Annotated in this window: 43 protein-coding genes, 1 tRNA gene and 2 pseudogenes (2 of these 46 cut by a window edge); 25 read left to right on the forward strand and 21 right to left on the reverse strand. The window is 42.3% G+C overall.

Going from position 1 to position 57671, the window contains the following annotated elements:
- Both B5D06_RS01065 and B5D06_RS01070 read left to right on the forward strand, forming a co-directional pair.
- Positions 1 to 542, forward strand: partial view of an asparagine synthase-related protein gene (locus B5D06_RS01065; protein WP_078736184.1) — the final stretch only. It extends 1069 nt beyond the left edge of the window; the window shows 542 of its 1611 coding nt (coding positions 1070-1611); the start codon falls outside the window, past its left edge; it ends in the stop codon at positions 540 to 542.
- A gap of 66 nt (positions 543 to 608) precedes the next feature.
- Positions 609 to 1952 (forward strand): PhoH family protein, encoded by a 1344-nt coding sequence (locus tag B5D06_RS01070; RefSeq protein ID WP_078736185.1) that lies wholly within the window; start codon positions 609 to 611, stop codon positions 1950 to 1952.
- 276 nt (positions 1953 to 2228) lie between these two features.
- Here the strand turns inward: B5D06_RS01070 and B5D06_RS01075 are convergent.
- From B5D06_RS01075 to B5D06_RS01150, 16 genes are all read right to left on the reverse strand, one after another.
- Positions 2229 to 2303: transfer RNA gene (locus B5D06_RS01075), tRNA-Pro, on the reverse strand.
- A 31-nt stretch (positions 2304 to 2334) separates the two neighbouring features.
- Positions 2335 to 3405, reverse strand: coding sequence for a 3-dehydroquinate synthase (gene aroB / locus B5D06_RS01080; RefSeq protein WP_078736186.1), 1071 nt, complete (start codon positions 3403 to 3405; stop codon positions 2335 to 2337).
- 10 nt (positions 3406 to 3415) lie between these two features.
- Positions 3416 to 6034, reverse strand: a complete 2619-nt coding sequence (gene alaS, locus B5D06_RS01085) for an alanine--tRNA ligase (protein ID WP_078736187.1) — start codon at positions 6032 to 6034, stop codon at positions 3416 to 3418.
- Positions 6035 to 6155: 121 nt separating this feature from the next.
- The gene (wecB, locus tag B5D06_RS01090) at positions 6156 to 7322 is read right to left on the reverse strand and encodes a non-hydrolyzing UDP-N-acetylglucosamine 2-epimerase (RefSeq protein ID WP_078736268.1); all 1167 of its coding nucleotides are present in this window, start codon (positions 7320 to 7322) and stop codon (positions 6156 to 6158) included.
- A 12-nt stretch (positions 7323 to 7334) separates the two neighbouring features.
- Entirely contained in the window at positions 7335 to 8027 is a 693-nt protein-coding gene (locus B5D06_RS01095; protein WP_078736188.1) for a WecB/TagA/CpsF family glycosyltransferase, read from the reverse strand.
- Positions 8028 to 8054: 27 nt separating this feature from the next.
- Positions 8055 to 9098 (reverse strand): glycosyltransferase family 2 protein, encoded by a 1044-nt coding sequence (locus tag B5D06_RS01100; RefSeq protein ID WP_078736189.1) that lies wholly within the window; start codon positions 9096 to 9098, stop codon positions 8055 to 8057.
- Positions 9099 to 9143: 45 nt separating this feature from the next.
- A complete protein-coding gene (locus B5D06_RS01105) occupies positions 9144 to 10175 on the reverse strand; it encodes a glycosyltransferase family 2 protein (RefSeq protein ID WP_078736190.1) in 1032 nt (343 codons plus the stop codon).
- A 108-nt stretch (positions 10176 to 10283) separates the two neighbouring features.
- On the reverse strand, positions 10284 to 10775 hold the full coding sequence (locus B5D06_RS01110) for an HU family DNA-binding protein (RefSeq protein ID WP_078736191.1): 492 nt from the start codon (positions 10773 to 10775) through the stop codon (positions 10284 to 10286).
- A 442-nt stretch (positions 10776 to 11217) separates the two neighbouring features.
- A complete protein-coding gene (locus B5D06_RS01115) occupies positions 11218 to 12279 on the reverse strand; it encodes a glycosyltransferase family 4 protein (RefSeq protein ID WP_078736192.1) in 1062 nt (353 codons plus the stop codon).
- The gene (locus B5D06_RS01120; protein ID WP_234989531.1) at positions 12276 to 13331 is read right to left on the reverse strand and encodes an O-antigen ligase family protein; all 1056 of its coding nucleotides are present in this window, start codon (positions 13329 to 13331) and stop codon (positions 12276 to 12278) included. Before B5D06_RS01120 ends, B5D06_RS01115 begins: the two co-directional genes overlap by 4 nt.
- Before the next feature lie 226 nt (positions 13332 to 13557).
- Positions 13558 to 14766 (reverse strand): UDP-N-acetyl-D-mannosamine dehydrogenase, encoded by a 1209-nt coding sequence (wecC, locus tag B5D06_RS01125; protein WP_078736194.1) that lies wholly within the window; start codon positions 14764 to 14766, stop codon positions 13558 to 13560.
- Between the two features lie 183 nt (positions 14767 to 14949).
- A complete protein-coding gene (locus tag B5D06_RS01130; RefSeq protein WP_078736195.1) occupies positions 14950 to 16107 on the reverse strand; it encodes an MraY family glycosyltransferase in 1158 nt (385 codons plus the stop codon).
- 292 nt (positions 16108 to 16399) lie between these two features.
- The gene (gene bioA, locus B5D06_RS01135; protein ID WP_078736196.1) at positions 16400 to 17686 is read right to left on the reverse strand and encodes an adenosylmethionine--8-amino-7-oxononanoate transaminase; all 1287 of its coding nucleotides are present in this window, start codon (positions 17684 to 17686) and stop codon (positions 16400 to 16402) included.
- A complete protein-coding gene (gene bioB, locus B5D06_RS01140; protein ID WP_184227853.1) occupies positions 17683 to 18675 on the reverse strand; it encodes a biotin synthase BioB in 993 nt (330 codons plus the stop codon). Before bioB ends, bioA begins: the two co-directional genes overlap by 4 nt.
- Before the next feature lie 96 nt (positions 18676 to 18771).
- A complete protein-coding gene (locus tag B5D06_RS01145) occupies positions 18772 to 20748 on the reverse strand; it encodes a peptide MFS transporter (RefSeq protein WP_078736198.1) in 1977 nt (658 codons plus the stop codon).
- 23 nt (positions 20749 to 20771) lie between these two features.
- Positions 20772 to 21857 carry a DUF4831 family protein gene (locus tag B5D06_RS01150; RefSeq protein WP_078736199.1) on the reverse strand — a complete coding sequence of 362 codons (1086 nt, stop codon included), beginning with the start codon at positions 21855 to 21857 and terminating at the stop codon, positions 20772 to 20774.
- 786 nt (positions 21858 to 22643) lie between these two features.
- Between B5D06_RS01150 and B5D06_RS01155 the strand changes: the two genes are divergently transcribed.
- From B5D06_RS01155 to trxA, 18 genes and pseudogenes are all read left to right on the forward strand, one after another.
- A complete protein-coding gene (locus tag B5D06_RS01155) occupies positions 22644 to 24506 on the forward strand; it encodes an ABC transporter ATP-binding protein (RefSeq protein ID WP_078736200.1) in 1863 nt (620 codons plus the stop codon).
- A 26-nt stretch (positions 24507 to 24532) separates the two neighbouring features.
- Positions 24533 to 25834: a hypothetical protein gene (locus tag B5D06_RS01160; RefSeq protein WP_078736201.1), complete on the forward strand. Its 1302-nt coding sequence runs from the start codon at positions 24533 to 24535 to the stop codon at positions 25832 to 25834.
- 54 nt (positions 25835 to 25888) lie between these two features.
- Positions 25889 to 27271 (forward strand): DUF6242 domain-containing protein, encoded by a 1383-nt coding sequence (locus B5D06_RS01165; protein ID WP_078736202.1) that lies wholly within the window; start codon positions 25889 to 25891, stop codon positions 27269 to 27271.
- Positions 27272 to 27307: 36 nt separating this feature from the next.
- Entirely contained in the window at positions 27308 to 28012 is a 705-nt protein-coding gene (locus tag B5D06_RS01170; protein WP_143742551.1) for a DUF6089 family protein, read from the forward strand.
- Positions 28002 to 28766, forward strand: coding sequence for a polyprenyl diphosphate synthase (gene uppS / locus B5D06_RS01175; protein WP_221416011.1), 765 nt, complete (start codon positions 28002 to 28004; stop codon positions 28764 to 28766). Before B5D06_RS01170 ends, uppS begins: the two co-directional genes overlap by 11 nt.
- A gap of 19 nt (positions 28767 to 28785) precedes the next feature.
- Positions 28786 to 31509 (forward strand): BamA/OMP85 family outer membrane protein, encoded by a 2724-nt coding sequence (locus B5D06_RS01180; protein ID WP_143742559.1) that lies wholly within the window; start codon positions 28786 to 28788, stop codon positions 31507 to 31509.
- 78 nt (positions 31510 to 31587) lie between these two features.
- Positions 31588 to 32103, forward strand: coding sequence for an OmpH/Skp family outer membrane protein (locus B5D06_RS01185; RefSeq protein WP_078736205.1), 516 nt, complete (start codon positions 31588 to 31590; stop codon positions 32101 to 32103).
- Positions 32104 to 32138: 35 nt separating this feature from the next.
- Positions 32139 to 32636 (forward strand): OmpH/Skp family outer membrane protein, encoded by a 498-nt coding sequence (locus B5D06_RS01190; protein WP_078736206.1) that lies wholly within the window; start codon positions 32139 to 32141, stop codon positions 32634 to 32636.
- A gap of 105 nt (positions 32637 to 32741) precedes the next feature.
- Positions 32742 to 32945: pseudogene (locus tag B5D06_RS08840) on the forward strand (hypothetical protein); the annotation flags it as partial.
- Between the two features lie 11 nt (positions 32946 to 32956).
- Positions 32957 to 33119: pseudogene (locus B5D06_RS01195) on the forward strand (ISAs1-like element ISPg6 family transposase); the annotation flags it as partial.
- 111 nt (positions 33120 to 33230) lie between these two features.
- Positions 33231 to 33452, forward strand: coding sequence for a DUF2795 domain-containing protein (locus B5D06_RS01200; RefSeq protein ID WP_078736207.1), 222 nt, complete (start codon positions 33231 to 33233; stop codon positions 33450 to 33452).
- A gap of 262 nt (positions 33453 to 33714) precedes the next feature.
- Positions 33715 to 34443, forward strand: a complete 729-nt coding sequence (locus B5D06_RS01205) for a 4-hydroxy-tetrahydrodipicolinate reductase (protein ID WP_078736208.1) — start codon at positions 33715 to 33717, stop codon at positions 34441 to 34443.
- 24 nt (positions 34444 to 34467) lie between these two features.
- Positions 34468 to 35895 carry a signal peptidase I gene (lepB, locus tag B5D06_RS01210; protein ID WP_078736209.1) on the forward strand — a complete coding sequence of 476 codons (1428 nt, stop codon included), beginning with the start codon at positions 34468 to 34470 and terminating at the stop codon, positions 35893 to 35895.
- Complete coding sequence (locus B5D06_RS01215; protein ID WP_143742552.1) at positions 35885 to 36355, forward strand: S26 family signal peptidase; 471 nt, start codon at positions 35885 to 35887, stop codon at positions 36353 to 36355. The genes lepB and B5D06_RS01215 overlap by 11 nt, the downstream gene beginning before the upstream one ends.
- A gap of 29 nt (positions 36356 to 36384) precedes the next feature.
- Entirely contained in the window at positions 36385 to 37020 is a 636-nt protein-coding gene (locus B5D06_RS01220) for a WbqC family protein (protein WP_078736211.1), read from the forward strand.
- A gap of 360 nt (positions 37021 to 37380) precedes the next feature.
- Positions 37381 to 38775: a chromosomal replication initiator protein DnaA gene (gene dnaA / locus B5D06_RS01225; protein ID WP_078736212.1), complete on the forward strand. Its 1395-nt coding sequence runs from the start codon at positions 37381 to 37383 to the stop codon at positions 38773 to 38775.
- A 203-nt stretch (positions 38776 to 38978) separates the two neighbouring features.
- Positions 38979 to 42749, forward strand: coding sequence for a DNA polymerase III subunit alpha (dnaE, locus tag B5D06_RS01230; RefSeq protein WP_078736213.1), 3771 nt, complete (start codon positions 38979 to 38981; stop codon positions 42747 to 42749).
- A gap of 57 nt (positions 42750 to 42806) precedes the next feature.
- The gene (gene trxA / locus B5D06_RS01235) at positions 42807 to 43124 is read left to right on the forward strand and encodes a thioredoxin (protein WP_078736214.1); all 318 of its coding nucleotides are present in this window, start codon (positions 42807 to 42809) and stop codon (positions 43122 to 43124) included.
- Positions 43125 to 43281: 157 nt separating this feature from the next.
- On the opposite strand, the gene B5D06_RS01240 is transcribed toward trxA, so the two are convergent.
- The gene (locus B5D06_RS01240) at positions 43282 to 44028 is read right to left on the reverse strand and encodes a superoxide dismutase (protein ID WP_078736215.1); all 747 of its coding nucleotides are present in this window, start codon (positions 44026 to 44028) and stop codon (positions 43282 to 43284) included.
- A gap of 654 nt (positions 44029 to 44682) precedes the next feature.
- On the opposite strand from B5D06_RS01240, the gene B5D06_RS01245 reads away from it, so the two are divergent.
- The 5 genes from B5D06_RS01245 to B5D06_RS08845 all read left to right on the forward strand — a co-directional run bounded on the left by B5D06_RS01245 (position 44683) and on the right by B5D06_RS08845 (position 51112).
- Positions 44683 to 45357, forward strand: a complete 675-nt coding sequence (locus tag B5D06_RS01245) for a YceI family protein (protein WP_078736216.1) — start codon at positions 44683 to 44685, stop codon at positions 45355 to 45357.
- Positions 45358 to 45742: 385 nt separating this feature from the next.
- Positions 45743 to 48760: a serine hydrolase domain-containing protein gene (locus B5D06_RS01250; RefSeq protein ID WP_159442658.1), complete on the forward strand. Its 3018-nt coding sequence runs from the start codon at positions 45743 to 45745 to the stop codon at positions 48758 to 48760.
- A gap of 12 nt (positions 48761 to 48772) precedes the next feature.
- Entirely contained in the window at positions 48773 to 49807 is a 1035-nt protein-coding gene (locus B5D06_RS01255; RefSeq protein WP_078736218.1) for an aminotransferase class I/II-fold pyridoxal phosphate-dependent enzyme, read from the forward strand.
- Between the two features lie 133 nt (positions 49808 to 49940).
- Positions 49941 to 50657, forward strand: coding sequence for a ComF family protein (locus B5D06_RS01260; RefSeq protein WP_078736219.1), 717 nt, complete (start codon positions 49941 to 49943; stop codon positions 50655 to 50657).
- A 212-nt stretch (positions 50658 to 50869) separates the two neighbouring features.
- On the forward strand, positions 50870 to 51112 hold the full coding sequence (locus tag B5D06_RS08845; RefSeq protein ID WP_078736220.1) for a hypothetical protein: 243 nt from the start codon (positions 50870 to 50872) through the stop codon (positions 51110 to 51112).
- 61 nt (positions 51113 to 51173) lie between these two features.
- Here B5D06_RS08845 and B5D06_RS01270 read toward each other — a convergent pair whose 3' ends face one another.
- The 4 genes from B5D06_RS01270 to carA form a co-directional block, all read right to left on the reverse strand.
- The gene (locus B5D06_RS01270) at positions 51174 to 51713 is read right to left on the reverse strand and encodes a shikimate kinase (protein WP_078736221.1); all 540 of its coding nucleotides are present in this window, start codon (positions 51711 to 51713) and stop codon (positions 51174 to 51176) included.
- 16 nt (positions 51714 to 51729) lie between these two features.
- Positions 51730 to 53817 (reverse strand): HD family phosphohydrolase, encoded by a 2088-nt coding sequence (locus tag B5D06_RS01275; protein WP_078736222.1) that lies wholly within the window; start codon positions 53815 to 53817, stop codon positions 51730 to 51732.
- Between the two features lie 189 nt (positions 53818 to 54006).
- Positions 54007 to 57234 (reverse strand): carbamoyl-phosphate synthase (glutamine-hydrolyzing) large subunit, encoded by a 3228-nt coding sequence (gene carB / locus B5D06_RS01280; RefSeq protein WP_078736223.1) that lies wholly within the window; start codon positions 57232 to 57234, stop codon positions 54007 to 54009.
- 5 nt (positions 57235 to 57239) lie between these two features.
- On the reverse strand, positions 57240 to 57671 hold the 3' end of the coding sequence (carA, locus tag B5D06_RS01285; protein ID WP_078736224.1) for a glutamine-hydrolyzing carbamoyl-phosphate synthase small subunit. It continues 645 nt past the right edge of the window; 432 of the gene's 1077 nt are visible here — the last part of the coding sequence; its start codon lies off the right edge, out of view; it ends in the stop codon at positions 57240 to 57242.

The following is a 57671-nucleotide window of genomic DNA, read 5'->3' on the forward strand; positions in this document are numbered from 1 at the left end:
GTAAAATGGTAGAGATACACAAAAACATCCTTGCCCACTATCCTAAAGAACTTTCCATACGTCAGAAATTGGAGTGTTTTCGCACCTTAGAGCTTTCATCAAAATACCTTATCAACTCATCTCGAGCATGGTCCTATCACGGCTCGAACGTATGGATGCCTTTTTTAGATCGAGAACTCATTGATTTTGCGGCAAGCCTCCATCCCGATTTCCGAGTAGGGAAACGCATTTATGAGTCTCTCTCGGACGATTATTTCCGCCGACACCGAATATCCTTTCCAGACGATGGCTCAGAATATGCCCTTTCTCGCTCTCCTCGTTTTCGCTTCAAACAGCTATTACGCTCTTTTATTTTATATCAACTCTCCAAGCGTAAGAGGTATTTCTCGAGACATGATGACTTGGGTTTTCGATTCTTAATGGGGGGAGCTTTACAACAAGAAGTAAAAAAGAATATCCCTTGGCACCCAACGACCATAAATGGCCTATCTTTTGCATGGTGGCTGTACAAACTCCAGCAGGGAGCCATTCCCAAAGCATAGAGACAAGGGTAAAAAAACATTCACTACATTGCATCTTAATAATTCAATAATAAAACCCATTTAGCTATGAATCAAAAGAAAAAAGGAAGTATCAAAAAAAACTTTGTGTTAGATACAAATGTCCTACTACACGATTATGAGTGTCTCGATAAATTTGAAGAAAATGATATTTACATCCCTATAACAGTATTAGAGGAAATAGATCAATTCAAAAAGGGAGGAGAGCAAATTAACTATAATGCCCGCTCTTTCGTAAGATTACTGGACGAACGCGGTAAGCAAGAGATATTTACTCAAGGGATTCCTTTAGGCGAAGAAATGGGGCGTCTGTTCATCAAAATAGATGGTTTATCTCACCCGTTGGTGTGTCAGGCTTTTTCTGAACGTATTGCAGATCATAAGATACTTTCAGTAGCCCTCTCCTTGAAAAACGAACTCCCCACAGAACCCGTAATTTTGGTAACGAAAGATGTCAACCTTAGGATGAAAGCAAAAGCTCTGGGACTACGGGCAGAAGATTACATTAACGACAAAGTTTCGACCTCTAAACTATTTGATAAAGCACACGAAGAGTTTGAGGGAGTAGACGGAGACTTAATAGACAAAATTTACTCCGATCCTCATGGAATTGATTGGGAAGAACTACCCTTCCACGAAGAAATTGAGCCTAACCAATGCTTTATACTGAAGAGTGAACGCAATAGTGTTATGGTACGCTACAACCCTTTCACCCAAAAAATCGCCAAAATAAACAAGCAAACTCTATCGGGAATAACCCCTCGCAACTCTGAACAAGCATTTGCCTTTGATGTTATCACAGACCCTAATATCAAGCTCATCGGGATAACAGGAAAAGCTGGTACTGGGAAAACACTCTTAGCCTTAGCTGCGGCTCTCAGTCTCTCAGAAGATTATCGACAAATCCTTATGGCTCGCCCCATCGTGGCACTGGCCAATAAAGACTTAGGATTCCTTCCTGGGGACGAGAAACAGAAGATTACACCCTATATGCAACCTCTATTCGACAACCTTAGCTTTATCAAAAGTCTCCACAAAAGAGGGGGAAGCGAAGATCGTAAATTAGAAGATCTACAGAGAGATGAACGATTGGTTATTGAAGCACTGGCCTATATCCGTGGTAGAAGCCTCTCGGAAGTCTTGGTTATCGTAGACGAAGCGCAAAATCTAACGCCTCACGAAGTAAAAACAATTATTACTCGGGCAGGAGAAGGTACAAAGATTATCTTCACGGGAGACGTAGAGCAGATAGACTCTCCCTATTTAGATGCCGAAAGTAACGGGCTCGCCTACATGATTGATAAAATGAAAGGACAAAAACTATTTGCTCACGTCAATCTTATCAAGGGAGAACGTAGCGAGTTGAGCGAAGTAGCATCTAATCTGCTCTAAGCTCTTGAAACGAAAGTAGCCCGTATAAACTTCTTTTCGGTATCAAGTAAAGAGTCTTCTCAAGGGAATTTTGTAGAATGCTTTAGAAACATGTCTCTTAGAGCAAGGACAATGGCAGGAGCGCAGCGTATATACCCCAACCCATGTCTTAAAAAACGCAGCAGAGATGCGGTATTATGCAAAGATTTCAAGAAGGCTCTTTTTTGTATTCTCCCCTCTCTACAATAAAAAAGTAGGTACACTCTATAATGAAAAAGTGTACCTACTCTCAAATAGTCGGGATGACTAGATTCGAACTAGCGACCACACGCCCCCCAGACGCGTACTCTAACCGGACTGAGCTACATCCCGAATTGCGACGACAAAGGTAGTCGTTATTCGCTTACTGACCAAATATTTCTCTATAAAAATCGAAAGATTCTTTGATTTCCTCCTCCGACACCTCTAATTTCACAGGTTCTCCTAAGTCTTTTAGCCCTATTACAGCAATACTCTCCCCCCTGTTTTTCTTATCTGCATACATATATTCAATGATCGCACTATACTGTTTACAAGAGAAAAGATAAGGCGACTGTATCTCTTTGGCTAAAGCAATCAAACTACGTATATAATTCATAGGAAAAGAGTAGCGAATATGAGAGATATAGAGTTCACAAATTAAACCTATAAGCACGGCCTCTCCATGCCGTAGAGGTTTACTCCCTTTACAAGCTACCTTATGAGAAAATGCCTCCACGGCATGCCCTATCGTATGCCCCAGGTTAAGATATTGGCGGATACCCTTATCTCGTAAATCAGCACACACATACTGCTCTTTTATCTTCACACTCTCCCTTATTATCGGGCTCCATATTTTACCTCTTTCCGTAGGGTCAAAGGAAATGGTTGCCTTCCACACGTCCTTTCCCGAAAGAAGAGCATGCTTGACCAACTCCCAATACCCCGCAACGATTTCATACATATCAAGGGTTTGTAGGAAAAGAGGGTCTATGATAATAGTATGCGGTAGAGCAAAGGCTCCAATGAGGTTTTTGATTCCTTTATAATCGATAGCTGTTTTCCCCCCCACAGAGGCATCTACCATAGCCATGAGTGTAGTAGGGATGTAGGTCGTATGCACTCCCCTTTTATAAATTGCAGCGGCAAAACCTCCCATATCAAGCAATGCTCCGCCACCAGCGACAAGTAGTAAAGAATGCCGAGTAGCTTTGCGTTCTATTAACCAGTCCAAAATCTGCATCAAAGAGGCAAAGTTCTTATGCTCCTCTCCCGCCGATATACGCAACCTGTTTTCAGGAGTAATCTCTTCATAGATGGGTACTAAAAGAGAGCCTGCTACAAGAGCCATATCGGCATCTTCCAAAAGAAGCATACGATCGAAGCCCTCAGACTTAAGAGTCATAAGGGCTTCTTTATTCAGGGCTCCCTCGCCAATAGCTATATGGGAGTTCATAAATTCTTTCTTATAAAGATTGTATCTCCTGTTTGATATGCTCTACCGCCTTAGGGAGTCCAGCGATATCCTTTCCTCCCGCTGTGGCAAAGTGAGGCTGACCACCTCCCCCACCCTTAATCAGAGTAGATACAGAGCGCACCAAATTCGAAGCGTTGGCACCCAAAGCCACCGCAGCATCTGACAGAGTGATAGAGAGCAAACACTTTTCGCCCTCTTTGGTTGCCGCAAGGAAGATAAATGGCTCATCAAGCTCACCACGTAGTTGGAAAGCAATATCCTTTACAGAATCGGCACGATACTCTCCTTCTAAATAAAGGAATCGAATAGAGCCTATATGGTCTTTCTGTGCCAAAATCTCGGCCTTTTTCTGTGCCATCTGTTTACGAAGTAATTGGTCTATTTCTAAACGAAGTTGTGCCTCCTCTTCGATAAGCTTACGAATACTGTTCACGACCTTGGGATTATTGTTAAACAGAGCTTTAATCTCTGTCAAAGTATCTTCCTTCTCATACAGATAGCGTTCTGCATTACTCCCCGTTACTGCCTCTATACGACGGATTCCTGCAGCGATGGAAGACTCTGAGACAATACGAAAAGAACCAATCATACCTGTCGATGGTAAATGGGTACCTCCACAAAGCTCTATCGAATCTCCGTACTGCAACACACGTACTTCCTCTCCATACTTCTCACCAAAAAGAGCCATAGCTCCCATATTTTTAGCCTCTTCAATAGGTACATTACGAAACTCTTGACGGGCAATATCTTGACGGATTTTTGAAGAAACAATCTCTTCCACGCGACGGATCTCCTCGGGCGTAAGTTTATTATAGTGGGCAAAGTCAAATCGAAGTACCTCTGGACTCACAAAAGAACCTTTCTGCTCTACATGCTCACCCAATACATCTCTCAAAGCTTTATGCAATAAGTGCGTTGCAGTATGATTAGCCTCTGCCATACGACGACGCTCCGTATCGATATAAGCGTGGAAGGTTTGAGATAAATCATCGGGTAACTTATCCATTAAATGTACAGGCAAATTGTTTTCTCGCTTGGTATCTCTAATGGCATGACGAGAGTTGTCTTCTGCCAAAAGATAGCCACTATCGCCTACTTGTCCCCCCATCTCGGCGTAGAAGGGAGACTGAGAAAGCACAACTTGATAGAAGTCCTTATTCTTTTGTTTTACCTTTCTATAGCGCAATATACGGCACTCAGAATCTGTTCTGTCATAACCCACAAAAAGGGAATCCCCCTCTTGTAGTACGACCCAGTCCTCTGTTTGAAGTAGAGCAGCATTACGAGCACGAGCTTTCTGCTGTGCCATTTCTTCATCAAATCCAGCTTGATCTAACGACATATTATGCTCTCGGAGGATTAACTCTGTAAGATCTAAAGGAAAGCCAAATGTATCATAAAGCACAAAAGCATCGTGCCCCGAGAGAGTACCCTCACTCCCGAACTCCTCAATCTTTCTGTCTAAGAGCTTCATACCAGATTCAAGAGTGCGTAGGAAGCTATCCTCCTCCTCTTTCATTACTTTGACAATCAGGTCTTTCTGAGCTATAAGCTCTGGATAGGCACTACCCATACAATCAATAAGAACGGGTAAAAGAGCGTACATAAAAGCCTCTTTACGGTTAAGGAATGTGTAACCGTAACGAACCGCTCTACGCAAAATACGGCGAATTACATAACCAGCTTTGGCATTAGACGGAAGTTGCCCATCGGTAATTGCAAATGCTATGGTACGTACGTGGTCTGCTATCACTCGCATAGCTATATCAGTCTTCTCACTATGTCCATAAGCAATTCCAGAAAGATTGGCTATTGCCTGGATAATAGGTTGAAAAACATCCGTATCATAATTAGAGCGTTTGCCCTGCATAGCCATACAAAGACGCTCAAAACCCATACCCGTATCTATTACCCTGTGAGGCAATGGAGAGAGCGAACCATTGGCCAAGCGATTGTACTGCATGAATACAAGGTTCCATATCTCTACTACCTGAGGGTGGTCTCTATTGATCAGATCCCTCCCAGACACCTCTGCCCGTTCTGCCTCAATGCGGAGATCTATATGTATTTCACTACAGGGGCCACAGGGACCAGTATCCCCCATTTCCCAAAAGTTATCCTTTTTATTACCATTTAAGATACGTTCTTTGGGCAGGTAACGCTCCCAAATAGAAGCCGCTTCGTTATCCCTTTCAAGTCCATCTTCGGCAGCACCTTCAAAGACAGTGGCATAGAGACGATCGGCAGGTATACCCAATCTCTCGTGAAGAAACTCCCAAGCCCATGTAATAGCCTCTTCCTTGAAATAATCCCCAAAAGACCAATTGCCCAACATCTCAAACATAGTATGGTGATAGGTATCGTGCCCCACCTCCTCGAGGTCATTGTGTTTACCACTTACCCGCAAGCACTTTTGGGAGTCTGCTACTCGTGGATATTTAGCCTCTGCATTGCCCAGAATAATATCCTTAAACTGGTTCATTCCAGCATTGGTAAACATAAGCGTAGGATCACCCTTTACAACCATCGGTGCAGAGGGAACTATATGATGCTGCTTAGAGGCAAAAAAGTCCAAAAAAGCAGCACGTATCTCGTTAGCGGTCATCATATTTCTTCTTAAAGCTCTTTTTATTGTCTGACAAAAGTAAACATTCTTACCCAAATGCCTACCCACCCAGCTCTTTAAGTGGTATTATGAAAGCTTTAAGTAGTATATAGTAATCCTCTAATTAGTAACACAGACTTTGGGAGAGCACCTCCACTATATACGAACAGGCATTTCCATCACCATAGGGGTTATTAGCTCTACTCATTTCAGCATATGCGAGTTCATCTGTTAGAAGTCTTTCTACATTACTAACAATTTGATCGTAGTCTGTGCCCACAAGTTTTACAGTTCCCGCCTCTACTGCTTCGGGACGTTCTGTTGTATCTCTCATCACCAGTACGGGTTTTCCCAGTCCTGGAGCCTCTTCTTGTATGCCTCCACTATCGGTAAGTACAATAAATGAACGCTCCATGAGTGTAACAAACTGCAAGTATTCGAGAGGCTCGATGAAGAAAAGATTCTCCCATTTATTTAACTCTTTCCCAAACACATCGTGGATAGGCTTACGAACATTAGGATTAAGATGCATGGGATAAACAAAATCTACCTCTGGAAAACGTTTACTAAGCGTCTGAATAGCACGGCAAATACTAAGGAATCCATTCCCAAAGTTCTCTCTACGATGCCCAGTAATAAGTATAAGTCTACGTTCTTTATGGAGTCGCGTTAGATCATATCCAGATTGAAGGAGTTTTTGCTCCACTTCTTTTTGCAAATTAGGATTGTTCTTTATGCTGGCTACTACTTGTTGGAGCGCATCAATTACAGTATTGCCCGTAACGAATATGCGGTCATTAGAAATTCCTTCTGCAAGCAAATTGTCCTGACTAAGTTTAGTAGGGGTGAAGTGATAAGTAGCCATGCGGGCTGTTAGTTGGCGATTCATCTCTTCTGGCCAAGGACTATATATATTGTGTGTACGTAGTCCCGCCTCTACGTGTCCAACAGAGATTTGTTGGTAAAAAGCCGCAAGAGCAGCAGCAGTGCTGGTCGTTGTATCGCCGTGTACCAATACGACATCGGGTTTAGATTGCTTGAGTACTTCTCGCATTCCGAGTAAAACTCGACTGGTAACATCATAGAGATCCTGGCCTTGTTTCATAATTGCCAAGTCATAGTCGGGTTTGATGTCGAATAAATCTAACACTTGATCCAACATCTCTTTATGCTGGCCTGTTACACAAACGATTGTTTCAAAATCATTAGTTTTTGCTTGTAACGCCTTTACCAATGGAGCCATCTTGATAGCTTCGGGACGAGTACCGAAAACTAACATTACTCTTTTCATGTTTACTAACATCTAATAAAATAATACTCTGAATAGGAATCGTACTAAATGTATCTGTCTTTTGATGCGACTTGGTTGGCGTAATAAACGATAGGCAAACTCAAGATTATTGCGTATCCACCACTCAGGAGCTCTCTTTACACGTCCTGTATACACATCAAAACTCCCTCCTAAGCCTTGGTAGATTGCTAAAGGATGCACTTTTTGCATACGCTCCATAAGAAGTTCCTGTTTAGGAGACCCCATGGCGACAAATACAATATCTGGTTTTTTGGCTATAATATCTGCAATTAGAGCCTCATCATCTCCACTTTTAAAGTAACCATCTCTATAACCGACAATATTTACTCCAGGGAAATCTTCCTTAAGTTTTTCGATGGTAGAGGATATTACCTCGGGCTTTCCTCCCACGAGATAGAAACTTTTCTCTCTACTATATCGCTCTATAATCTTGAGCCATAGTTCACAACCTGCTATCTTACGGGCTTTTTTATATCCCTTTTTCTTGAGAGCAATTACTGCTCCCACCCCATCTGGGTAGCCAATATTACGATTGTAAATAGCCTTTAGATCGTCTGTAGCGTGCAGTATTTTCTCTGCATTAATTGCCACTAATATGCCTGGATGCCTCTCTATATGATTGATCAACTCAAGAGTCGAAGCAAAAGGATAAACACCTACTCCACTAAGTAGAACTGGCTGCATAAGCACTCTTTAGATACTAAAAACAACTTATTTATGGAGTTTTTTTCTTATTTCCTCTATGATAGAGAAGAGCGAGAAGAGTATAAAAGAACGCCCTATGGTATTCCAGAAAAGCTTTACAGAGGAGCTTCCCTGATACCAATCCTTTTTATACCCATTATAATAGCTTGAGAAAACACCTTTTCTTCGGAACTCGGCGTAGAGTTTCAGTTTAGTCGAGAGCGAGAACCGAGATTTTCGGACGAAGTTTAGCAAGTTGCGATGCAGCATATTGGAAGCACTTTTCACCATCTGCATATCATAGCTATTGGGTGCTGGATTATGCAAATTGAAGCAATCTCGCCACAAATCCTCGATACGAAAGAAGTCATCTATCTGCCGCATTCTTCGTGCCTGGTCAGAAAGGTTCATAACACTTCCCACCCGAATATAGTATAAATAAGGAATAAGAGAGGAGTTGAAGAAGCTGGCTCGGGTTATAACTTTCATAATCCTGGGCCATATCTCGAAGTCTTCAAAATAGATGCCGTCGATATAGCGCAGATTATTCTCGAGCCAAATCTTTTTTTCAGAGATAAAAGTACACGAAGAGATATTAGCTAATTGGTACTGAAGAATATCTTTTCCCGAATATTCCCCTTCGTGGTAATTTCCGATAGAGCCTCCAAAAGTTACTACTCCATTCGTTCTGATATAGGGGAAGAAAAGAATCTCGGTACTATTCTGCTCTATCTGCTTCATAATTAAAGCAAGACATTGAGGAGCAATATAGTCATCTGAGTCTATAAACCAAATATACTTGCCTACTGCTTCTTCGATCCCTACATTTCTTGCGCTACTCTGCCCCCCATTACTCTTATGAATAACACGTATAAAAGAGTGCTCTCGTGCCAACTCATCACAAATTGCCCCACTACTATCGGTGGAACCATCATCTACCAAGATGATTTCATAGTTGTAATAATCTTGTGCAAGAATACTCTCTACACAGCGGCGCAAATAATCCTCTACATTATAAACGGGGATAATAATAGACAATGCGCGTACAAACTCGGGAGAAAACTCTAACATACTAAATCAAGAAATACTATTTTCAAACAACACAAAACCTCTTTACTACTCCTTTATTATATCTCTTACTATCGAATAGAGCGCATAGGCAATAAAGGAACGCCCTATGATATTCCAAACCCATTTTAGTTTTCCCGATTTGATATAAGGATGCCTACGATGCCCATTATAATAGTTGGAGAAAACTCCCTTTTTCCTGTACCGAAAAAGCAATTTGAGCTTAGTAAAAGAAGAGAGTTTAGAGAGCGTAGTAAAGGTTAGTAGGCATCTATGAAGCACCCTTGTACTTTCTTTAAGAACGACCATATCATAACTATCGGGCGCGGGAGTAACAAGATTGAAGTGCTCTCTCCAAGACTCTTCGATGCGGAAATGATCCTCTATCTGCTTTAGCTTCTTCTCTGGATTAGATTGATTCATGATACTATCAGGACGCATAAAATACCTATACGGGACAATTTCTGAATCAAAAAAAACAGATTTTTGGACTACTCTCATTAATTGAGGCCATATCTCAAAGTCTTCAAAGACTATTCCTTCCAGGAAATTAAGTCCGTGCACATCCCATAAAGATTTCAAGGATATAAAAGACCATGCAGTATGGTTTGCCATTTCATTAAGTACAACTTCCCTTCCACTATAATGCCCAGGGTAATACTTTCCAACAGGAACTCCAATAATAGACGATCCATCCGTTCTCAAAAATCGGAAGAAAAGAATCTCTGCCTCTGCTTTTTCTATCTGATTCATCATAGGCAAGAGGCACCCAGAAGCGATATAGTCATCGGAGTCTATAAACCAAATATACTTGCCTACTGCCCTTTGGAGCCCTGCATTTCTTGCACTACTAAGCCCTCCATTGGGCTTATGAATTACACGTATCGAGGAGTGTTCCTTTGCAAGTTTATCACAAATCGCACCGCTACTATCGGTAGCACCATCATCTACCAAGATTATTTCGTAGTCATGATAATCTTGTTCGAAGATGCTCTCTACACAGCGATGCAAATAGTCCTGCACATTATATACAGGGATAACAATTGAGAGTGTGGGTAATAAGTTTGCAGTACTCTCCATAACAACAACGATAAAACTTATATCCTCAATAAAAAGCTCCAGCTCCTAAGATAAAGGAAAGAAACTTATCATTAGGAGCTGGAAGCGACAGTTGAAACTAACTATAAATCATATTCCCTCGCCACTCGCCTCTGGATCTGAGGGAGGATTGCCAGGAGAGGGAGGAGGTTGCACTCCAGGAGTTGGGGTATCTTTCTTAGACTTAGGTTCAATACGCTCGTACTGGATATTATTCAAAGTGAAGTACTCCTTAGAGGGATGGAGCTTAATAACAGGCTTTACAATATGCCTTGTCGAGAGGAATTTCTCATCTACTGGCACAACCATACTTCTGAAACTTGGTTTCAAAACGCCCATATCTCCAAACTCTACCATATCGCCCTCGGAAACAATATCCTTGGCAATCTCAATGGCATAGTTAAGTACTGCCGAAACCTCTTGATGCGTAAAAGTGGTTGCCTTGGCAACACGCTCACAAAAATGACGGAAACTAACGCGATTCCGCCCAGAAGGCAATGCCACCTGCACCATTTGACCTTTTAATTTCCCCACCACAGCCTTGCGCTGATGTAGGGTAAAATTCATTTTCTTCTCTGCCATATTCTCTACTTTACTCTTTATGCGTCGAAACTATTAATTTACAAAGAAAAAAACACCGCCAGCCCAATAGTATGCTGCTCAACAAAATAAAAAACAAATAAAATATGAAGAGGTATATACTACCACGACAAAAAGTACATACTATCCGTCAAATTAGTACTTACTATTTTCAGGATTACTATATACTATCTGGTCAATTAATACATACTTTTCAGAAGAATACTATCTGCTCTTTTGGCCGGCGGTGTTTGATCAATCCTCAGTGACAACAAAATATATCAAAAACTACCAAACTCTATCCGAAAGATTTCCTTTTAAGAAACCTGATTATACTTTTCAAAAAACGCCTTGTAAAAACTCTCTTACACCACAGCGAGAAGAGATATTTTTCGCAAACTTAGCAAATCATTTTGAAATAAAAAAAGGAATACTCTTTTTTAATCTAAAAACTACCCGAAAGTTCATTATAAAGTTTCTCTAAAGAGAGTGCCACCCCCTCGGGAGCATATTTATAACCTTCGGTCTTAGAGGCTTGTTGCAGGGCAGAGAGCAGAGCAGGCTCTTCGCAGAGCTTTTTCAAAATAACGAACAGCTCATTACGCTCTCCTGGAGCGATAAGTACCCCGTTCTCTTCGTTCACCACATCGGGAATACCGCCTACACGAGTAGCTACCACCGCTATTCCATACGCAAAAGCCTCTAAAATCACCATAGGAAGCCCCTCGAAATAAGAGGGCAGAAGGAGCAAATCTGCCTCAAGAAGAGCTTTTTTCTTGGTATCTCCCGAGAGCCAACCATGAAATCGCACCAGCTCCGACAGGCCAAGTTCTTCTACTTTTCTTTTAAATAATAGCACGTCACCATTGCCCCCTACATCCAAAACAAGCTTACCTGCAAAGTATTCTTTATGCTCTGCCAGCACCTCGAGCAGGTCATAAATCCCTTTCGACTGAGCCAAAAGCCCCAAAAAAAGTACTCGTAGCAAAGAAGAGGGTGTGCGCTCGTTAAGCTCCTCTTCGGTAGGCAGAACCACAGGATTAGGAATAATACGCACCAAAGTACGGGGTGCAATCTCTCTAAAAAAGTGCTGCCAAGAGGAAGAGAGCACAATAATACAATCAGCCCTATTCAAGAGCCAGCTAATAAGCTTGGGATGCGTGCGATAAAAATCCCTAAAAGCACCGCCATGAGCATGAAGTATCGCCTTTCTTCCCAACAACTTAGCCAGCAGCATGAAGATAGAAGCACGGTAAAAACAAATAGACACGGCCGTGTGGATATGCACTATTTTAATCCGACGGTAGGCAATAAGCCTCCCCAAAAATCGGACTAAAGCCCCCAAAAGCACAAAAAAATTGCGCCAACCGCTCCACCTCGAATTGGCTATAAAATCAAACTGTTTGAAAACATGCTCATCATAAATAGACAACACTTGGGCTATTCCGCCACGGACAGGTTTGTACGAACAGCCAACAGTCAGAACATCTCGCCTGTCAAGCCTCATAAATATCTTGCGCTTTGAAAATAAATAGTCGAATACCTCGAAATACTCTGCCTCGCCCCAGAAAGTACTAACAAAGCAAGTGCCAAGGAAAAAAGAGCCGAAAAGAGAAAATAAATCTCGCTCTGAAAAAAAGAAAAAAGCAAGGCCGATAAGAAAAGAGCCAAACTTAATCGATAATAAGGAGAGCCCCTATTAGAGCGAATAAGACGATAGAGAGAGAAGTAAAACATCGACAACAACACCAGACCAACAAGACCATGCTCTACAAGTGCGTTGACAAATTGGTTGTGAGAGAAGACCCTCATACCTGTCTTTTGGTAATTATAATCAACAACTTTTGTCCAACCTCTCCCAAAAAGTAGCTCATAGGCATTACCCCCACTCCAATTCTCAATGCCATTCACCCAAAAAGCTATGCGACCAGAGCCTTTTATATCTATCTTATTAGCAGATTCATTTGAATATATACTCCTCCCAACTACACGAACTTGAAACTTCTCGTTCGTAGTATACAGATAAATAAGACCACCCAATAGTGCGATAAAAACGAATAAAAAACGTACAACGTACCTCGGAGTTATCCTTTTCGGCAGCATTAACACGACGACTCCCACCAACAACATAAGCCATCCCGTACGAACATAAGCCTGAAAAATAGAAACTAACCCCACCAGAATAAGAAACAAATTGAAACCTTTGCTCAAAAAAGAACGGAATCTCTTGCTCTTAAATCCATTGAGTAGCACAAGAATAGAAGCCGCAAAGTAAGAAGATGCCGCATGAGGAGAACCAAAAACAGCCGAATAATAAACCGTACCCTCCTCCGAAAAAGAGTGCGTTACAAGGTAATCTTGAATGGGAGTAACGAACCCCAGCAATACAAAAAAAGAGGCAAGAAGAATAAACTGAGCTAAAGAATAGAGAAATATCTCTAAACGGTCAGTTCTAAGAGAGTATTTAATCAGCCAATAACGAAAAAAGAGCATCAAAGGCAATTGCTTCATGGCATGCGTAAAAGAATAAAGAGGATTAAGAATAGACTCTACATTCAAAGTACTCTCTATAGCTAACCCGTAACTATACTTCTCCCAAGCATACTTCCTTTTAAGACTCCGTATAGAGAATACTAAAAGGTAAAATAATAAAGGAAGTTTCCACAGCTGCGCGATAGATAAACCCAAAGGTGTAGGGAATCCCTCGATATAATGCAGTATAAAAAAAAGAATAAAACTGAATATATAAAGTAAATATCCCCTCATTGTACCCCTCTATATTAGTCTACTTTTTGAAGACGCCACAGAAATCAAGGATAACTTTATCCGTACGATATTCGAGAGACTTAAAAGGTGTATGTGCCGTCAAAAAGGCAATAATATCTGCCTTTTCATAAGCCTCTCGATAATCTGTAAGCTTAAAGGTATTATGCTCAGATATATTCGGCTCTACAAATAGTACCTTAGCATTGTTCAGACCCTGCATTACACGGGTGGCGATATACTTGGCAGGAGACTCTCTTAGATCGTCAATATCGGGCTTGAAAGACAATCCCATCATGGCAATTACTGGAGAGTATCCGTAGCGATTCTCAAAACCTTGGATGGTTTTACTTATTTTCTCGGCACACCAGAAAGATTTATAATTGTTTATCTCTCGAGCACCCGCTATAAGTTTACTTTCCAGCGGGAAAGCAGAAGAAATAAAATAGGGGTCAACTGCTATACAATGTCCCCCTACACCACTTCCTGGTTGTAAGATGTTTACTCGTGGATGTTTATTAGCCAGCTCTATCAATTCCCAAACATTAATTCCAGCCTTATCGCAAATAAGAGAGAGTTCATTGGCAAAAGCAATCTGTACATCACGACTCGCATTCTCTGTTAATTTGCACAATTCTGCTGTACGAGCATTTGTCCCATGTAGAGCTCCCTTTACAAAATGTGCATAAAATTCTTTCGCACGCTCAGTTGCTTCCTCGGTTAAGCCCCCAATTACCCGATCGTTATGCTCCAATTCATAAATAACATTCCCTGGAAGAATACGCTCTGGACAATAAGCTATATGTAACAATCCTTGTAGTTCAGGACGCTCTCGATAGATTAACTCTGCCATTTGTTCTGTTGTTCCTATCGGAGAGGTAGACTCAATAATGAACAAATCTCCCTTCTTTAATAGGGGAAGTACAGATTTTGTAGCAGCCTCTACGCATGCAATATCGGGGTCATGATTGGCCTTAAAAGGAGTAGGTACAACAACCAAATAAACATCACTCTCCTCTGGAGTTATAGAAGCACGAAAAACTCCTTTTTGTAGCACTTCTTGGAGGAGTTCTTCCATACCTGCCTCTATAAAGTGAAGCTCTCCCGAATTAGTTTTTGTAACAATATTGGAGTTTATATCGACTCCCAAAACCTCTATACCACTTTTAGCAGTTACTATCGCAGTGGGAAGTCCTATATAACCTAACCCAATAAAACAAGCTTTTTTCATTCCGTTATTTTACTACAAAATAGTTTTCTATTATCCTATACCGCTGTCTTTCCCTGAAGAAAGTACCACACACTACATTGATTATATAATATACATCCGCTCTTTTGCCTCCCATACTGCCCACTAAACATATAACATAGTAAAGATTATATCGGGAGAAACAATATGCTCGCCAAATAAGTACTATTCACCCTTCTCTAAAGAAGCTTTGAGTGCCCGTTTACGTGCCAAACTGGCAATAAACATATTAGGTACAATCCAGATAAAGATATTCAATAGAAGTAATAGGTTGATATTAAAAAATGAATCCCCAACAATGTTAAACAAAGAGAGTAACGTAGCATATAGTAGTATAATCACAAGTGCTTGTCTTTGACTTAACCCCAAAGCCATTATTCGATGATGGATATGGCTTTTATCGGCTTTAAAAGGATTTTTCTTCGATAAAATTCTCAATATAAATACATGGAATAAATCGAAACATGGAATAAACAAAGGGGCTATCACATATGAAAAAGGTAAAGCCCTACCTGTAACAGGAGTCAACAATCGCAAAGCCATGAAACTCAAAATAAGTCCTAAAGTTAAAGCCCCTGTGTCTCCCATAAAAATCTTCGTTCGCTTTTCTATCGTACCGAAAAGATTGAATCTCAAAAAAGCAACCAAACAACCAACAATAGATACACAGATTATTGCATACAAATACATATTGGCATAAATAAAGAAAGGTATATAGAGCAGCATCCCCAAGAGTACCAAGCTTGTAGCCAATCCATCAATGCCATCAATTAGATTTATACTATTGATAACCAAAAGAAAAAAGAATATGGCTATGGGATATGCCAATACATTAGATAAGCTATCTAAGAATAACAAACTATCCCAACCCGCAAGATAAACTCCCGAAAAAAGTAGAATAGAAGAAGAAAGGATTTGAGCTATAAATTTGCGTCGATAAGACAATCCCACTAAGTCATCTACCACACCAACAGAGTATAGTAAAATAGTTGCAGGCAGAAGAAAAAGGATATCAGATACCCCATACAAGGGAAAATCTATAGGTAGAGTTAATAAACTTCCTGCAGCTAAGAAAAGAGAGACAACCAATGTTACTACAGGAAAAAACACTATTCCTCCCAAGCGAGGAATAGTTCCCTTATGTACAGTTCTCTCATTTTCTCTATCAAAAATACCTTGAGCATAGGCAATGAAAGACAAGCGGCGCAAAGCAATATAAGAAAGAACAGAGGTGGTTAACAGCAACAAGAAAAAGAAGAGCATCCTTTTGAGCCCCCCATCCACGTTATATACAGCCGTTATATCTACAAAAACAGACCTCATACTCCCTTATTTGCAAGTAAAATAGAGGTTCATTGTAGACAACGTACGCTTTCTTATAAAATCATTTGCAATAAAAAAATAGGCTCCCATCACAAGTTCTTGGATAATTAAATCCCTTCAATAAAGATTTCGCATGTCTGTATTGTGTCACAAAGGTAATTAATTATTGCCAAGTTCCTGACTTTTTATTCATAAAGTGTGGAGTTTTTATGTTAAAATAACCCCATTCATAAAACTATAAAGCCTGTATTCCTCTCATTTTTCACAATCTGTATAAAAAGTAACTATAAGACTAATCATACTGCTCTCGAACTATTTTTACCAAGCTATGAGTTAGTCGGCTCAAGTCCTCCTCTCCTATTATATAAGGAGGCATCAGATAACAGAGACGACCAAAAGGACGTACCCATACCCCCTCCTCCACAAAACGTTGCTGCATACGCGCCATATTGACAGGCTTTTTCGTTTCGATTACACCTATTCCCCCCAAGACACGTACCTCCTCTACTCCCTTAAAAGAGGAGGCCAATAAAAGTTCCTCTCGCATTTGCGCTTCCATAGCTTTAATCTTCTCCTGCCAAGAGGTAGAGAGCAATAGAGAAAGGCTCTCCAAGGCCACTGCACAGGCTAAAGGATTGCCCATGAACGTAGGGCCGTGCATGAAACACCCTGCATCGCCTGAACATATCGTATCGGCTATAGTTTTATGCGTACAAGTAGCCGACAAAGTCATATATCCTCCCGTCAAAGCCTTACCCAAGCAGAGAATATCGGGTACCGCCCCCGCATGCTCTGCCGCCCAAAAAGTGCCCGTACGCCCAAATCCTGTAGCTATCTCATCAAAAATAACAAGCACTCCATACTCATGACATAGAGCTAAAGCCTCTTTGAGATAGTTGGGATGATAGAAATACATTCCTCCTGCCCCCTGTACAATGGGTTCCAATACCAAAGCAGCTATATTCTTCCCCTCCTGCTGCAACAATTCCTTCAGCGGATTGAGATCGGAAGCCTTCCACTCTCCATGGAACTTACTCTTCGGTTGAGGGAGAAAGTATTGCCGAGGGAGCGCGCGCTCAAAGAGAGTATGCATGCCCGTAGTCGGGTCACATACACTCATAGCATGCCACGTATCTCCATGGTAACCAGAGCGTATCGTAGCAAAAGCTTGTCGCTTTGGTGCCCCTTTTGCATGCTGATACTGAATAGCCATTTTCAGTGCCACCTCTACCGCAACCGAGCCACTATCTGCATAGAAAATCTGATCTATTCCCTCGGGAAGTAGGGGAAGTAGTTTACTTGCCAACTCAACTGCTGGGCGGTGCGTAAAACCGCCAAACATGATATGGCTCATTTGATCTATCTGCTTTTGAATAGCTCTATTGAGACGAGGATGATTATAGCCGTGGATTGCCGCCCACCAAGAGCTCATTCCATCGACTAATTGCTCGCCTGTTTCCAAGTAGATATATACCCCCTCGGCACGCTGTACGGGAAAAACGGGCAAAGGGTCAATGGTAGAAGTATAAGGGTGCCATAAATGCTCTCGGTCTATCCTCAACAATTCGTTTGTAGTCATATTCTATCTTCTGTCTCCCAAGTAGTTTCGATTTCATTACTGTAGCCCATCTCTTTGATAAGCTGCATATCCTCCTCTGCCCTTACCCCTATGGTAGTAAGCATATCGCCCGTAATAGCAGCGTTAATACCTATATACATCGCTTTGCGCACGATGGGAAGAGGTATCTGGATGCGACCACCACTGAAACGTAAATAGGCCTTGGGATTGATAAGTCGAAAAAGAGCAACCGTCGTGAGATACTCTTCGGGCGAGAGAGGAGGCACACTGGCAAGAGGTGTACCCGCTATGGGTTGTAGCATATTGATGGGAATGGAATATACCCCTATATCCCGCAAAAAAAGAGCGAAGTCTATACGATCTTCCATACGCTCCCCCATACCTATAATTCCCCCCGAACAGACCCTCATACCGACACGACGCGCAGCTTTTATTGTTTCTAACTTATCTTTTTGGCTGTGTGTAGTGCAGAGCTTCCCAAAAAAGTTAGGAGCCGTTTCCATATTGCAATGGTAAGTGGTAACACCTGCCTCGTAAAGAATACGCAAACGCTCCTCATCCAACAACCCCAAAGAAGCACAGCAACGCACCCCACTTTCGCGGCGAATAGCCTTGTAGGTATCTGCCAACGTCTGGATTTCCCGCAGAGACAAACTTCGTCCACTGGCCACTAAGGAAAAACGCTTTATCCCCTGTGCATGGTTGTAGTTAGCCTGTGCAACACATGCCTCTGTATCTAAGAGAGGATATACTTGTGCTCCTGTAGTATAGTGTCTACTCTGTGCACACCACTTGCAATCCTCTGGACAATTACCACTCTTGACATTTATTATGGAGCAGGTATCAAAACCTTTACCCATCATTCGTTGAGTAATCTGGTGTGCAGCCTCGTAAAGCACCTCGGGTAAACATTTATTCCAAATCTCTAAGACTTCTTCCCTCGAGAGTTTGTAACCATTTACTATTTTCTCTACTATTTCCTGCATTATTCGTTAAGGGGTTGGTTGGTAATAAAGCAACCTCTCCCAGTACTTCTGTATAAGAAGTCTGCGGAGAGGTTGGTGCTGTTAAATATTATCTTACGATTAAGCGGTAACGCGCTCCAATCGTTTCATTACAGAGAATATGAATGCCGCTGAGAGTAGACAGCATGCAATAAGTACTCCCCAGAATGCTACCAATGAAAGTTTTTCCCAGAAAGCTCCCATAACACCTACGAGGAGGTTGCCCACCGCAGTTGCTGCAAGCCATCCACCCTGCATCAAACCTGCATATTGTGGGGGAGAAACTTTTGATACAAACGAAAGACCCATTGGGCTGAGGAATAGCTCTGCCATAGTCAATACGAGATAAGTACCGATGAGTACGTTGGGCGATACCAAAACATCGCTTGTACCCTTGATGTCACTTGGTGCTGGCAAACCGATAGATGATACTAAAAGCACGAGGAAGCCTAAAGCAGCCAACAACATACCGATACCAATCTTACGTGGAGCAGAAGGTTCTTTATCTCTGTTAGCAAGGTAAGTGAAGAATCCTACTGTTACGGGTGTCAACAGGATAATGAAGAATGGGTTAAACTGTTGGAAAATCTGAGGTGTGATACTTCTAAGACCATCGGCAATAGGCTGAATATCTACATAGTAACCACCTATGAGACCTGCTATACCTAATACAACAAGTAGCAAACCTGTTTTGGGGTTCTTCTTACCACCGAGGAGCCCGAAGAGTGAAAGATATACACCATACATAAGAGCTACAAAAGGTAGCAACATCATCAAAGAGAAGGGGATATAACCATTGGCTGTAACCTTGCTCACCGTATAGTCACGAGCAAAGAAGGTCATCGTCAAACCATTTTGGTGGAATGCCATCCAGAAGAAGATAACTACGGCAAACACAAGACCCAAAGCGAGCAAGCGTTCGCGTACTTCCTTCTTAGACATTGGAGCTGCAGCTCCCTCTTGATTAGCCTTAGCTTTAGCCTGTTTGGCGGTAACGTCTGCCTCTTTCCAAGTTTTACGGAAGAGAACGAAGATGAGAATAGATATAATCAAACTACCGCAAGCTACAAAGAAAGCCCAACTGTAAGATTTAGAAAGAGTTGTTGCTACATATTTATTACCGAAATCTCTCTCGAAACCTTTAGAATCGGTTGTAGCTAAAAACTCAGCAGGCACCTCTGCCTGAGCGATACGCTCACGAAGCACAGCCTTAGCCTCATTGTCAGAAGCCTTACGACTTGCCATTAACTCATAGTCTGCATCGGTAACCGTGAGGTTAGGATCGGTAATTGCACCCGCTTTGGTGTACTGATGAAGCCCTGCGAACTTAAGATTGAAAAGGATTTCAGCCTCGTCTTGAGGGAAAATCACACCTTTCTTTTTCTTCGCATCGGCAATCTTTTTAGCCTGTTCTTCGGCACTTTCAGAAGCGAACTTAGGGTGCTCAGCCTGATACTCAGCCATGAAAGTAGCCTCATCTACTACCTTATCGTTAAGAGCTACATAGTTCTTAGGAATAGAAGCATCGTAGTAGAAGTTTTCTTGCTGAAGGAAGTAGTTGGTAATAGCGTTCCCCATACTTGGAGCAAAGAAAGCACCGATGTTGATGAACATATAGAAAATAGAAAACGCCATATCTCTACTCTTGGAATAGAGTGGGTTATCGTAAAGTTTTCCTACGAGAGCTTGTAGATTTCCCTTAAACATACCCGTCCCAGCGGATATAAGTATGAGGGATAAAGCCATGAAGGCAATCCCTTCTGTACCAGTACCAAACGGAATACCTAAAAGGAGATAACCTCCAAACATGACCGTAATACCAATTAAAATGGTCTTACCATAACCCAACCATTTATCGGCAACGATACCTCCAAACACAGGCAAGAAATATACGAGAGCTAAGAAAGTCCCGTAAATAAGACTTGTGGTTGCAGATGAAAAGCCAAATTTGGCTTGCATGTAAAGAGTTAAAATCGCCAACATGGTGTAGTAACCAAAGCGTTCTCCCATGTTCGCGAGGGCCAGAACGACCAGCCCTTTCGGGTGACTTTTTGCCATACTTTTAATTATTAATGTGAGATTTATTCTTTCTTGTGTATCGAGAGAATGGCACCTGTGTTCACATCAAACAAGACGCATACATTGCCCTCTTTGGGTTTTGTTATTTGACTATCCAATGAAACTCTATATCCAAACTGAGTAATCGGCAGATTCTCTTTGGCTATTTGCTTCTTACCGACACTAACCGTAGCCGTAGCACTGCCTGGTACATTATATATGATGCCTTTCAGTTTACGCTCGCGTTTATCAAGCTCATCGGCAGAGATTTCTTGTAGATTTCTCGTTGGGGAGAGATTAAAGGTAACAGCCTCCCCTTTGGTGGCATTGGGTGACAACAAGCCTTCTCGAGAGGAGAAACGAACCAGCGTGCGGTTATTTATAGCCCCCTCGGGTGCTATCGAAAAGTGTCGGTACGAAGTTTCGGTTGTAAAAGTTCCCTCAAAGAGTTCTTCCAGTCCTGCTATTTGAGATTTAAGCTCCGAAACAGCCATCTCGTAAGCAGCACCGTCACGCGGTGCACTCTCTGCCTTGCCAGAGATTAGCTCCAGTAAATCCTCTCGCATTTCAAAGAGCTTACCCGCCACAATCTCGGCACGCTTTGCTTTGGAAGTCGCAAAGGCATACTCTCGAGGTAGGGCAATGCTCTTCCGCTCGGGCATTGGCTCAGATTCTAAAGTCTCTTTCTTTTTAACAGTAGAAGGAATGCCATCTGTATTGATGCCCGATATGACCCCCTCTTTGGTCAGGGCCACATAACTAAAAGGGTTTGGTGCTTTGAAAGAAACGATATATTGTTGTCCCTCATCGGGCACACCGAGAGACTCTATTTGGGTCTCTTTAATCCGATAAGAAATTTCCTGTTGGGTTTTGAACTCTTTGCCTAAAAGAATAGGAGCATACTCTGCCAATTCTCCTGGGGTATAAACCGTTTTCTCTATAGTTAGAGAGACTTGTACCCAACTCTTGGGGAGGTAATAAACAATTCCTTGAGCAGCATACTCCGTTGCTGAGTACCGAGTTACATCTGCCTGCGACCACATCACTTGAGAGGATGGGAGCAAAGCAAGCAATATGCAGAAAGTTTTCTTTAGCAACTCGTACTTCATTGTTCAAAATTTTCAGCAAATGCAAAGCTAAGTAATTTCATCGAGATAATTTCCCTTTACCCTCGCGATAGTATCCTATTGGCACTCCATTTTCACAACATTTGTTCTTTTTCTCTTTCTGAATAAGGGTACAACTTATTTACAACAGTATAAAGCTCTCCACAAACAGGTATCACAAAAAAGATTGTACAGGGTTGTATTTTTTTCACGCCACACAAAAATCTTTGTAGACCTCAATCTCTCTTAGAGGAGGAAAAGGAGCTTGGCACCTATCGGGTAGCCACAAACGAAGTAAAGGAGTTGACTCAAAATGGGTTGTATAATCGAGTAATACAAAGGGGAACAGCTCCTATAAACCCCAGAGCCACTACAAAAAACATATAAATAACTGGAGAAAAAGAGTTTACTACTTACTAAAACCCTGTTTCCTATAAAGCAAAAGTTTATTTGCAGATTGCAAATATGTATATTCAACTTGAATATATGTGTATTCAATCTGCGTATATATATATTCAATCTAAAAATAGAGTTTTACTCAAGAGGAAAACAACTTTTAGTCAGTAGGTTTTGAATTTTTCGACGGAAGAATCAAAAGTAAAATAGCTCCCTCTCCATTCGCAGGAAACTATAAATCGGTTTCCTCCAGCCTATAAGACTCTCCCATCTCTCTCTAAAAGTGTATTTTTGCACAGCACACACAAAGGGACTTACTCATTATCGGCAAGTAGTTTTTACCTCAAGCCCAGAGCAAATTCCTCTGTTCCTAAAACAATTTGCACACTAAAGATGAAGCGTTACTTCCGTATAGTAAAACATTATGTTTGGCCTTATAAGGGTTATTTGTGGCTGAGCGTTGTATTAAATATCCTCGCTGCTCTACTCAATCTTTTGGCATTCTCTCTGATAATGCCCATACTGAAAATACTCTTCGGTCTAAGTGAAACGCATCATCAATATATACCGCTCAGTAGTATTCCCTATGAGGGTATCAAAACCGTATCGGAATGGGGTAGCGCGCTGAACAATAACTTTAGTTACTACATAGAGCAGCTAATCTCCTCCTACGGGGCGAGTACCACTCTCGTAATCCTTTGCCTCTATCTGGTAGGTATGACCCTCCTAAAAGTTAGCGTAACTTATTTCGGCCTATGGAGCCTTATCCCCGTACGTACGGGAGTAGTGCGAGACCTGCGCAATAAACTGAATGACAAGATAACCCTCTTACCCATAGCCTTTATGGCAGAGGAACACAAGGGAGATATATTGGCGCGCATCTCGGGAGATGTTGGGGATGTCGAGTGGACTATCATCGAAACCTTGGATATGATGATTAAGAATCCAATTCTTTTGCTCATCTACCTCATAGCACTTTTTACACTAAGTTGGCAGTTAACCCTGTTTGTATTTGTCGTACTTCCCCCAGCTGGGTACATTATGGGAGTAATCGGGCGCAAGCTAAGACGCCAAAGTTTAATAGGACAAAATATGTGGGGGGCTCTGATGTCTCAGGTAGAAGAGACACTTGGCGGGCTTCGTATCATCAAAGCCTTCCGTGCAGAGGGGAAGATAAGAGAGCGTTTTCACAAATCCAACGAAGAGTATAAAAACGTTGTAACCAAGGTATATGAGCGTCAACAACTGGCACACCCCGTGAGCGAACTATTAGGAACGATAACGATAGCCATTATCTTGTGGTACGGAGGTAGTCTCATATTGGAGGGCACGAGTATGATTTCTGCCCCTACCTTTATCTATTATCTAATCGTCTTCTATAGTATTATCAATCCAGCAAAAGAGCTTAGCCGTGCCTCTTACGCCATCCAAAAAGGAATGGCATCTATGGAGCGAATAGAGCGCATATTGGATATTGACAACCCAATAAAAACTCCCGATAATCCTAAGCCGCTCTCCTTTGAAAAAGAGATAAAACTGGAGAACGTTTCCTTTAGATACTCTCCCGAGAAATGGATACTCAAAGACCTCAACCTAACCATAAAGAAAGGGCAAACGGTGGCTCTCGTTGGGGCTTCAGGGGCTGGCAAAAGTACTTTGGTAGACCTTATTCCCCGATTTTGGGACGTAACAGAGGGGCGCATTACCATAGATGGAACCGATATTCGTGAGGTAGATTTGGATAGTTTACGTGCTTTGATAGGCAACGTTAATCAAGAGCCTATCCTCTTTAACGATACTGTTTACAACAACATCGCTTTCTCTCCCGAAGTTGTTACAAAGGAAGAAGTGGAGCATGCGGCTAAAATAGCCAATGCACACGAGTATATAGAAAACCTGTCAGAGGGGTACAATACTAACATTGGGGATAGAGGGTGCCGTTTAAGTGGAGGGGAGAGACAGCGTTTGAGTATAGCACGTGCCGTCTTGAAAAACCCCTCTATACTGATATTGGACGAAGCGACCTCCTCTCTGGACAACCACTCTGAGCGATTGGTACAGGGGGCTATTGAAAATCTTCTAAAGGATCGTACCACTATCGTTATAGCTCACCGATTGACCACAATAGTCAATGCCGATGTTATCTGCGTACTGGACAAGGGGCGTATTATAGAGAAAGGCTCTCATGAGCAGTTGCTCGCTCAAGGGGGAGCCTATTCACGCTTGTATAAACTACAAGCGAGCCAATCGGTATAGGGGAGAGAGTTGCGTTGGTACAGAGCATGGAACCGATTGTTATACAAAACCTCCCTCCCTCCAAGAGCTATGCTAACCGCCTTTTCGTCATGGCTCACTTGGCTGGAGTACTACCCTTTGTCAAGAAAAAGTTCTTTACACAGTGGCAAAAAGAGCAGATACCCGACGATATACATCTGATGCTCTCAGCTCTTGAGAACATTCCTCAAAAGCGCAACAACTCCTCAACTTTTTCGGGGAAAAGTATTATAGATGTAGGTGCTGCAGGCACGGTGCTCCGCTTTGTAGTAGCTGTTGCAGCACTTACCACAGAACGCTCCGTTTTTCTTACGGGTACTCAACGGCTCCGACAACGTCCGTTACTTCCCTTGCTAAATACGCTAACAAATTTAGGGGCTACTATCTCCGAGACGTGGGGCGACAGCACTGGCAAACAGTCCTATTTAGAAATCTTGCCCGCTTTACACCCTTTGAAAGGAGGAGAGGTGTCAAAAGATTTGGGCAAACAGAGCAGCCAATTCGTTACCGCTCTTCTTCTCATAGCCCCCTATTTGTCCTCTCCTCTGTTTGTACCGCTACCTCCCGAGGCTCCTAGCAAACCTTACATCGCTATGACACTATCTATGATGCGTAAAGCAGGGGCTGTTTTCTCTTTAGAAAAAGAAGGGGTCTACCTCCAAAACAAACCCTATAATCCTCAAGCTATAGTGGCTATGTCGGAACAGATAGAGGGAGATTGGAGCGCAGCATCCTATATATATGGTTGGCGAGCCATGCTACCCATCGAAAGGGATATCTTCATACCTCATCTCTCTCCCCTCGACGAGCAGGGAGATAAAAGGGTAGAGACTCTCATGCTCCCATTAGGAGTGAAAACGCTCTATAAAGAGGGCGAGGGAATACTATTATTAAAGGAAGATATACCTCTATCACCTCTCTACAACCCTATACTAAAGGACTATCCCGATTTATTGCCTGCCCTCTTCGTTACCTCTCTAATGCGCGGCCAGCCCTTTTACTTTGATGCCATAGGAGGCGTTCGACTAAAAGAATCAGACCGTCTATCGGCACTTTCCGAAGTGGGTTCTTCACTCGGCTTTCATATCAAAGAGAGCGAAAGCTCCGTTGCGTGGAGCGGCGAGCAGACACTCCCAAAAGAATTACCACTTGTTCCCACGCTACAAGACCATCGCCTCCCGATGGCTTGGTCTATAGCTATGCTTCGAGGTTATCCCCTGATTTTTGATGATAGCAGTGTGGTAGGTAAGAGTTACCCCCTATTCTGGAGGGATGCGATGCTTGTAGGGGTGTGTTTATCAAAGAGATAATTTTCTAATCAGTGATAAATCTTATCTTTGTGGACAATTAAGCTGGTAAGCACTATGAGTTTACACTATAAAATATTAAGCAAGATTGCTTCTTGTTCTCTCTTATGGGGGATGTTCTTTTTGTATGGATGTATCTCTCCTACGGAAATAAAGAATCCCGAGTTGGAATCTGTACAAATAACCGCTTTCCGTATAGAGGACAAGGACAACCCCGATTTGAAGAATACTTTCTTCTCTATCGACCACCGTAAAGGAGTTATTTATAATGCACATCTTCTACCTAAAGATTTGGCATTGGACTCCGTTAAAGTAGTGCTCTCGCGCCATACCGATGCACAACTTAAGTTCATCGTTGCAGGAAAAGAAGAAACTCCTGGGAGCAATGACTCCCTCTCTTTTGTCGATTGGAAAAAGGGGATAAGCATCCAACTGTCCAATCCCACGAAGGAAATGTTCAAAGAATACAAAGTGGACATCAGAACCTATTCTTACGATCCTCAAACTTTCAACTGGCACAGAGCCGAGGGGACTCAATTACCAGCCCTCGCAGACGTAAAAAAGCTCCTCTTAAGAGAGCATCAAGACCAACTCTTCCTCTTCGTAGGTACAACATCTGGCTCGACAGAGATTTATAAGAGGGGCAAGGAGGCTACAGGTAATTGGCAAAAAATCAACACATCAGGCCTTACTGGTATCGTAAAGGATTGTACCATAGCCCCCGATGGGACAGCCTATCTACTAACCGACCACTTCGATTTCCTCGTCTCTTCGGGAGACTTTACTCGATGGTCTTCTGCTAATATCGGACAGTATATCTTTGCTATATTAGGAGCTTTCACAGAGCCAGGCGAGAAAGTTTCGACCCTTGCTCTTGTACTTAGAGAGGCTCCAGATAACAAGTTGCACTTCGGGGTACTAAAGGGGGCAACCTTTAGTAGCGGCGAACCTCTTCCCGCAGACTTCCCTGTAGAGAACTTCTCTCCTCTACATCTCAACGTGGCACAGCATCCTATGCTCTTGTTAGTCGGCTCGTCAGCGAAGTCGGGCGTTCTCCAGAAGGCTGCAACATGGACTACAACTTCGGGGTTAGACTGGTTGCGTCTGCCAACGCAAGAGGAAGAGCAGATGGAAGCAAGCCTACACGCGCCTGCACTTATATATGACAGAGAGCTCGATAGGATATATAGTTTTATCCCTGCCGACTTTACCACTGCAACTCCACAGATGAAAGTTTACTTCTCAGACAATAAGGGGCTCTCTTGGATGATGGGTAGCGGAGCTCTAATGCTTCCCCCTGCGGAGTTTGGCATACGCTCTAACAACTTAGTGGGATATATGGGTAAAAACCATACTCTCTATCTTTTTGGAGGGATACTACAGAATGGAACACTCCCTACAGATATTTGGAAAGGAACTCCCCGTATTTATACAGAATAGGATAGAATAAGTAACAACTTAATCTATAAGAAAGACGTGACTGCCCTTTTTCGATACAGTTCTATTTTGCTCATCACTGTGTTAGGTTATTCCGCACAGATGGCTGCGCAAGAGTATCGTTATGAAGTAGGGGTTTCTACGGGAACGGCAAGTTACTTGGGAGATGCCAATCCGTACAATCCAATAAAGAGTATCGGGGGGAGTTTGAGTGGAACATTTCGCTACAATCACAATTTCAGATTTGCTTTTTCAGGACACTTGGACTATTTCTATCTAAGAGGAAACACAAAAGGGTTTAAGGACAACCACTTCCCCAACGGGGCGCAAGCTTCTTTCGCTCTACACGGCACAGGAGTGGCGGTACGTTCGGAATATAACTTCTATCCCTACAGCGACAAGTTTCCTTTCTTACAAACCCGACGCTTTACGCCCTACATCGCTGCAGGAGCTATGCTCGGAGTGAGTATGCAACAGGCCTCAATTCACCTCCACCCAGGAGTAAATCTGGGCTTGGGTATTAAATACAAACTCAAGAATCGATTGAATTTAATAGCTTTCCTCGAGGGGACTCACTTTTTTTCAGATCGATTGGATACCTCTTCACCCTCCTCAAAATTTCTTAGCAATCCTTACAACGTTAATTCGTCTCTATTAAAAGGTGGCGATGGTATGGTGCGCTTTATGGTGGGCATTTCCTACGAGTTTCAGAAACAAGCTACCAAATGCAATAATGACAAGTAAGCAAATAAATAAAGAGTTAGTTCCTCGTCACGTTGCTATTATAATGGATGGTAACGGACGTTGGGCTGTACGGCAGGGGATGAGCCGTTCCAAAGGGCACTTTGCAGGAGTGGAAGCACTACATCGAACCGTTGCCGAAGCAATCAAACAGGGGATAAAATACCTCTCTGTTTATGCTTTTAGCTCTGAAAATTGGCAAAGACCTTCAGAAGAGGTCGAGGCGTTGATGATTTTAATGGCCGAGAGTTTAGATACTTATGCCGATGAGCTTTCGGCTCAGGGTGTGCGTATTTATCCCATTGGAGATATTATGCGACTTCCAGAGAGTACTCGACTCAAACTATTAGATGCCGTAAAGAGAACAGCTAACAATACTACTTTGACCCTATTGGTGGGGTTAAGTTACTCAGCTCGTTGGGAGATAAACAACGCTTTGCACCAAATGGTACAAGAGATTGAAAAAGGAGAAGTATCTATCTCTTCCCTACTCAATAATCCTACTGCCATAGAACCCTATCTTGCCACCAAAGGTATTCCTGACCCTGACTTATTGATACGCACAGGTGGGGAGTTGAGAATTAGCAATTTTCTTCTTTACCAACTGGCATATACAGAGCTCTTTTTTACCGAAACGTTATGGCCAGACTTCAATGCTACGAGTTTGCAAGAGGCTTTGGATAGCTATGCACATCGTAACAGACGCTTCGGTAAAGTAACTCTTGCAAATGAAAATGATAATAAAGAGGAGTATTAATGCCTCTAAGCTATACTTTATGAAGAAAAATAATCTTTTCAAAATACTCTTTCTATCGGGAGTTTTGGCTGTATCCCCATCTTTTGCACAGGCTCAGCAGGATACAACTAAAAAAGAAACTCCTTCTCCCATTCAAATCGACTATATGCGCCCCGTTAGCCGACGCATTGCCGATATTAAGATTGTTGGGGGGGAAGGCTATAATCCCTCCGTACTCATAAGTCTTTCAGGATTAAATGTAGGAGATGTTGTAGAGGTACCTGGTATTGCTTTCAGCGATGCCGTGCGTCGCTTTATGCGTAATGGGTACTTCGACAATGCCCAAATTATGGTAACAAAGGAGGAGGGGAACAATATTTGGCTCGAAATACACCTCAAGCAGCGTCCTAAAATTTCTTCGATAAACTATGTAGGTGTTAAGCAATCAGAGCGGAAAGAATTGGAGCAACGTACGGGGCTCCGTGCAGAGATGCAACTAACACCCAACATCGTTGATAGAACCAAACAGATTATCACCAAGTACTTTGAAGAACAAGGGTATAGCAATATGGCTGTGGAGGTAGAGCAACAACCTGACCTCTCTCGGCAAAACCACGTTTTGGTCACTGTCAATATCGATAAAAAGAATAAGATAAAGGTTGATCATATTGAGTTCGTCGGGAATAAATCTCTATCCGACAATGCTCTTAAAGCCTCTATGAAACAGACCAACGAAGTCTTTGCTCCTTTCAAAAAAGGGAGACTATGGTCAAGTATCGTGGAGATATTCAGTCCCAAAAAGTATATCGAAACGGAGTATAAAACCGATTTGGAAAAGCTATTGGCTCGTTATCATGAAGCAGGTTACAGAGATGCAGAGATTACTGGACAGGAGGTAACTCCCATGCCTGGCAATGATAAACGAGTGAAGATACGCATCGAAATAGATGAGGGTAAGAAGTATTACATAAAAGACCTTCGATTTGTTGGGAATACCAAGTATTCCTCTGACTACTTGATGGCAGTCTTAGGCGTCAAAGCGGGAGAACTATACAATCAAAAGAAGTTGGAAGATCGTCTCATCACAGATGAAGATGCTGTTTCGAACCTTTACTACAACAATGGTTACATCTTTGCTCATATAGATCCTATTGAGACCCATGTAACCACAGACTCGGTTACACTTGATTTGCGTGTCGTAGAAGGACCACAAGCAACCATCAATAAGGTTCTGATAAAGGGGAACGACCTTGTCTACGACAATGTTATACGCAGAGAGCTCTTTACAAAGCCTGGAAAGCTATTCAGCAAGGAAGACTTGATGACTTCTTGGATGTCTTTGAACCAGCTTAATCAATTCGACCCCGAAAAATCTATCCCTAAACCAGTGCCCAATCCCCAAGATGGAACGGTAGATATAGAGTATAATTTAGAAGCAAAGCGAAGTGATAAGTTTGAGCTAAGTTTCGGATGGAGTCAAGCAGGGCTTATAGCCAGTGTCGGTATTCAATTTACGAACTTCTCCATTTACAATCTCTTCCACCCAAGTATGTACAAGGGTTTTATTCCTCAGGGTGATGGACAAACATTAGCAGTAAGTGCTACGACCAATGGTCGCTACTACCAGCAGTATAGCATACAGTTTATGGATCCTTGGTTCGGTGGCAAGCGGCCTAATTTCTTCAGTACCCGTTTATTCTACTCTCGCCAAACTGCTTTAGACACAAAATTCTACAACAACCAAATCGGCTCTATAGGTTACAACCCTTATGGCTACGGCAGTTATGGGGGGTATGGAGGCTATGGCTATGGAGGTTATGGGTACGATGGTTATGGCGGATACGGAGGCTATGGAGAGAACACTCTGCTTGAGAAAGCCTATAATCCCAACCAATCGCTACAGATCTTAGGGGGTTCTATTACCTATGGGAAGCGACTAAATTGGCCAGACAACTGGTTCCGTTTCACGACTTCGCTCAACTACAACTACTATTTACTAAGAGACTGGGTATATGACACCTTTGAGGGTTTCCATGATGGTTCGGCTAACGACCTCAACTTGCAAATAACTTTCTCGCGCTCTTCAATAGATAATCCTATTTACACGAGAAGAGGTTCAGACTTCTCCCTCTCTGTCTCTGCTACCCCTCCCTACTCTCTATTCGACAAAGTAGATTACTCCAATCCCCGCCTACCTTCTGCCGACCGTTATCGTTTCGTGGAATATCATAAGTGGAGATTTTCGGGGAAAGTATTTACCCCTCTGGCTAATCCCCAGACCGTGCAGTATACACCTGTCTTGATGAATCGTTTCGATATCGGTATACTGGGCTCTTATAACCCCTACAAACGCTCTCCTTTTGGCACTTACTACATGGGGGGAGATGGTATGAGTAGCTATGTAGGAGGCTATATGAATGAATCCATCGGTTTGCGTGGGTATCGAAATGGTAGTATTGCAGGGGGCAATTACGACTACGCTACAGCCTTTGTTCGCTTGGCAACGGAGCTAAGAGTTCCGATTCTATTCCAAGGTCAAACCAATGTATGGGCTCTTGCTTTCCTCGAAGCGGGAAATGCCTGGAGCAATATCTCCGACATAAATCCGTTTAACCTGAAACGTTCGGCAGGAGTCGGGGTACGTATTACGTTACCGATGATTGGTCTCTTAGGACTTGACTGGGGATACGGATTTGACAGACCCGACGGTTCTGCCACACGAGGTGGTAGCAACATACACTTTATACTCGGACAAGAGTTTTAACAACAGAACAATCCAAGACGACACAGCTCGTCTTAAAAGCAAAGTATAGAAGTTTCACCCTTTAATAGAAAACGAACAATGAAAAGAATTCTTATTTCACTTATTATTTTCCTCTTTGGTGGAATGATTTCATTTGCCCAAAAATATGCGCTCGTAGATATGGAATACATCCTGAAGAATATTCCTAACTACGAAATGATGAATGAGCAGTTAGAAACAATCTCAAAGAAGTGGCAGCAAGAGGTACAAAAGTTACAGACCGAGGCAGAAACTCTCTACAAAAAATATCAGAGTGATTTGGTGTTCCTTTCTGCCAAACAAAAGAAAGAGGCCGAAGAGCTCATTGTAAAAAAGGAGCGTGAGGCTACAGAACTACAAACTAAATACTTTGGACCCGAGGGCGAGCTCTACAAGAAACGCACCGAAATGATGAAACCTATTCAAGACGAAATTTGGGAAGCTATTAAGGAGATTGCAAAAGCGAATAGTTTTCAGCTTGTATTGGATAGAGGAACCTCTGGTATTATCTACGCCAATCCTGGTATTGACATTAGCGACCAAGTGCTTAAGAAGATGGGGTATTCAAAAAAATAAAAAGAAAAGATTTTGAACTAAATAGTAATAAACAAATGAAGAAACTGATTTTCAGCCTTATTGTGGCTCTTTTGCCCATGGCATTATTGGCACAGCACAAGATTGCTCATGTAAACTCTCAAGAGATTATGATGGCTCTTCCAGAGAGTGCAGCGGCACAGAAACGTTTGCAAGAGTTGGATGCAAAGTACACCGAGGAGGTACAAACTATGCAAACAGAGTACAATAAGAAACTCGAAGCCTTTGCAAAGGAACAGGAAAAACTATCGGATGCTATCCGTAAGAGCAGACAACAGGAGCTCTCTGATATGCAAAACCGCATCCAACAATCTGTTCAAGTAATGCAACAGGATATCCAAAAGCAACAAGAAACTTTAATTGCTCCTATCCAACAAAAAGTTATGGAGGCTATAAAGAAAGTAGGCGACGAAGTAGGATGTACCTATGTGGTGGAGTCTGCGATGCTACTTTACGTAGGCAAAGATGCCATGGATATCACTCCTAAGGTAAAAACTCGATTGGGGATAAAGTAATCTCTGTAATAGATACACAGTCGTCGCTTAAAAACTTTTCTAAAAACTGATATTCAGCGAATTAGGAAACAAAACTCATTGATAAAACTGCAAGTTTTCTTACCTTTGTGGCGGGAAACCTGCAGTTTTTTTAATCATAAAAAGCCTCATAATAGTCTTTCATTATTCAGCAACTTATCAGACCTGCTGAATTCATTCCACCCGCTCTATAAGTTGGCCGACAAAATAGATTGGGAAAGATTCGATACGGCTTTCGAGTCCTTGTATTCTCAGGACAAAAGTTGTCCTGGCAAGCCGATTTGTCTGATGTATTCGGATGAGAAGGTGCTTGCCGAGCGCGTAAGGATTATTGAGCGACTATCTAAACACGCTAAGAAAGTCCGCCTTAACCATTCACAATACAAAGACAAGCTATCCTTAAGGAAGAGATTATTCAAAGCGGCTTTGAATATGAACTACCTCAAAAAGCTACTAAAGATTTGATGCGATTGCCCTAGCAGACTACTTGCATATATGAAAAATAATACTACTTTTGCACCTTACTAAGCACAGGCAACGTGAATTTATTATAAACAAGTATAATATATAGTTAGTATGTATTGGACACTTGAATTGGCTTCTTCCTTGGATGATGCTCCATGGCCAGCATCAAAAAACGAGCTTATTGATTACGCTCAGCGTTCTGGGGCTCCGTTGGAAGTGATAGAGATACTCGAAGAAATGGAAGATGATGGAGAGGTCTACGAGTCTATCGAAGAGATTTGGCTTGACTACCCTCGTAACGAAGATTTCTTTTTTAACGAAGAGGAGTATTAATAGGTCTGTTATCTCTTTTTCTCTTATAAATAAGGTCTTGGTTGGCATCCACGTAATAAAGGGTCCAACTGAGGCTTTTTTCTTTGGTTAAGATAACTCTTTTAAGGAGTGGGGCTTTTTACGCCTCTTTTTATGTATTTTTGAGAGCAGATTAAGAGTCTTGCACTTTTCCTATTATGAGGGAGTGTGGAGATTTCTTCGTGCAAGTATTAAAAGGGATTCTGTAGTAAGAATCGTAGTAAGAAAAGATTAGACACTTCTTATGAATATCATACTCTTGGGATACGGACGTATGGGAAAGGCTATCGAGAGGTTAGCCTACGAAAGAGGGCATTGTATTGTAGACCGATACGATGAGGAGAATAGGAATCTGTTTTTCAACACAAAAGACTTTCAGAAGGTAGATGTTTGTATAGAGTTTTCTGTACCCGAAGCAGCACAGACCAACTGTTCCTACTGTTTAGATCATAATCTCCCAGTTGTATCTGGAACGACGGGCTGGTTAGAAGGGGTGAAAGCCTTACAACTCAGAGCAGAAAGGGAAAATAAGAGCTTTTTCTATGCGAGCAATTTCAGCTTGGGAGTTAATATCCTTTTTGAGATGAACCGTCGTCTTGCTGCCATCATGGGACCACAGAGTGAGTACGAACCCTCTATAAGAGAGATACATCATATACATAAGCTGGATGCACCCAGTGGTACAGCACTCTCTTTGGCAGAGGGGATCATAGAAACATCGCATCGTTTTGGCGATAAGCCTCTGTCGCCCTCTGAATATGGAGAAAAAATACCGATAGATTCTCTCCGAGAGGGAGAGGTGCCTGGTATTCATGAAGTTACATGGCATTCATCTGTTGATAAAATTTCTTTATATCATGAGGCTTTTGGTCGGCAGGGGTTTGCTTTGGGGGCACTATTGGCAGCCGAGTTTGCCGTTACACATCGAGGAGCTCTCTCTATGGAACAGATGTTGGGTTTTGATGAAAAATAGCAGTAAAAAGATTGGGATATGACAATGACGAATAATAAAAAAGAACAGGAGAAAAGAGCTACTCGTCCTTCCAAGGTACGCTATGCAATAGGAGCTGTAGCGATTGTTATTTTTATCCTCTTTGCTATTTGGGCAGGTTGGGGATGGTTTTTCTTTCTCCCTCTTATAGTGGATTACTATTTCACCCGAAAAATAAACTGGTCGTGGTTTAGATCACTGAAAAATCCATTTCTGAGAGAAATCTTTTCGTGGCTCGATGCAATCCTCTTTGCCGTGATAGGGGTAACGGTGTTGAATATCTATCTGTTCCAAAACTTTGCTATTCCCACCTCTTCTTTAGAGAAAACTCTTTATGTTGGAGATTATCTCTACGTCAATAAACTGAGTTATGGTCCCCGTATGCCTATGACTCCCATTGCGATTCCTCTCACGCACAACACTTTTTTGGGAGGAAAAAGCTATTTGGATAGACCTTCTCAAAAGTATCGTCGTCTCAAAGGATTGGGCAAAGTGGAGCGTAACGATTTGGTCGTTTTTAACTTCCCCGCAGGAGATACTGTGCCCGAAAAGGTTACAAATCCCGACTATTATACTCTGAAGGCTATTTATGGACGGGAGAGAATATGGTCCGATAAGGAGACTTTCGGTAAAGTTTTGTACAGACCTGTGGATCGAAGAGATCACTACGTTAAGCGTTGTGTAGGATTGCCTGGGGAGGTGTTAGAGCTGAGAGAAAATGAGTTGTGCATAAATGGAGTGCTGCAAAAGGCTCCGAAGTTTGTTCAGTTTAATTACTATGTGCAGACTACTCAACAGGGGCTTAGCGAGAGAGATTTTGAAGTGTTGGGCATCAGTCGAGACGATCAGAGACTGGTAGGTCGTCCCGAGTCTTTCGAAGCCTCGCTCTTCTTTGCCAACAGCGGATTTGATGTGCAGAAAGAAGGCGGAAAAACCTTATTCTATTTGTTGCCTTTGACGCAAGAAATGAAGCAAAAGTTAGAGGGAGATCCTAAAGTTTTAGGCATCGTAATCGATACGGCAGATCAGGGATTGATTTATCCCGTAGAGTATGAAAACGGTTGGACACGAGATAATTATGGCCCTATTCTTATCCCTAAAAAAGGATTGACTATACCTCTTACCAAAGAGAATATATACCTGTATGGGCGTTGTATTACTGCCTTCGAGGGGCATCTCTTAGCAGAGAGGGCAGATGGTACTTACACGATAGATGGTACCCCCTGCACGGATTACAAGTTTGAAATGGACTATTATTTTATGATGGGCGACAATAGGCACAACTCTGCCGATAGCCGTTATTGGGGCTTTGTGCCAGAAGATCACATCGTAGGTAAGCCTGTATTCCTTTGGTTATCTCTGAATAAGGATAAGGGGCTTTTCAATGGGAAAATCCGTTGGAAGCGTATGATGAGCATGGTTCATGACTGGTAATAAATCGACACGAAGTAAGAAACTACGTTTTATAGCAGTACCATTACTAATTTGTGTAGTAGTGGTGCTGCTACGTCTTTTTGTTGTTTTTATTTATCAGCTTCCTCAAAGAAATAGTTCCGATAGTTGGTTGCAACGCTTCAGGCTTATGCAAAAGCGAGGTACGCCCCAAAAGGGAGCTTTGGCGTTGATTCGCTTGACTTCTCACGATACCCAACTCTTCGTACCCTGCTACATAGTCGGTGTACCAGGAGATACGATAAGGATTACTAAGGGGAGACTTTTTGTAAATCAAAGGGAGCTATCCGTATCTGCGGCAGACTCTTCTTTATACTATAACTATATACTCCCGATAGAAGAGTATTGGGCTGTTACTTACATATCCAATCAAAAAGCCCATAGGGATATGGTCGGAACTGTACAGCGTCAGCAAATAATCGGCTTCTCCAATAACCACTAAAGAGCTTCTTGTAAACCGCTCTCTTCGTTATGATTTTATCTACGGCGTATGCCCCTCCTGTGCAATATTTTTGCAAACTTCTTTCTCCCGATGTTTTATTGGAAGCGCACGATTTTTTCATCAAGCAGACCTATCGCAATAGATGTAGAGTACTTGCCAGCAATGGGGTGTCTGAACTCACTATACCCGTGCAGCAGGGAGCTTCGGAGAGGTGTCCTATAAAAGAGGTGCGCATATCCGATCATGATAATTGGCGTACCCGACACTGGCAAACGTTGCAGAGTTGTTATGGTTTGTCTCCCTATTTTGAGTACTATGCTGACGATATTGCTCCTTTTTACACGCAGCGTTATACTTTTCTTTTTGACTTCAATTACGAGTTGATGCACTGTATAGCTCGTTTGATGCACTTCTCTTTAGATGTAACGCTTACCGAGGTATACAGCAAAGAGTATTGGGAAGACTTTAGAAATGCAATACGGCCTAAAAAGCCCATAGAGGACCCCTATTTCGTGCCCGTAAGATATTATCAGACACTTTCTTCGAGAGAAGATTTCTATCCCAATTTGAGTATTTTTGATTTGCTCTTTAACAAGGGACCAGAGGGTATATTGGTGCTCCAAAAAAGTGTAATGCTACCCGATATCAAATTGGAAAATATTTAATTGTTATTCTATAGATAATCTTCAACGTTTCACACTTAACCCTATAAAAATCGTAGGGTTACAAGTTTTTACTTACTTGTTGATTCTTTTTCTTTTCACGGCTTTTATTTTCATTAAACTACTGTTTATTAGTCAATTATATTACACCTCTTGGTTGTTCATAACTAAAAAACTCTAAGTAGTTGAGAATAAAACAAATTAGAATAACATGCTACTTTCTTTCCTTTAATCCTATTTGGAAACACCATATTATTGCTTTAGTTTTGCAGTGCAAGGAAGAACGGTGGGGGTACGTTATCTGCTCTTTTTGTCCCTCTCTTTTTCGTTCTGAAAACTTAAAAAATCAATAGCAAAAGATTGATGGAACAGGATAATGTTATAGAAGTATGGGATGCTTGTCTTAAACGTTTTGAGAATATAATAGATTCGAGAGGTTTTAAGACTTGGTTTCTCCCTATTAAACCTCTTCGCTTGAATGGCTCTGCACTTACGGTGCAAGTGCCCAGTGCTTTCTTCTGTGAATATATCGAGAGTAATTTTATGGAGGAAATACGTCTTGTCTTACCCGAGGTTTTGGGTAAGGAAGCCAAGCTACACTATCAAGCTTTAGTCGATAGCTCTTCTTCCAATTCTTCCTCCAACTCCATCTCTTCTACCTCTTCTCTTAAGGGAGAGCTTTCACCAGTAGATCGTATTCTTGAAAAAGAGCAGAAAGCAGTGCCCAATACGTGGCAAAGTCATCTTATTCCTCAACTCTTTTTTGATAAATTTTGTCAGGGGGAGTCTAATCAAGTGCCTGTGGCTTTGGCACAAACGATTTGCGATTCGCCTGGCAACCCCTCGATGAATCCCTTCTTCTTGTATGGACCTCCAGGGGTGGGTAAAACCCATCTAATGAATGCTATTGGATGGACCATCTCGCAAAAATATCCAGAAAAGAGAGTGCTCTACATTAGTACGTCTCAATTTTTAGATCAGTTTGCCGCTGCAAGTAGAAATCATAAGGTCGGAGACTTTATGCGCTACTATCAGCAGGTAGATGTACTCCTTATAGATGATATTCAGGGATTAGCTGGTAAGGAGAAGACACAAGATGCCTTTTTCGATATATTCAACCACTTGTTTAATCTGCAGAAACAGATTGTCATGACTTGTGATAAGGCACCGAGTTTCCTCTCTGGTATGCATGAGCGTCTGGTCTCTCGTATCAAAGGTTCGCTCTCTACTGAAATCTCTCGTCCAGACCCTCAACTGAGACGTAAGATATTGGAATACAAAATGGATATAGAGGGGGTTAGCCTTTCCAAAGAAGTCCTCGATTTTGTTGTAAAGCATGTTGATGGCAATGTCAGAGAGTTGCACGGAGTGCTTACCTCTCTAGTTTTCAATGCTGCGGTAACGGGACGCGAAATCTCTTTGCCCTACGCACAGGAGATAGTACGTCAAACGGTGCGTATAGAGGATAGAGAGGTAAATATTGAACGTATTCAAAAGATTGTTTGCGACCTTTTACATGTTAATTTACAGGACTTGCAGAGCAAAAGTAGACGGCAAGATATTGTACAGGCTCGCCATCTGGTTATGTTTTTGTCCAAGAAGTACACGACCGACTCTCTATCTGCCATAGGTGAAACTTTAGGAGGACGTAGTCATGCAACCGTATTGCATGGTTGTCAAACAGTGAGCAATACAATCTCTATCAATCCTCAGTTTGCTAGCACCGTGGCCAGTATCGAGTCGCAGTTGCGTCTGTGATGTGATTATGTTGAACCGATAATCTTACGACAAGATTCGCTGTAAGATAAGAGTAGAAGAGAGAGGTATATAGCTTTGTGAGAAAAGGTATATGCCTTTTGCTTTTCAAGTACATGCCTTATTGATTTTTTATACAATACTACCCTTTATGGACAAATAATAAAAGTGTTTTTTCTCTAATAGTATAATAGCTAATAATTCTTATGACCCCTTTTGTACACTTGCATGTTCACTCCCAATACTCGATATTGGACGGTTTAGCTTCCGTAAAGTCATTAGTAAAAAAGGCTAAGAAAGATGGCATGAAAGGGCTTGCGCTGACCGATCATGGCGTTATGTTTGGCATTAAGTCTTTTGCCGATATTGTGCGAGATGAGAATGCCTCTGCCAATAGACTTATCAAAGAGAAAAAAGCAGAACTCAGACTCTTAGCAGAAAAAGAGAGCCTTACCGAGGAGGAACTCAAGCAGAAAAAAGAGTGTGAGGAAGAGATCAAAAAGGCCGAGGAAACTCTTTTTAAGCCGATTTACGGTTGCGAAGCTTACTGCGCTCGTCGTACGCGCCATGATAAGGATAAGAATACACCTGACCCTTATAACCCCACTCGCTCCATCGACCGAAGTGGGTGGCACTTGATTTTGTTGGCTAAAAACAAAACAGGTTACCAAAATCTTATCAAAATGGTCTCTTTGGGCTTTTCTGAGGGGGAGTATTATAAACCCCGTATCGATAAAGAATTGCTTGAAAAGTATCATGAGGGTATTATTGTACTGAGCGCTTGCCTGGGAGGAGAAATACCACAGCACATTATGGCAGGCCGTTTAGATGCTGCTGAGGAGACGGCTTTGTGGTTCAAAAAGATATTTGGGGAAGACTTTTACCTCGAAGTGCAGTTGCATCGTACTGAAAATCCTCGTGCTAATAGGGAAACTTACCTTAGACAGCTGGAGGTTAACGAGAAGATATACGCGCTCTCTGAACGCTTAGGAATAAAGGTGGTAGCGACTAATGACGTTCATTTTACCAATGAAGAGGATGCCATAACGCATGACCGTTTATTGTGTGTATCAACGGGGAGGAGTGTCAACGATCCCAATCGCCTGCGTTACTCACAGCAGGAATGGCTTAAAACACAGCAGGAGATGAATGAAATCTTTGCAGATCGCCCCGAACTTTTATCGACCTCTTTGGAGATATTGGATAAGGTCGAATACTATTCTATCGAAAACGATCCTTTGATGCCAGATTTTCCTATTCCCGATGGTTTTAAGGATAGCAATGAGTATTTGAAATATCTTACTTATGAAGGAGCAAAGGAGCGTTATGGGGACCCTGTCCCCGACCATATACAGGAGCGTATAGATTTTGAGCTAAAGACTATCGAGTGGATGCAATACCCTGGTTACTTTCTCATCGTTCAAGACTTTATACAAGCTGCTCGAGAACATGGAGTATGGGTTGGTCCGGGTCGAGGCTCTGCAGCTGGTTCTGCTGTTGCCTACTGTTTGAAAATAACCAACTTGGATCCTCTGAAGTATGGACTGCTTTTTGAGCGTTTCCTCAACCCCGACAGACAGTCTCTCCCCGATATAGATATTGACTTTGACGATGAAGGGCGTGCCAAGGTATTACAGTGGGTAACAGAAAAGTATGGAGAGAATAGTGTAGCCCATATTATCACATTCGGCGAAATGGCTGCTAAAAGTGCCATTAAGGATAATGTACGCATCGAAGAACTGCTTCCAAAAGATGGAGATTATATATCTAATTTTATCCCTTCCCGTATCAACGCTGCCGATTTGGATCGCCTGAAAGAGGACCCAGAGCTAAAGGAAGACTTCGAGAAGAATAAAAAGAAAATCACTATCGCTAAATCAATAGCTCTCTCTCCTCAACTCAGAAGTATTGCTTATGGGCAGGATGAAAGGCTTAGACGTGTGTTGAAATATGCCCAACAAATGGAGGGTACTATACGTAACTCGGGGGTACATGCCTGCGGTATCATTATCGGTAAGAGTGAAATTAGTGATGTTGTTCCCACCATTATAACAGAGGATAGCAAAACAAAAGAAAAGATACTTGTTACCCAGTACGAGGGGGGATTGATTGAGTCGACAGGGCTTATCAAAATGGATTTCTTGGGGCTAAAGACACTCTCCATCATGGCAGAGTGCTGTGCTTTGATAAAGAAACGATATGGTATCGATATTGATGTGGATAAAATTCCCCTCGACGATCCCGAAGTATATCAGCTCTTTAGTGAGGGTAAGACTATAGGACTTTTCCAATTTGAATCTCCTGGGATGCAGAAATATCTGCGAGAACTTAAACCAGACCGCTTTGAGTTTCTCATTGCCATGAATGCGCTCTACCGTCCTGGTCCAATGGATTATATTCCTACCTTTATTGCCCGCCGACATGGACGAGAAGCCATTACCTACGATTTGCCTGTAACGCAAGAGATTCTCCAAGAAACCTACGGCGTTACCGTCTATCAAGAGCAGGTCATGCAACTCTCTCGATTATTGGCAGACTTTACTCGTGGGGAGAGTGACAACCTACGTAAAGCAATGGGGAAAAAGAAGATTGAGCAGATGAATGTACTCAAAGGAAAGTTCCTCGCTGGTGGTGTTAAGAATGGATATTCAGAGGAGATACTGCTCAAGATATGGGGAGACTGGGAAAAGTTTGCCGAGTATGCTTTCAACAAGAGCCACTCGGCTGCTTACAGTCTTATTGCCTATCAAACGGGATATTTCAAAGCACATTATACTCCAGAGTTTTTAGCGGGTTGCTTGAGCTGTAACCTCAGTAATGCAACGGAGCTATCGAAGATATTAGAGGAGTGTAAGGCCATGAACATAGAGGTCTTGTCTCCCGATATCAACGAATCTGAACAAAAGTTTTCGGTAAACAGTGAGGGTAATATACGTTTCGGTTTGAGTGCTATCAAGGGCATTTCTGAAAATATAGTTCTATCGATTATAAGAGAACGAGAGGAGCACGGGTCCTACAAGGATATATTCGATTTCGTAAAACGTATGTCGGATAAATCTCTCAACCGAAGTACCCTTGCCACACTTGCTCTTGCGGGGGGCTTGGATAGTATGAAATTTTCACGAGAAACCTACTTTGCACCCTCGGTAGAAAATCCGCAGGAAGATTTCATTGCAGCACTCTTGCGTTATGGAAATTACGAGAAAAGTGAGAGTGAGGCTCGAACGGGTAATCTCTTTGGCGAGGTAGAAGAGATGCAGATACCGCACCCTACACCTCCAGAGGCAGAGGCCTGGACCGATATAGAGCGTCTCTCTAAGGAAGCCGAATTAGTCGGTTTCTATTTAAGTGCTACACCATTGGATCCCTACACCTTGATTCTTGAGAAGTATTGCAATACGAAAATGGAAGATTTTCAAGAACTTGCCGACTTGCAAGGTCGGAACTTAATTTTTGGAGGTATGCTTACTTCCTATTTCGAGGGCGTGAGCAAGAAGGGTAGAGCTTATGCAAAATTGACTTTGGAAGACTTCTCGGGGCAACACTCTTTCTTTATCTCCGACAAGGTATATAGTGAGAATAAGGGACTTCTGACAAAAGGCAGCATGCTTCTCTGCCATGCTTCTGTAGAGCCTCGACAATATAGACCCGAAGAATTGGATGTCTCTTTTAAGAGTATCTCTTTTCTTGATACCGTAAAGAATTCGCTCATTAAAAGAATCATTGCTACCGTTACAGAGGAGCAGATAAGTGCCGATTTTGTAGAAAGTCTGATCGACGTTATGCAGGCAGAGAAGAAAATGGCAGAGAATGCTAAAAAAAACGACCCTCAACCAGAGTGCGAGCTGGTAATACGTGTGGTAGGACGTCAAGGACGTTATTCCGCTACGCTCATACCGAAGTATATAAAGCTCCATAATGGAGAGGCTATTGGCAAGCTATTAAAGGAGTATTGTATCGAATATCAAGTAGAATAGGTATATTTGTGCGGAAAAATAGAAATCAATATAAACTAACAAATAGTATTTACAACTATGGCAATGGAAATTACAGACAGCAACTATGCTGCGTTATTGGCCGAAGGTAAGCCAATGATTCTCGACTTCTGGGCAACTTGGTGTGGTCCTTGTCAGCTTATCGGTCCTATGATCGAAGAGATGGCAGAGGAGTTCAACGGACAGATCATTATAGGCAAGGTAGATGTGGACAGCAATAGCGAGCTCCCAGGACAGTTCGGCATTCGTAACATCCCTACACTTATCTTCATCAAGAATGGAGAAGTACAAAAGAAACTTGTTGGAGCACAGCAAAAATCAGTGCTTGTAGAAGAGGCTAAAAAGCTTCTTGCTTAAACTCTTCCAACGAGGTAAAATAGAAAAAGGCAGGTCGAGAAAATTATTCTCGGTCTGCCTTTCTTTATATCTACGTGGGTTTCAACTTTCGTCCCGACACATCCAAATTTCACTTATAACACGAATGAATTCTGGTTAGGACGTGTTGTTCCAAACATTACCACTGGATGTTTAGTCTTTTTGTGCGATTATTGTACCGTGCCTCGATTATTTTCCAGTCAATGATATTCCAAACTTTTTTCAGATGCTCCCCTCGTTTATTTTCGTAATCGAGGTAATAGGCATGCTCCCACACATCTATTCCCAACAGAGGAATTAAATCTTTAGTAACGGGATTTCCAGCATTGGCTTCCTTTATAATTTCAAGAGAGCCCTCTTTATTGCATGCCAGCCAAGCCCATCCAGAACCAAATAGAGAAAGTGCTTGCTTCTCAAACTCCTCTTTGAATTCCTCAAAAGTCCCATAAGTACGTTTAATAGCCTGGAGTAAATTGCCCTTGGGTTCGCCACCTCCTTGCGGGCTGAATTGCAGAAAATAGAGGATGTGATTAAGGTTTTGTCCTGCATTGTCAAACAGAGATCCGTCTGATTCTTTGACGATTGTTATGAGGTCTTTTTCGGAAAAAGGTGTTCCTTTTATGAGTTTGTTCAGCTTGTTGACGTAGCCCTGTAAATGCTTCCCGTGGTGGAGCTCTACCGTACGCTGACTAATGACAGGTTCGAGAGCATTAGTTGCATAGGGCAGCTTGACTAATGTAAACTTCTCGCCAGAGAGGGGTTGAGTTCGATTTTCTGTTTGATGAGTTCTGTCGCTCTTTTCAATAGAGGATTTTGTTGCCTTTTGTGCTTGAAGGGGGAGTACCAAAAAGAGTACTAAGACCTTAAGTATGATTAGTTTGTTCATTGCTTTTTTTTCGATTTACTTACTTCTCTTTTATAACATCTTGCTCTTACAAAAGGTTTACAATCAGTAGTTAAAGGGGAGGTAGAAAAGTAAGGTTCGGAGCAAGAGAGAGGGGGAATACCAAGAGAAGGGTAAGGGTACCTGAATTTATATTTGAATAAATGTTAATAGAAATTTGGAAGAGACACATAATATGCTTATCTTTGTAGTACGAGGAAGAGGTCTTTCATAGTTTGTGACTTGGTGACTAAAATAAGAGCCACATTTGTCAAATTGGGAAACTCATCAATTATATTGTGTTTACCGAATTGTTACTGTGACTAATGGCGGGCTGCCTTAGAGCAGATTACAAAGGTCTTGGTGCTTTCAAATCCTGTTAGTAGGAGTTTTCACAATTCACAATGTGGCTTTTATTTGAGTCCTCTTCTAACTGTTTTTTCATATTGGGGTATCCAATGTACTGTTCACAGCCTTTCAAAGTGTGTCTTGCTTTTGCTTGATTTTGAAAGGCTGTGAATTGTTTTTTCTCTCAATAATATATACTTTAGGGTTTGTGTTACTGAACGAAAATATCTTTTCTTTGTTTTTAAGTTAAGAGGAAGCTCGGGTCTTCTTTTTCAATATGAAGTGTAATTTTTAGACGGTAAAAACGAAATGAAAGAAATAGAAAAAAAGACAATCTCCTTTCTCGGAGCAATGCTGCTTATGATTACTTTAATCTCATGCTCAGGAGGTTCTAAAAACGGTTCTCATGTAGATGCTAGAGAGGAAGAGAGCGCGTCTCTCCCTCAGACAGATATGACTTTCTCTGTAGATAGCACTCTTTCTTCTCTTTTCTGGAAAGGCTTTAAGCCTGGAAGCGAACACTTCGGAAAGATGCCTATATCTAACGGAGAGATTGCTGTCAATGGAGCTAAGATTTATGGAGGTTACGTAACCATTGCGATGAATGGAATCGTCGTAGAAGACCTCCAAGGAGATATGGCTACCAAGCTCAAAACACATTTGGAGAGTGAAGACTTTTTTGAGGTAGCAACTTATCCGACGGCACGTTTTGAACTAACCAATATACCAGAAGAGGGAGTAGAATGGGCTTCTCTTAACGAGCTGCAGGGCAATTTAACGCTTAAGGGAGTGACCAAGAATATTACAATTCCTCTATCTTCGGTTGAGAATGTAGAGGGTGTGATAACCGTCAAAAGTGAATCTTTTCGCATCAACCGAACTGATTGGAATGTAAAGTATGGTTCTAAAAGCTTCTTCAAGGGGTTGGGTGATAAAGTTATTGACGACGAGATAGAGTTGAGTTTTCTTCTCGTATTACGCTAAATTTTCTCCAGATTTCAGTAGAGAAAAAGCCTTGCAGGTGAGCTTCAGTATAAGAACTGTAGCTTGCCTGCAAGTTTTTTATTTTCTCATGAATGTGACTTGGGGCTGAATGTAGACTGCGTTCTTTGTTGAGAAACGAGTTGAAACGACTCTATTGCTTAATTGCATAAAAGCCTTTTTAAAAGAATTTTCTTTCTCTTCTCTTCGTAATATTTGCAACTGCAATTCCTTAATATAGAAGCGGTAGAAGTGCGTAGAGGCAGGCTGTTCGTCTGTGAGTATGAATGGTTATGCAGAGGACTCTCTGTGCCTTAATATCTAATGGCTTGTTTTCTTGTTCTTTTACAGTTTGAAGAGTCAATAAATGCAAGTACCTTTGCGTGTAATGAAAAGGTATTTATTGTTTTTTGCTTTTTTAGTCGTACTCCTTTGGAGTGCAATTCCTGCTTCTTTGTGGGGGCAGCAATATTCGCGTATTGTAGATGTTTCTCGCTTGCCACAGGCCGAAAAGGAGGTAGACTATTTGCTCTCCCGTATGAGTCTCGAGGAGCAGATAGGGCAGTTAATAATTCCTGTTATTTATCCAGCCTCTACAGAAGTTGCTATAAAGAAGGCAAAAGCGGAGATTGCTGCCTCGTATGCAGGGGGGATACTCTATCAAAAGGGAGAGGCTTATGACCAATGGGTGATGAATCGTGCTTTGCAAAAGCAGGTTGCTGTACCTCTTCTCATAACTGCAGATGCCGAGTGGGGGTTAGCCATGCGCTTGTCGAATACGATCCGCTACCCTCGTAATATGGCACTTGCCAATGTATCGGAAGAAACTTTACTACGAGAGTGGGGGGTAAGCATGGCACGCCAATGCAAGGTAATAGGCATTCATGTAAATTTTGCTCCAGTATTAGATGTAAACAACAATCCGCGTAATCCTGTCATAGGTACGCGTAGTTTTGGAGAAGATAAGGAGGCCGTTATCCGCTGTGGACTTGCTTATGCAGAGGGATTGGAACAAGAGGGGGTACTCTCTGTGGCAAAACATTTTCCTGGTCATGGTGACACCTCTGTAGACTCTCATCATGCTCTCCCGACCATAAAAGGAAGTATAAAAGCTCTTGAAAACCTTGAGTTGAAACCATTTGCAGCCTATTTCAACAGAGGGATGGGCGGTGTAATGATTGGGCATCTCAATGTACCCTCAATGGATAACTCGGGTACGCCAGCCTCGATGAGTAGAAAGATAACGACGACTCTTTTGCAAGAGAAAATGAAATTTAGAGGGCTTATCTTCACCGATGGTATGCAGATGAAAGGTATGCAACAGCGAGGAGGACACTCTATTAGCGTACGAGCTTTTCTGGCAGGTAATGACCTGTTGTTAGGTCCGATTAATCCAGCAACAACACATAAGGAGTTACTTCAAGCGGTAGCTTCGGGAGTTATAGACAAAAATGAGGTTAAAGCAAGGTGCCGTAAGATTCTTATTTATAAATGGTTCTTGATGGGAGGTTCTCTGAATCCAATCGACATGCCCGCTTTGACGCAGAAGGAATTTTATGCTCGATTAAATACAGAAGAGGCTCGCACTTTAGCAAACGAGTTGTGGTGGCAGTCTATTAGAATAGAGCGAGGAGAGAAGAGTCTACTTCCCCTTAATCGTAAGGATAAAAGTTTATCCTATGGAGTAGTTGATATTTACACTTCTACGCCTCCTAAGGCATTCAAAGAGGCTTTGCGAAAGATAGGAATCCCCATTGCCAAGCATTTGCAGTTATCGTCAAAGGGAGCATTGCAAGAACAGCATAAACACTTAGACGATTTGGCAAAGTGTGATATCGTATTTGTCAACTGTACCGCAGGTAGGGGTATTCCTTATAGTTCCTTTATAGCCCAGATAGCGGCACGTACACAAGTTATTTTTACGCTTTTCTCTTCTCCCTACGCCCTACCTCTTTGGCAATCTACTCTTTCTCAAGCCAAGGGAGTTGCTTGTGCCTACGAGGCAAACGACGAGGCGCAAAGAGCTGTCGTTGGCCGTTACTTTTACATTGACCCTAATGATATGGGCATTGTACAGGTACCTTCTGGAGAGAATCATAAGGCTGATATCAAACGTTTCTCTCAGGAAAATCACAAAACGGATATTACGGCTAAGCTTACAGCTCCCAATTTTGTCTCTCTGGAACGCATCGTGCAACAGGCTATTGCCGATAAGGTATTTCCTGGATGTCAAATTGTAATTCACCATAAGGGTGAAACGGTCTACAACAACGCTTTTGGTTCTACAGAGGGAGGCTCCAATTCTCCTCGTGTAAACACAAATACAATCTACGACATGGCCTCAATTACCAAGGCAGCAGCTACTACGCCTATTGCCATGCAACTGGTTTCTCAGGGGGTATTGGCTCTCTCCAACCGAGTAGACAAGTATATTCCAGAAGTAAAGAATACTCCCGTAGCACGTATCACACTTAGAGAGTTACTACTGCACCAATCGGGTCTTATACCTACCATAAACTTCTATATAGATCTGTTGAATCCCGATTCTTTTCAGGGCTTCCCTTTGTTCTCGTACCGATATAAATCGGGTTGGACAAAAATTGCTCAGAACACATGGATTAACCCATCAATAGAGTTCGATAAGAGCAAAGTTACCGATCGGGAGAGCGAAAACTTCTCTATTCCCTTTGGAAGCCATCTTTACTTATCTAACTCCTTTAAGGAAGAGATGCTTTCTAAGATTGGAGAAACTCCGCTTAAGTCGAAAAACACCTACCGATACAGTGATGTAGGCTTCATTCTTATAGGCGTGATGGCAGAGAGAGCTACGGGAAAGTCTTTGGAAGAGTTGGCGCAAGAGCTGATATATACCCCTATGGGGCTGCAAACTATGGGGTATTTACCCACGAAAAAGTTTGCTGTAGAACGGATTGCTCCCACACAGGAGCACTGTTTCTTAAGGGGAAAAGTGTGGGGGACTGTCGATGATGAAACGGCAGCCTGCAGAGGAGGAGTGGCTGGCAATGCGGGCCTTTTCGGAACGGCTACCGAACTGGCAGAGGTCGCGCAGATGATTTTAGACAATGGCGTCTACCACCAACAGCAGATAATACCCTCCACGGTGGTACGTTTGTTCCGCTCTACACGAGGTGTGGGGGGCAGACGCTCGCTCGGCTTCGAGATAGGAAGACCAGGAGTAAATATCCCTGAGGCTGCTTCGAATCAGACATTTGGCCATAGCGGTTTTACAGGATGTATTGTTTGGATAGATCCCGTCAACGATTTGGTTTTCGTATTCCTTTCAAACCGCACTTACCCTACACGACTTAATACTAAATTAATTTCTCAAAAAACGCGTCTTTCCCTATTGGAAAGTACCTATGACGCGCTTGGCATAGTTAGCTAAAATTACATTGTTATGATAAACGGACACGGAGAAGAATATTTTGCAGAAAACAATCCTGCCATACTCAACTTTAGCTCTACGGTATGGTATGGAGGAGACAATCAATTACTCTTTGAGCATCTAATACAGTTATTACCCGAGAGTATACAGCATTACCCAGAAGCCGACGGAGCTACTTTGCGCAAAATGATTGCTCGCCGTCATGAGCTTTCTGAGAATAACATTGTTATAACGAACGGGCCTGTTTCGGCTTTTTACTTAATAGCTCAAGCTTTTGCGGGTAAGAAAGTGCTAATCCCTGTACCCAGTTTCAGCGAATATGAAGAGGCTATGCGTTTATACGACTTTAATATACGTTTGGTTTCTAATCTCGCTCCCATTGAAGAGTGGCCTTTGGACGAAGTAGACTTCTGCTTTCTCTCTACACCGAACAATCCCGATGGACGCATTATGTCTCATGCCGAGTTAATTCGCTTGGTAAGTAAGCATCCAAAGGTAAACTTTATCATAGATCAAGCCTACGCCAACTATACTACCACAAACCTCTTAAAGCCTGGCATATCGAAGCAATATCCCAATATCATCACGGTTTGGAGTTTTAGCCATACGTACAGTATTCCCGGGTTACGAATCGGTTATATTGTAGCCAATAAGAATATTACCGAACAACTTTCGAAGTATTTAATTCCTTGGTCTGTAAATACTCTGGCCATAGAAGCGGCGAAATATATTCTCATTCATCCTGCCCAATTTACCCTCCCTATCCGAAAGTGGCAACGAGCTACACAAGAGCTTATGTCCAAACTAAGAACTTTTGACGATTTGGAGGTAATCCCCAGCGAAACCACTTTCTTCTTGGTACGCCTTAAGAAGGGAACTGCCGCACAGTTGAGAATGTATTTACTCAATACGCATAATATCTTGATTAGAGATGCGAGTGGCTTCCATGGCTTGAACGAATCCTACGTTCGTATAACAGCCCGAGACGAAGAGAAGAATAATATATTAGTCGGGGCTATCGAACAGTGGCTGAATGAAACCAAATAGGAATGCTTGCACTGTCTCAAAAGTCTTTTTCGTTCAGTTTTTGAGAGAAGTACATTCATGTTAAAAAAGAAAAGGTTCTCTACTTGAGGTATCGTATATACCCAAGTGGAGAACTTTTTTTGAGATCTATTCTATGGCTATAAAAGTCTACAAACCTATTCCTTATAAACCCTTACTCACCCCTATTAGAGCCATAGTTGATTTTGTATACCCTCGCTACTGTGCGGGGTGTTCCAAGAGACTTTCCCTTAATGAGTATGGTGTTTGTCCCTCATGTTTTTTAGCTTTTCCTCGTTTCAATGAAACTGCCGATAAGGCTTGGGAGCGTTTGCAGGGGACAATTTATCCTGTGCAGGGTTTCTTGGGAGGTTATCGGTTTGAAAAGCTCAATCGAGTGCAGACACTGATACACAACATTAAATATCATAGATATCGAGAAGCGGCTCTCTCGGTGGGCAGGAGTTTGGCTTTGGAGCTTGCTATTCGTCAGGAGGATTTTGATTGCATCGTTCCTGTACCGATTACTGGTAAGAAAGAGGGTGAAAGAGGGTACAATCAGAGTTTTATTTTCGCCCAGGGAATAAGTATGGCTACCAAAATTCCTGTCGTAGAGCACGGATTGAAACGAGCTGAGGAGGCAAAGAGCCAGACTACTCGCTCTCGTAAAGAGCGACTAAAGGCTATGAAAGATGCTTTCCAACTGGGAAAAGATTGTATTGAGGAAGGTAGTAGGATACTGCTCGTAGACGATGTATTAACCACGGGAGCTACTTTGGTATCTGCGGCAGATACATTGGCTGCTACACATCCCAAGAGCATTGTGCTGATGACCATTGCCGTAGATGTGTGAGAAGAGAATTTGAGCTACACGTCTTAATTCCTTTGCCCGTATCCGAAAGGTCTATAACAAGTAGTTCCCTAAAAAAACACGTAAAAACTACAATGGTAGAATTACTCAGGAATTATAGTGTACTCGCTTTCCTTGCTGGTTTCTTTCACTTTTCAAGCACTACCTTTTAGTCCTTGTTTTTTTACCATCGATGCTTGGGGGCAAAAGGGTTAATGCTTTCAAAAGTTTGCTCAGATGCTTTTGGAAGTTTGCATAGGTGGTTTCGAAAGTTTACTCGAATGCTTTTGGCAGTTTATTCAGAGGATTCCGAAAATTGCTATGGAGACGCAGATATGAACCGCTCTAACAACGATGTTGTTACTCTGTTGGATAAAGCATACCGTTCATTACCAGTGGGAACTGGCAAACCTTTTCGTGTTGTTAAGGCTGAATACTTTTACCAAAATCAATCTTGAAAAGAGGATTAACGAACCCTTCACACCGCCTCCAGACAACAAGAATTTAGAAGCAAAGAGACTACAACAAGGAGAGGCGAGAAGCAATATCTTGCGCTAAAAGGGCTTCGTCTTGATCGCTCTTGACCTCATCACAAGAGATAATCAACTCTGCCTGTTCGTAGTAAGCAACGCGCTCCTCAAGAGCCGCAGAGATGTGTTGTAGCAAAGCCTCTCCCGAAAGATGCCGTACAGTAGGGCGCGTTCGTTTGCAAAGCTCTATACGCTCTGCCAATACGGGCGCAGATAACTGTAAGTAGATAGTAACCCCAGAGCTCTTCATCAAGGCCATATTATCGTAATAGCAGGGAAGACCTCCACCCGTAGCTATGACAGCATTGGGAAAAGAGGACAACTCTTCTATGACAAACTTCTCTCTGGAGCGGAAGATAGCTTCGCCCTCTTGGGCAAAAATGTCCGAGACCGATTTCCGAAACCGATTCTCTATAAAGAGATCAGTATCAATAAACTCACGCTCCATCAAAAGGGCTAACTTGCGTCCAAGCGTACTTTTACCCGCCCCCATATAACCCACTATAAAAACAGGCGTATTACGATCCATACTACCAACAGTCTTATTATAATTTATGCTCCTCTTGTTGCGTTTCTTGTTCCTCTTTTTGGGCACGAGGATAGGCTATTCGAGAGTGGTTCATCGTCAATAATTTCTTGATGAATACCTCTTTGATGGTCTTTATATTCCTAAAAGTAAGAGGTGTATTATCAAGCAAACGCTCTGCGACAATCGAGTCCACAATGCGCTCAACAAGTTCTTTAATGGAAGTCTCGGTATACTCTTTAAGACTACGACTACTCGCCTCTACCGCATCTGCAAGCATGAGAATACCCGTCTCTCTACTAAATGGATTGGGACCAGGATAGGTAAAGGGTGTAGGGTCAATGACCTCGCCAGGGTGCTCGTTGCAATACATCGTGTAGAAGTACTTGGTACGCCCTTTACCATGATGGGTACGAATAAAATCGATTACCTGAGGAGGCAATTTGTGCTTTTGTGCCAGAGCAATACCATCTGTAACATGCTTGATGATAATAGCTGCACTCTCTTTGTAGTCCAAATCGTCGTGAGGATTACGACCTCCCTGATTGTTTTCTGTAAAGAATGCAGCGTTCAGCATCTTACCGATATCATGATACAAAGCACCCGTACGGGTAAGTTGCACATCGGCATCAATACTTTGGGCGGCATCGGTCGCTAAAATCGAAACCTGCATCGAATGTTGGAAAGTACCAGGAGCATACTCTGACAACTGTCGTAGCAGAGGGCGATTGATATCGCTCAATTCAACCAGACTGATATTACTGATGTAGCCAAAAATCTTCTCCATCAAGTAAACAAGTACATAAGTAAACATCAAGAAAATCATATTGATGCCAAAACTTAGCACCCTCTTGAGCTGCACCTTATCTATAACCCCACTCTGCAGAAACGACACGCTCAAAGAGAGTAGTACGTAGGTTAAAAAGACCAAGAAAGTAGTCCTAATCAGTTGAGAGCGAGAGGTCAAATTCTTCAAACTAAATATCGTTACCATACCTGCTGCCAGCTGTAACAAAACAAAGTCCAGAGGTTGTGGCACAAAAAGCATAGCTATAAGAATTGTAACCGTATGTACAAAGAAAGCCGATCGCGAATCGAAAAAGATACGTACCAGAAGAGGCAAAATAATGTAAGGTATAATGTAAACATCAAAATGCCAGAGAGAAACCGCAATCTCAGTTATGAGTACAAAAATCAAAATACTTCCAGCAATAAACACCGCATTCTTGGCATTCTGAAAGATTGAGTTACGGAAAAGAATGAAATAGGCCCATAAAGCACCCAAGAGAATCATAATAATGACAAAAAGACCTATTACTCGACCTAAGAAAGTACGGTCTGCTCCAGATCGCTCCTCGAACATCTTTTTGTAAGACTTCAAGACATTGTACGTGTAGTCATCTATCACGTCGCCTTTGCTAATGATACGACGCCCTGCAACGAACACTCCCGTAGAATTGGAAATCTTCTGTTGCTCCTCACGCACGACCTTGTCGTAGGTAATCTTATCGGGTGTTGTATTGGCTCTTAGATAATTGTCTATGTTGAAGTGCTGGATATTACGACGCTCTAAATAGTCGGGCGTTTGACTTATAATATCCTGATAAGCTTCTTTCAGAGATAGAAATAATGTGGTTGAGTATCGAGAGCTCTCTTTCTCTTCATTGATTAGATTAACCTCCAGTATCTGAGCCGCACGCATCTCTTCCAAGTCATCATGCGAAACCAACCCCCTTTGGTAAAAATCTTCCAGCTTATTCTTTACATAACGGTAATAATCTTCTGAATAAGTTTTTTGGTAGAGCGTTTCGTAATCATGCTCCCAACGTCTCAAAGCCTCCCTATCGACCTCCCGGTCTACCATATAGTAGGGAAGTATCTCTTTAGCAATGCTATCGCGCTCCTCCTGAAGAACCTCCTTGGGCTTTAGTAACGTAATATCATAAGGAGCTACGAGAAGTTCGTGCTTCCACACCTGCCCCTTCTCAAACGTATACATAAACTTTTGCTCTTTAGGGGCAAAAATTACGATAATAATACCCGTAATAACGAAAATCAATAAAGACTGTATCGAGGTCGTCAAACGATATTTTTGAGGTTTCCACATAGACAAACAATCATATTGTATATACTTCCGATTGGGGCAAAGGTAGAGCTTTTTAAGCTCTCTCAATACTATCTTGCTTTATAACAACAATAAAAAAAGCTACTCCCCCACCCTTTCAAAGAGAAGAGAAGTAGCTTTTTAAGAATATTACGCTTTTAATCTGCCTTATAAAGGCATCAAAAAGATAGATTACTTATACTCGCTCCAAGGCTTTATCTGGATATCGTCAATAGAAAGACGACAGAAAGCCGTAATAAAGGCCGAAGCCAATCGTGCATTGGTTATGAGAGGAATGTTCAAATCGATAGCAGAACGACGCAACTTATACCCATTGGTCAGCTCGCCCTGAGATAGATTTTTGTTGATGTTTACCACAAGGTCTATCGTATGATCCTGAAGCAAACTTACCGCTTGAGGTTTCCCCTCTTCGTCTGGCCAATATACTCGGATAGAAGGGATACCGTTATCCTGTAAGAACCTATGTGTTCCCTCTGTGGCATAGATGGTATAACCTTTTTGTGTCAAAAGGCGACAAGCATCCATCATATCGACTTTCTGCTTGTATCCACCCGTGGAGAGCAAAACATTTTTCTTAGGAATGCGTTGCCCTACTGAGAGCATCGATTTCAAAATAGCTTCGTCCGTATCATCTGCAATACATCCTACCTCACCTGTTGAGGTCATATCTACCCCCAAAACAGGGTCTGCTTTTTGCAAACGGGTGAAGGAGAATTGAGAGGCTTTAATACCTACATAGTCCAAATCGAAAGCGTTTTTCTCGGGTTTTTCTACGGGAAGTCCCAACATAATCCTTGTAGCCAAGTCAATAAAGTTAATCTTCAATACCTTGCTCACGAAAGGAAAACTTCGGGAAGCTCGCAAATTACATTCAATTACCTTAATATCATTATCTTTTGCCAAGAACTGAATATTAAACGGTCCTGATATATTCAAAGCCTCTGCTATCTGACGGCTGATGCGTTTTATGCGTCGTACCGTCTCTACGTACAACTTTTGGGCGGGGAACTGTATCGTTGCATCCCCTGAGTGTACCCCTGCAAACTCTATATGTTCACTGATTGCGTAGGCAACAATCTCCCCGTTACGAGCTACAGCATCCATCTCTACCTCCTTGGCGTGCTCGATAAACTGGCTTACCACCACTGGATGTTTTTGAGACACATTGGCTGCCAACTGTAGAAAACGCTCCAACTCACTATGGTTAGAACATACGTTCATGGCAGCTCCCGATAGTACATAGCTAGGACGTACCAGCACGGGGAAGCCGACTTCAGAGACAAATTGGTTAATATCTTCCAAGGAACTCAACTCTCTCCATGCAGGCTGGTCAATTCCTAAACGGTCAAGCATGGCAGAGAACTTATGACGGTCCTCTGCATTGTCTATGCTCTTAGCCGTTGTGCCCAAGATATTGACATCCTGTTGGTCTAAACGAACCGCCAAATTGTTGGGGATTTGACCTCCCGTAGAAAGTATCACCCCTTTCGGATCCTCTAATTCGAGAATATCCATAACTCGCTCGAAAGTAAGTTCGTCAAAATAGAGACGATCACTTTCGTCGTAGTCTGTACTTACCGTCTCGGGGTTGTAATTGATCATAACAGAGTGGTACCCCTCCTTACGAATCGTATTGAGCGCGTTAACACCACACCAGTCAAACTCCACCGAGCTACCAATGCGATAAGCACCTGAACCGAGTACAACAACGGCAGGCTTCTCGTGAGTATAAGCAATATCATGCTCTATTCCATTATAGGTTAGGTAGAGATAATTAGTCTGCGCAGGATACTCTGCCGCCAAAGTATCTATCTGTTTTACAACAGGAAGTATCCCCATCTCTTTACGCATTTTACGGATTTCAAGCGAAGCCTCTTCCAAGTCTTCACGCGTATATTTGAAAATAGCACGAGCTATCTGGAAGTCGGAGAACCCTTGCTGCTTGGCGCGCAAAATCAAGTCGGGCGATAAAGTATCGGCACTATTATGCTGCTCCAACAGTTCTGCCGTGTCTAATATATTGCGTAAACGATAAAGGAACCACTTATCAATACGAGTGAGATTGTGAATCTCTTCCACTGAATATCCTTGACGGAAAGCCTTACTTATAACAAATATGCGTGTATCTGTTGGTTCACGGAGTGCTTGGTCGAGATTCTTTATAACAAGGTCTTTATTCTCACAGAAACCATGCATTCCCTGCCCTATCATACGCAACCCTTTCTGTATAGCTTCCTCAAAGGTGCGACCGATAGACATAACCTCCCCGACGGACTTCATGCTACTGCCCAACTGGCGAGATACTCCCTGAAATTTACCCAAATCCCAACGAGGTATCTTACACACACAGTAGTCCAACGAGGGTTCAAAAAAAGCAGGTGTATTACGAGTTACGGCATTCTTTATCTCAAAAAGTCCATAGCCTAAACCTAATTTAGCAGCTACAAAAGCCAAAGGATAGCCCGTAGCCTTGGAAGCCAAAGCAGACGAACGTGAAAGACGAGCATTCACCTCAATCACTCGGTAATCTTCACTTACAGGGTCGAGGGCGTACTGCACATTACACTCTCCTACAATACCCAAATGGCGTATGATACGTATAGCCAATTCCCGCAACTTGTGGTACTCAGAGTTGGTAAGCGTCTGCGAGGGAGCTACGACAATACTCTCTCCTGTATGAATCCCAAGAGGGTCAAAGTTCTCCATATTACATACCGTTATACAGTTATCATAGACGTCTCGCACTACTTCATACTCTATCTCTTTCCATCCTCTAAGACTCTTTTCGACCAATACTTGAGGCGAAAAAGAAAAAGCTTTCTCACAAAGTGTATTTAACTCGGCTTCATTATCACAGAAACCACTACCTAAACCGCCCAAAGCATACGCGGCACGGATAATAACAGGATATCCCAAACGTGCCGCCGCCAAACGTGCTGCATCGATACTCTCTACCGCTTCACTGGCAATGGTCTTCACATTTATCTCGTTGAGTTTGTCTACGAAAAGCTCCCTATCCTCTGTAGCTATAATAGTCTCTACAGGTGTTCCTAAAACAGCAACATTGTAACGTTCTAAGATACCGCTACGATAGAGTGCTACACCGCAGTTCAAGGCCGTTTGTCCTCCAAAGGCAAGAAGAATCCCATCTGGACGCTCTTTAGCAATAACCTTTTCAACAAAGAAAGGTGTTACAGGCAAAAAATATACCTCATCCGCCACTTCGTGCGAAGTCTGTACTGTGGCAATGTTCGGATTTATAAGGATTGTGCGAATACCCTCCTCTCTAATAGCCTTTAATGCTTGAGAACCAGAGTAATCAAACTCTCCCGCTTCCCCAATCTTTAATGCCCCTGAACCTAAGACAAGGACTTTCTTTATCTCTTTACGATCTATCATAGCTGTTATTGATTGAGAACTGATTGAATGAAATCATCAAATATAAAAAGCGTGTCATGAGGACCTCCACACGCCTCTGGGTGGAACTGAACAGAGCAGAAAGGAGAACTTTCGTGACGAATACCCTCGTTCGTTCCGTCATTTAGATTGAAAAACCACTCTTTCCAACCGTTGGAGAGCGAGGAAGTATCTACGGTAAAGCTATGATTCTGACTTGTTACAAAGCAACGATTAGTACCCGCCATGCGCACAGGTTGATTATAACTTCTATGTCCATACTTTAGCTTAAAGATTTCTGCTCCCGCGGCCAAAGAAAGAAGTTGATGCCCCATACAAATACCGTAAATAGGTTTTCCCTTGGCAAAGACTTTACGAATATTCTCTACAGCTTCTCCGCACATTTTGGGATCACCAGGGCCATTGGAAATAAAAAGACC

The sequence above is a fragment of the Porphyromonas circumdentaria genome (genome assembly GCF_900167105.1).
GTDB classification, from domain to species: Bacteria; Bacteroidota; Bacteroidia; order Bacteroidales; family Porphyromonadaceae; genus Porphyromonas; species Porphyromonas circumdentaria.

Bases quoted from the DNA above. Each gene is read 5' to 3' on its own strand.
- B5D06_RS01070 (WP_078736185.1), top strand. From the start codon at position 609: ATGAATCAAAAGAAAAAAGGAAGTATCAAAAAAAACTTTGTGTTAGAT.
- aroB (WP_078736186.1), bottom strand. From the start codon at position 3,405: ATGAACTCCCATATAGCTATTGGCGAGGGAGCCCTGAATAAAGAAGCC.
- alaS (WP_078736187.1), bottom strand. From the start codon at position 6,034: ATGATGACCGCTAACGAGATACGTGCTGCTTTTTTGGACTTTTTTGCC.
- wecB (WP_078736268.1), bottom strand. From the start codon at position 7,322: ATGAAAAGAGTAATGTTAGTTTTCGGTACTCGTCCCGAAGCTATCAAG.
- B5D06_RS01095 (WP_078736188.1), bottom strand. From the start codon at position 8,027: ATGCAGCCAGTTCTACTTAGTGGAGTAGGTGTTTATCCTTTTGCTTCG.
- B5D06_RS01100 (WP_078736189.1), bottom strand. From the start codon at position 9,098: ATGTTAGAGTTTTCTCCCGAGTTTGTACGCGCATTGTCTATTATTATC.
- B5D06_RS01105 (WP_078736190.1), bottom strand. From the start codon at position 10,175: ATGGAGAGTACTGCAAACTTATTACCCACACTCTCAATTGTTATCCCT.
- B5D06_RS01110 (WP_078736191.1), bottom strand. From the start codon at position 10,775: ATGGCAGAGAAGAAAATGAATTTTACCCTACATCAGCGCAAGGCTGTG.
- B5D06_RS01115 (WP_078736192.1), bottom strand. From the start codon at position 12,279: ATGAGGCTTGACAGGCGAGATGTTCTGACTGTTGGCTGTTCGTACAAA.
- wecC (WP_078736194.1), bottom strand. From the start codon at position 14,766: ATGAAAAAAGCTTGTTTTATTGGGTTAGGTTATATAGGACTTCCCACT.
- B5D06_RS01130 (WP_078736195.1), bottom strand. From the start codon at position 16,107: ATGAGGTCTGTTTTTGTAGATATAACGGCTGTATATAACGTGGATGGG.
- bioA (WP_078736196.1), bottom strand. From the start codon at position 17,686: ATGACTACAAACGAATTGTTGAGGATAGACCGAGAGCATTTATGGCAC.
- B5D06_RS01145 (WP_078736198.1), bottom strand. From the start codon at position 20,748: ATGGCAAAAAGTCACCCGAAAGGGCTGGTCGTTCTGGCCCTCGCGAAC.
- B5D06_RS01150 (WP_078736199.1), bottom strand. From the start codon at position 21,857: ATGAAGTACGAGTTGCTAAAGAAAACTTTCTGCATATTGCTTGCTTTG.
- B5D06_RS01155 (WP_078736200.1), top strand. From the start codon at position 22,644: ATGAAGCGTTACTTCCGTATAGTAAAACATTATGTTTGGCCTTATAAG.
- B5D06_RS01160 (WP_078736201.1), top strand. From the start codon at position 24,533: ATGGAACCGATTGTTATACAAAACCTCCCTCCCTCCAAGAGCTATGCT.
- B5D06_RS01165 (WP_078736202.1), top strand. From the start codon at position 25,889: ATGAGTTTACACTATAAAATATTAAGCAAGATTGCTTCTTGTTCTCTC.
- uppS (WP_221416011.1), top strand. From the start codon at position 28,002: ATGACAAGTAAGCAAATAAATAAAGAGTTAGTTCCTCGTCACGTTGCT.
- B5D06_RS01180 (WP_143742559.1), top strand. From the start codon at position 28,786: ATGAAGAAAAATAATCTTTTCAAAATACTCTTTCTATCGGGAGTTTTG.
- B5D06_RS01185 (WP_078736205.1), top strand. From the start codon at position 31,588: ATGAAAAGAATTCTTATTTCACTTATTATTTTCCTCTTTGGTGGAATG.
- B5D06_RS01190 (WP_078736206.1), top strand. From the start codon at position 32,139: ATGAAGAAACTGATTTTCAGCCTTATTGTGGCTCTTTTGCCCATGGCA.
- B5D06_RS01200 (WP_078736207.1), top strand. From the start codon at position 33,231: ATGTATTGGACACTTGAATTGGCTTCTTCCTTGGATGATGCTCCATGG.
- B5D06_RS01205 (WP_078736208.1), top strand. From the start codon at position 33,715: ATGAATATCATACTCTTGGGATACGGACGTATGGGAAAGGCTATCGAG.
- lepB (WP_078736209.1), top strand. From the start codon at position 34,468: ATGACGAATAATAAAAAAGAACAGGAGAAAAGAGCTACTCGTCCTTCC.
- B5D06_RS01215 (WP_143742552.1), top strand. From the start codon at position 35,885: ATGACTGGTAATAAATCGACACGAAGTAAGAAACTACGTTTTATAGCA.
- B5D06_RS01220 (WP_078736211.1), top strand. From the start codon at position 36,385: ATGATTTTATCTACGGCGTATGCCCCTCCTGTGCAATATTTTTGCAAA.
- dnaA (WP_078736212.1), top strand. From the start codon at position 37,381: ATGGAACAGGATAATGTTATAGAAGTATGGGATGCTTGTCTTAAACGT.
- dnaE (WP_078736213.1), top strand. From the start codon at position 38,979: ATGACCCCTTTTGTACACTTGCATGTTCACTCCCAATACTCGATATTG.
- trxA (WP_078736214.1), top strand. From the start codon at position 42,807: ATGGCAATGGAAATTACAGACAGCAACTATGCTGCGTTATTGGCCGAA.
- B5D06_RS01240 (WP_078736215.1), bottom strand. From the start codon at position 44,028: ATGAACAAACTAATCATACTTAAGGTCTTAGTACTCTTTTTGGTACTC.
- B5D06_RS01245 (WP_078736216.1), top strand. From the start codon at position 44,683: ATGAAAGAAATAGAAAAAAAGACAATCTCCTTTCTCGGAGCAATGCTG.
- B5D06_RS01250 (WP_159442658.1), top strand. From the start codon at position 45,743: ATGAAAAGGTATTTATTGTTTTTTGCTTTTTTAGTCGTACTCCTTTGG.
- B5D06_RS01255 (WP_078736218.1), top strand. From the start codon at position 48,773: ATGATAAACGGACACGGAGAAGAATATTTTGCAGAAAACAATCCTGCC.
- B5D06_RS01260 (WP_078736219.1), top strand. From the start codon at position 49,941: ATGGCTATAAAAGTCTACAAACCTATTCCTTATAAACCCTTACTCACC.
- B5D06_RS08845 (WP_078736220.1), top strand. From the start codon at position 50,870: ATGCTTTCAAAAGTTTGCTCAGATGCTTTTGGAAGTTTGCATAGGTGG.
- B5D06_RS01270 (WP_078736221.1), bottom strand. From the start codon at position 51,713: ATGGATCGTAATACGCCTGTTTTTATAGTGGGTTATATGGGGGCGGGT.
- B5D06_RS01275 (WP_078736222.1), bottom strand. From the start codon at position 53,817: ATGTGGAAACCTCAAAAATATCGTTTGACGACCTCGATACAGTCTTTA.
- carB (WP_078736223.1), bottom strand. From the start codon at position 57,234: ATGATAGATCGTAAAGAGATAAAGAAAGTCCTTGTCTTAGGTTCAGGG.